This is a genomic window from Nocardioides sp. AX2bis, assembly GCF_902506435.1.
Classification (GTDB): Bacteria; Actinomycetota; Actinomycetes; order Propionibacteriales; family Nocardioidaceae; genus Nocardioides.
The window spans coordinates 3,345,543-3,401,483 of sequence record NZ_LR733215.1; the positions used below are offsets into that span (position 1 = coordinate 3,345,543).

54 protein-coding genes and 1 tRNA gene (1 of these 55 cut by a window edge) are annotated in these 55,941 nt (G+C 72.4%); 27 read left to right on the forward strand and 28 right to left on the reverse strand.

Going from position 1 to position 55,941, the window contains the following annotated elements:
- Positions 1-131 precede the first annotated feature (131 nt).
- The 3 genes from GV155_RS16065 (at position 132) to GV155_RS16075 (ending at position 2,944) form a co-directional block, all read left to right on the forward strand.
- A complete protein-coding gene (locus tag GV155_RS16065) occupies positions 132-1,166 on the forward strand; it encodes a hypothetical protein (RefSeq protein ID WP_160009585.1) in 1,035 nt (344 codons plus the stop codon).
- A 229-nt stretch (positions 1,167-1,395) separates the two neighbouring features.
- Entirely contained in the window at positions 1,396-2,409 is a 1,014-nt protein-coding gene (locus GV155_RS16070) for a DNA topoisomerase IB (protein ID WP_160009587.1), read from the forward strand.
- A 31-nt stretch (positions 2,410-2,440) separates the two neighbouring features.
- Complete coding sequence (locus tag GV155_RS16075) at positions 2,441-2,944, forward strand: macro domain-containing protein (RefSeq protein WP_160009589.1); 504 nt, start codon at positions 2,441-2,443, stop codon at positions 2,942-2,944.
- A 7-nt stretch (positions 2,945-2,951) separates the two neighbouring features.
- On the opposite strand, the gene GV155_RS16080 is transcribed toward GV155_RS16075, so the two are convergent.
- On the reverse strand, positions 2,952-3,506 hold the full coding sequence (locus GV155_RS16080; protein WP_160009591.1) for a hypothetical protein: 555 nt from the start codon (positions 3,504-3,506) through the stop codon (positions 2,952-2,954).
- Positions 3,507-3,606: 100 nt separating this feature from the next.
- A complete protein-coding gene (serC, locus tag GV155_RS16085) occupies positions 3,607-4,746 on the reverse strand; it encodes a phosphoserine transaminase (RefSeq protein WP_236554368.1) in 1,140 nt (379 codons plus the stop codon).
- A gap of 18 nt (positions 4,747-4,764) precedes the next feature.
- On the opposite strand from serC, the gene GV155_RS16090 reads away from it, so the two are divergent.
- The 4 genes from GV155_RS16090 (at position 4,765) to GV155_RS16105 (ending at position 7,950) form a co-directional block, all read left to right on the forward strand.
- Complete coding sequence (locus tag GV155_RS16090) at positions 4,765-5,334, forward strand: GNAT family N-acetyltransferase (protein WP_236554369.1); 570 nt, start codon at positions 4,765-4,767, stop codon at positions 5,332-5,334.
- Positions 5,335-5,421: 87 nt separating this feature from the next.
- Positions 5,422-6,006: a hypothetical protein gene (locus GV155_RS16095; protein ID WP_160009593.1), complete on the forward strand. Its 585-nt coding sequence runs from the start codon at positions 5,422-5,424 to the stop codon at positions 6,004-6,006.
- Between the two features lie 56 nt (positions 6,007-6,062).
- The gene (locus tag GV155_RS16100) at positions 6,063-7,103 is read left to right on the forward strand and encodes a glycosyltransferase family 61 protein (protein WP_160009595.1); all 1,041 of its coding nucleotides are present in this window, start codon (positions 6,063-6,065) and stop codon (positions 7,101-7,103) included.
- Between the two features lie 79 nt (positions 7,104-7,182).
- Positions 7,183-7,950 carry a class I SAM-dependent methyltransferase gene (locus GV155_RS16105; RefSeq protein ID WP_160009597.1) on the forward strand — a complete coding sequence of 256 codons (768 nt, stop codon included), beginning with the start codon at positions 7,183-7,185 and terminating at the stop codon, positions 7,948-7,950.
- On the opposite strand, the gene GV155_RS16110 is transcribed toward GV155_RS16105, so the two are convergent.
- A complete protein-coding gene (locus tag GV155_RS16110) occupies positions 7,904-8,395 on the reverse strand; it encodes a hypothetical protein (protein ID WP_160009599.1) in 492 nt (163 codons plus the stop codon). The two genes, GV155_RS16105 and GV155_RS16110, sit on opposite strands and share 47 nt — an antisense overlap.
- Before the next feature lie 82 nt (positions 8,396-8,477).
- Between GV155_RS16110 and GV155_RS16115 the strand changes: the two genes are divergently transcribed.
- Positions 8,478-10,019, forward strand: a complete 1,542-nt coding sequence (locus GV155_RS16115) for a DUF2252 family protein (protein WP_201300204.1) — start codon at positions 8,478-8,480, stop codon at positions 10,017-10,019.
- A 40-nt stretch (positions 10,020-10,059) separates the two neighbouring features.
- On the opposite strand, the gene GV155_RS16120 is transcribed toward GV155_RS16115, so the two are convergent.
- Together GV155_RS16120 and GV155_RS16125 are read right to left on the reverse strand one after the other, a co-directional pair.
- Entirely contained in the window at positions 10,060-10,638 is a 579-nt protein-coding gene (locus GV155_RS16120; RefSeq protein WP_160009601.1) for a GNAT family N-acetyltransferase, read from the reverse strand.
- A gap of 68 nt (positions 10,639-10,706) precedes the next feature.
- Positions 10,707-11,810 (reverse strand): citrate synthase 2, encoded by a 1,104-nt coding sequence (locus GV155_RS16125; protein WP_160009603.1) that lies wholly within the window; start codon positions 11,808-11,810, stop codon positions 10,707-10,709.
- Between the two features lie 109 nt (positions 11,811-11,919).
- Between GV155_RS16125 and pdxH the strand changes: the two genes are divergently transcribed.
- Complete coding sequence (gene pdxH, locus GV155_RS16130; RefSeq protein WP_160009605.1) at positions 11,920-12,564, forward strand: pyridoxamine 5'-phosphate oxidase; 645 nt, start codon at positions 11,920-11,922, stop codon at positions 12,562-12,564.
- A 35-nt stretch (positions 12,565-12,599) separates the two neighbouring features.
- Here pdxH and GV155_RS16135 read toward each other — a convergent pair whose 3' ends face one another.
- Positions 12,600-13,193 (reverse strand): flavin reductase family protein, encoded by a 594-nt coding sequence (locus GV155_RS16135; protein WP_236554370.1) that lies wholly within the window; start codon positions 13,191-13,193, stop codon positions 12,600-12,602.
- A 57-nt stretch (positions 13,194-13,250) separates the two neighbouring features.
- Between GV155_RS16135 and GV155_RS16140 the strand changes: the two genes are divergently transcribed.
- Positions 13,251-14,384, forward strand: a complete 1,134-nt coding sequence (locus GV155_RS16140) for a 5-methyltetrahydropteroyltriglutamate--homocysteine S-methyltransferase (RefSeq protein ID WP_160009609.1) — start codon at positions 13,251-13,253, stop codon at positions 14,382-14,384.
- A gap of 63 nt (positions 14,385-14,447) precedes the next feature.
- Here the strand turns inward: GV155_RS16140 and ppc are convergent, their stop codons facing one another.
- Positions 14,448-17,309, reverse strand: a complete 2,862-nt coding sequence (ppc, locus tag GV155_RS16145) for a phosphoenolpyruvate carboxylase (protein WP_160009611.1) — start codon at positions 17,307-17,309, stop codon at positions 14,448-14,450.
- 458 nt (positions 17,310-17,767) lie between these two features.
- Positions 17,768-18,454: a metal-dependent transcriptional regulator gene (locus GV155_RS16150; RefSeq protein WP_160009613.1), complete on the reverse strand. Its 687-nt coding sequence runs from the start codon at positions 18,452-18,454 to the stop codon at positions 17,768-17,770.
- A gap of 81 nt (positions 18,455-18,535) precedes the next feature.
- On the opposite strand from GV155_RS16150, the gene GV155_RS16155 reads away from it, so the two are divergent.
- Positions 18,536-19,900, forward strand: a complete 1,365-nt coding sequence (locus GV155_RS16155) for a cryptochrome/photolyase family protein (RefSeq protein WP_160009615.1) — start codon at positions 18,536-18,538, stop codon at positions 19,898-19,900.
- A gap of 31 nt (positions 19,901-19,931) precedes the next feature.
- Positions 19,932-21,563, forward strand: a complete 1,632-nt coding sequence (locus tag GV155_RS16160) for a glycoside hydrolase family 13 protein (protein ID WP_160009617.1) — start codon at positions 19,932-19,934, stop codon at positions 21,561-21,563.
- A 23-nt stretch (positions 21,564-21,586) separates the two neighbouring features.
- On the opposite strand, the gene GV155_RS16165 is transcribed toward GV155_RS16160, so the two are convergent.
- The 6 genes from GV155_RS16165 to GV155_RS16190 form a co-directional block, all read right to left on the reverse strand.
- Positions 21,587-22,078, reverse strand: a complete 492-nt coding sequence (locus GV155_RS16165) for a MarR family winged helix-turn-helix transcriptional regulator (RefSeq protein ID WP_160009619.1) — start codon at positions 22,076-22,078, stop codon at positions 21,587-21,589.
- Positions 22,075-23,835 (reverse strand): MDR family MFS transporter, encoded by a 1,761-nt coding sequence (locus GV155_RS16170; RefSeq protein ID WP_328820812.1) that lies wholly within the window; start codon positions 23,833-23,835, stop codon positions 22,075-22,077. The genes GV155_RS16165 and GV155_RS16170 overlap by 4 nt, the downstream gene beginning before the upstream one ends.
- 103 nt (positions 23,836-23,938) lie before the next feature.
- A complete protein-coding gene (locus GV155_RS16175; protein WP_160009621.1) occupies positions 23,939-24,796 on the reverse strand; it encodes a Sir2 family NAD-dependent protein deacetylase in 858 nt (285 codons plus the stop codon).
- Positions 24,793-25,062, reverse strand: a complete 270-nt coding sequence (locus GV155_RS16180; protein WP_160009623.1) for a DUF2277 domain-containing protein — start codon at positions 25,060-25,062, stop codon at positions 24,793-24,795. The genes GV155_RS16175 and GV155_RS16180 overlap by 4 nt, the downstream gene beginning before the upstream one ends.
- Before the next feature lie 32 nt (positions 25,063-25,094).
- Positions 25,095-25,754 (reverse strand): pyridoxamine 5'-phosphate oxidase family protein, encoded by a 660-nt coding sequence (locus GV155_RS16185; protein WP_160009625.1) that lies wholly within the window; start codon positions 25,752-25,754, stop codon positions 25,095-25,097.
- A gap of 54 nt (positions 25,755-25,808) precedes the next feature.
- Complete coding sequence (locus tag GV155_RS16190) at positions 25,809-27,701, reverse strand: beta-propeller domain-containing protein (RefSeq protein WP_160009627.1); 1,893 nt, start codon at positions 27,699-27,701, stop codon at positions 25,809-25,811.
- A gap of 52 nt (positions 27,702-27,753) precedes the next feature.
- On the opposite strand from GV155_RS16190, the gene GV155_RS16195 reads away from it, so the two are divergent.
- Positions 27,754-28,944, forward strand: a complete 1,191-nt coding sequence (locus GV155_RS16195; RefSeq protein ID WP_160009629.1) for a saccharopine dehydrogenase family protein — start codon at positions 27,754-27,756, stop codon at positions 28,942-28,944.
- Positions 28,945-29,209: 265 nt separating this feature from the next.
- A complete protein-coding gene (locus tag GV155_RS16200; RefSeq protein ID WP_160009631.1) occupies positions 29,210-29,671 on the forward strand; it encodes a hypothetical protein in 462 nt (153 codons plus the stop codon).
- A gap of 737 nt (positions 29,672-30,408) precedes the next feature.
- Here GV155_RS16200 and GV155_RS16205 read toward each other — a convergent pair.
- The 5 genes from GV155_RS16205 to mobF form a co-directional block, all read right to left on the reverse strand.
- Positions 30,409-31,614 (reverse strand): tyrosine-type recombinase/integrase, encoded by a 1,206-nt coding sequence (locus tag GV155_RS16205; RefSeq protein ID WP_160009633.1) that lies wholly within the window; start codon positions 31,612-31,614, stop codon positions 30,409-30,411.
- Between the two features lie 92 nt (positions 31,615-31,706).
- A complete protein-coding gene (locus tag GV155_RS16210) occupies positions 31,707-31,919 on the reverse strand; it encodes a DNA-binding protein (protein ID WP_160009635.1) in 213 nt (70 codons plus the stop codon).
- Entirely contained in the window at positions 31,916-32,173 is a 258-nt protein-coding gene (locus tag GV155_RS16215; protein WP_160009637.1) for a DNA-binding protein, read from the reverse strand. Before GV155_RS16215 ends, GV155_RS16210 begins: the two co-directional genes overlap by 4 nt.
- Positions 32,174-32,209: 36 nt before the next feature.
- Positions 32,210-32,707, reverse strand: a complete 498-nt coding sequence (locus GV155_RS16220) for a hypothetical protein (RefSeq protein WP_160009639.1) — start codon at positions 32,705-32,707, stop codon at positions 32,210-32,212.
- A 171-nt stretch (positions 32,708-32,878) separates the two neighbouring features.
- Positions 32,879-35,530 carry a MobF family relaxase gene (gene mobF / locus GV155_RS16225; RefSeq protein WP_160011486.1) on the reverse strand — a complete coding sequence of 884 codons (2,652 nt, stop codon included), beginning with the start codon at positions 35,528-35,530 and terminating at the stop codon, positions 32,879-32,881.
- Between the two features lie 802 nt (positions 35,531-36,332).
- Here mobF and sigK point away from each other — a divergent pair.
- The 4 genes from sigK to GV155_RS16245 all read left to right on the forward strand — a co-directional run bounded on the left by sigK (position 36,333) and on the right by GV155_RS16245 (position 39,060).
- Complete coding sequence (sigK, locus tag GV155_RS16230; protein ID WP_236554371.1) at positions 36,333-36,989, forward strand: ECF RNA polymerase sigma factor SigK; 657 nt, start codon at positions 36,333-36,335, stop codon at positions 36,987-36,989.
- Between the two features lie 426 nt (positions 36,990-37,415).
- Positions 37,416-37,889, forward strand: a complete 474-nt coding sequence (locus GV155_RS16235; protein ID WP_160009641.1) for a MarR family winged helix-turn-helix transcriptional regulator — start codon at positions 37,416-37,418, stop codon at positions 37,887-37,889.
- The gene (locus tag GV155_RS16240) at positions 37,886-38,380 is read left to right on the forward strand and encodes a group I truncated hemoglobin (RefSeq protein ID WP_160009643.1); all 495 of its coding nucleotides are present in this window, start codon (positions 37,886-37,888) and stop codon (positions 38,378-38,380) included. Before GV155_RS16235 ends, GV155_RS16240 begins: the two co-directional genes overlap by 4 nt.
- 371 nt (positions 38,381-38,751) lie before the next feature.
- Positions 38,752-39,060, forward strand: a complete 309-nt coding sequence (locus GV155_RS16245; RefSeq protein WP_160009645.1) for a putative quinol monooxygenase — start codon at positions 38,752-38,754, stop codon at positions 39,058-39,060.
- A gap of 147 nt (positions 39,061-39,207) precedes the next feature.
- Here the strand turns inward: GV155_RS16245 and GV155_RS21155 are convergent, their stop codons facing one another.
- Together GV155_RS21155 and GV155_RS16255 are read right to left on the reverse strand one after the other, a co-directional pair.
- Positions 39,208-39,624, reverse strand: coding sequence for a histone-like nucleoid-structuring protein Lsr2 (locus GV155_RS21155; RefSeq protein ID WP_160009647.1), 417 nt, complete (start codon positions 39,622-39,624; stop codon positions 39,208-39,210).
- 198 nt (positions 39,625-39,822) lie between these two features.
- On the reverse strand, positions 39,823-40,227 hold the full coding sequence (locus GV155_RS16255; protein WP_160009649.1) for an NUDIX domain-containing protein: 405 nt from the start codon (positions 40,225-40,227) through the stop codon (positions 39,823-39,825).
- A gap of 156 nt (positions 40,228-40,383) precedes the next feature.
- Between GV155_RS16255 and GV155_RS16260 the strand changes: the two genes are divergently transcribed.
- Entirely contained in the window at positions 40,384-41,088 is a 705-nt protein-coding gene (locus tag GV155_RS16260) for a VOC family protein (RefSeq protein ID WP_236554508.1), read from the forward strand.
- 85 nt (positions 41,089-41,173) lie between these two features.
- On the opposite strand, the gene GV155_RS16265 is transcribed toward GV155_RS16260, so the two are convergent.
- Together GV155_RS16265 and GV155_RS16270 are read right to left on the reverse strand one after the other, a co-directional pair.
- Positions 41,174-41,560 (reverse strand): GNAT family N-acetyltransferase, encoded by a 387-nt coding sequence (locus GV155_RS16265; protein WP_160009653.1) that lies wholly within the window; start codon positions 41,558-41,560, stop codon positions 41,174-41,176.
- Between the two features lie 311 nt (positions 41,561-41,871).
- Entirely contained in the window at positions 41,872-42,654 is a 783-nt protein-coding gene (locus GV155_RS16270) for a class I SAM-dependent methyltransferase (protein ID WP_160009655.1), read from the reverse strand.
- Positions 42,655-42,953: 299 nt separating this feature from the next.
- Between GV155_RS16270 and GV155_RS16275 the strand changes: the two genes are divergently transcribed.
- Positions 42,954-44,408, forward strand: coding sequence for a hypothetical protein (locus tag GV155_RS16275; RefSeq protein ID WP_160009657.1), 1,455 nt, complete (start codon positions 42,954-42,956; stop codon positions 44,406-44,408).
- A 237-nt stretch (positions 44,409-44,645) separates the two neighbouring features.
- On the forward strand, positions 44,646-45,326 hold the full coding sequence (locus tag GV155_RS16280; RefSeq protein ID WP_160009659.1) for a GNAT family N-acetyltransferase: 681 nt from the start codon (positions 44,646-44,648) through the stop codon (positions 45,324-45,326).
- Between the two features lie 307 nt (positions 45,327-45,633).
- On the opposite strand, the gene GV155_RS16285 is transcribed toward GV155_RS16280, so the two are convergent.
- Positions 45,634-45,706, reverse strand: a tRNA-Arg gene (locus GV155_RS16285).
- 193 nt (positions 45,707-45,899) lie between these two features.
- Here GV155_RS16285 and GV155_RS16290 point away from each other — a divergent pair.
- The 3 genes from GV155_RS16290 to GV155_RS16300 all read left to right on the forward strand — a co-directional run bounded on the left by GV155_RS16290 (position 45,900) and on the right by GV155_RS16300 (position 49,114).
- Positions 45,900-46,739: a hypothetical protein gene (locus tag GV155_RS16290; RefSeq protein ID WP_160009661.1), complete on the forward strand. Its 840-nt coding sequence runs from the start codon at positions 45,900-45,902 to the stop codon at positions 46,737-46,739.
- Between the two features lie 124 nt (positions 46,740-46,863).
- Entirely contained in the window at positions 46,864-47,799 is a 936-nt protein-coding gene (locus GV155_RS16295; RefSeq protein ID WP_160009663.1) for an endonuclease/exonuclease/phosphatase family protein, read from the forward strand.
- Between the two features lie 94 nt (positions 47,800-47,893).
- On the forward strand, positions 47,894-49,114 hold the full coding sequence (locus GV155_RS16300) for an LCP family protein (protein WP_160009665.1): 1,221 nt from the start codon (positions 47,894-47,896) through the stop codon (positions 49,112-49,114).
- Between the two features lie 209 nt (positions 49,115-49,323).
- Here the strand turns inward: GV155_RS16300 and GV155_RS16305 are convergent, their stop codons facing one another.
- From GV155_RS16305 to GV155_RS16315, 3 genes are all read right to left on the reverse strand, one after another.
- Complete coding sequence (locus GV155_RS16305) at positions 49,324-49,716, reverse strand: large conductance mechanosensitive channel protein MscL (RefSeq protein WP_160009667.1); 393 nt, start codon at positions 49,714-49,716, stop codon at positions 49,324-49,326.
- Positions 49,717-49,785: 69 nt separating this feature from the next.
- A complete protein-coding gene (locus GV155_RS16310) occupies positions 49,786-50,508 on the reverse strand; it encodes an RcpC/CpaB family pilus assembly protein (RefSeq protein ID WP_160009669.1) in 723 nt (240 codons plus the stop codon).
- 87 nt (positions 50,509-50,595) lie between these two features.
- Positions 50,596-50,979, reverse strand: a complete 384-nt coding sequence (locus GV155_RS16315; protein WP_160009671.1) for an FmdB family zinc ribbon protein — start codon at positions 50,977-50,979, stop codon at positions 50,596-50,598.
- A gap of 78 nt (positions 50,980-51,057) precedes the next feature.
- Between GV155_RS16315 and GV155_RS16320 the strand changes: the two genes are divergently transcribed.
- Entirely contained in the window at positions 51,058-53,751 is a 2,694-nt protein-coding gene (locus GV155_RS16320; protein WP_201300206.1) for a penicillin acylase family protein, read from the forward strand.
- On the opposite strand, the gene GV155_RS16325 is transcribed toward GV155_RS16320, so the two are convergent.
- On the reverse strand, positions 53,748-54,377 hold the full coding sequence (locus GV155_RS16325) for a 5-formyltetrahydrofolate cyclo-ligase (protein ID WP_236554372.1): 630 nt from the start codon (positions 54,375-54,377) through the stop codon (positions 53,748-53,750). The two genes, GV155_RS16320 and GV155_RS16325, sit on opposite strands and share 4 nt — an antisense overlap.
- A 23-nt stretch (positions 54,378-54,400) precedes the next feature.
- On the opposite strand from GV155_RS16325, the gene GV155_RS16330 reads away from it, so the two are divergent.
- Both GV155_RS16330 and glp read left to right on the forward strand, forming a co-directional pair.
- Positions 54,401-55,786 carry a UTP--glucose-1-phosphate uridylyltransferase gene (locus GV155_RS16330; RefSeq protein WP_160009673.1) on the forward strand — a complete coding sequence of 462 codons (1,386 nt, stop codon included), beginning with the start codon at positions 54,401-54,403 and terminating at the stop codon, positions 55,784-55,786.
- Positions 55,779-55,941, forward strand: partial view of a molybdotransferase-like divisome protein Glp gene (gene glp / locus GV155_RS16335; protein WP_201300207.1) — the 5' end (the start) only. 1,139 nt of this gene lie beyond the right edge of the window; the window shows 163 of its 1,302 coding nt (coding positions 1-163); the start codon lies at positions 55,779-55,781; the stop codon falls past the right edge of the window. Before GV155_RS16330 ends, glp begins: the two co-directional genes overlap by 8 nt.

Genomic DNA, 55,941 nt, shown 5'->3' on the forward strand with positions numbered 1-55,941 from the left:
CGAGGGGGCGGAGCATCAGGGGGTTCCTTCCGAGGGGGGACCGGTCGCCGAGAACGGTAGGCAGCCCCGCTGAGAGCCCTCTGAGAGACGGTCGCCACAGCCCGTGCCGACCGCCGGGCTAGGTTGGGGCGGTGCTCGAGATCCGCCGCTACCTGGGGGTCGCCGTCGCCGTGCCGTTCCTGGTCGGTGGGGTGCTCGCGATCACCCCGGAGGTCGAGCGGGAGGTCGTGCTGACGTTCGCCGACCCGGCGATCGTCGAGTCGAGCGGGCTGGTCGCGCTCGACGACGGCCACGTCGTGACGACCAACGACTCCGGCGACGAGGGCCGCGTCTTCACCGTCGACGCCGACGGCCGGACCGTCGGGACCACGACGTGGGGCGAGGCCCGCGACGTCGAGGCGCTCGCCCCCGTCGAGGGTGACGTCCTGGTGGGCGACATCGGCGACAACGCGGGCGTGCGGGACTCGGTGAGCATCCTGCGGGTGCCGGTCGGGTCGGGCGAGCAGGAGGTCGACGATGCCAGCGCCGTGGAGCTGGTCTACCCCGAGGGCCCGCGCGACGCCGAGACGCTGATGGTCGACCCGGTCTCCGGGCGGGTCCTGGTCGCGAGCAAGGTCGTGCTCGGCGGGGCGCTCTACGAGGTCCCACCGGACGCCGTGCCGCCCTCGGTCGGGGCGCCGGCGCCGCTCGAGCCGGTCCGCCTGCGCGAGATCGGCAGCGTCCGCGGCTTCGCCACCGACGGCGCGTTCTTCCCCGACGGCCGGCACCTGGTGGTCCGCGACTACGGCTCGGCCACCGTCTACTCCTGGCCCGACCTGCAGGACGTCGGCTCCTTCGACCTGCCCGAGCAGGAGCAGGGCGAGGGGATCGCGGTCGACGAGGTGGACGGCGACTTCCGGGTCCTGGTCAGCAGCGAGGGCGTGGACAGCGAGGTGCTGCGCGCCCCGCTGCCGCAGGCCCTCGCCGCGGCGGTCGCCCCGCTGCCGGAGGGCTCGCCGACGGTGCCGCCCGAGGACCCGGCCGTGGTGACCCCGCCGGGGGCGTACGACGCGCCGGTCGCCACCGACGCGCTCGACCGCGGCCCGGGCGTCGGCCCGTGGCTGGTCGGCGGGGTGTTCCTGCTCGGCGTGCTCGTGGTGCTGCTCCGCTCGCTCAAGCCCCGCTGACGGCGCGGTCCGCGGGCCGCGCGCGGCTGAGCGGGGCCGGTCCGCGGGCCGCGCTGTAACGCTGTGTTACTCCATCTGGTCCACCGTCACGGCGCTGCACCAGACGGAGTAACACAGCGTTGCAGCAGGCTGGCCGCGGGCGGGCGGGCGGCCGGGCGGTGGTGAGCGGGGTCGACCACTCTCCCGGGTGGTCCTGCGGCGGCGGCCGGCTGGTTAGCGTGACCGGGCCATGCCTCGCCTGCGCCGCACCTCGCCCGACCAGCCCGGCTGGACCCGTCGCCGCGCCGGCCGCGGGTTCACCTACCTCGATCAGCGGGGCACCCGTCTGGACGGGCAGGACGTGCTGCGGGTCAAGGAGCTCGTCATCCCGCCGGCTTGGCGCGACGTGTGGATCACGCCGTACGACGACGGCCACCTGCAGGCCGTCGGCACCGACGACGCCGGCCGGCGCCAGTACCTCTACCACCCGGACTGGCGCGCGCGCCGTGACGCCGAGAAGTTCGACCGGATGCTGGAGTTCGGCCGGTCGCTGGTCGAGGCGCGCGAGTCGATCGTGGTCGACCTCGGCCGGGAGGGGATGCCGCTGGAGCGCTCGTGCGCGGTGGCGGTGCGGCTGCTCGACCTCGGCTACTTCCGGATCGGCAACGACGTCTACGCCGACACCCACGGCAGCTTCGGGCTGACCACGCTCGAGCGGCGCCACGTACGCCGTCGTCAGGACCGGCTGGTCTTCGCGTTCACCGGCAAGTCCGGCGTCGACCACCGCATCGAGATCGACGACGAGATCGTGGTCGACGCGCTCGAGGTGATGCGCCGGCGCCGCAGCCCGCAGGACCCGTCGCTGCTGGCCTACAAGCAGGGGCGGTCGTGGCGCTCGATCCTGCCGGTGGTGGTCAACGACTACGTCCGCGACAGCACCGGGATGGAGGCCACCGCCAAGGACTTCCGGACCTGGCACGCCACGGTCCTGGCCGCGGCGGCGCTGGCCGGCACGCCGGAGCCCGGCGGGACGCAGGCGTCGCGCCGGCGCGCGGTCTCCGGGGCGATGAAGGAGGTCTCCGGCTTCCTGGGCAACACCCCGACGATGGCGCGGTCCTCGTACGTCGACCCGCGCGTGGTGCAGGCCTACGAGGGCGGCCGCACGATCGCCGGCACGACCCGCCGCCACCACGACACCCCCGACCAGCGGCAGGCGGCGCTGGAGCGTGCCACGCTGAGGCTGATCCGCGCCGAGCAGCAGTGATCCGGTGCGTCGCGACGACGAGGGGACCGGCATGGAGATCACGGTGGTCGAGGGCGACGTCACGCAGCAGCGCGTCGACGCGGTGGTCAACGCGGCCAACCGTCGGATGCGCGGGGGGAGCGGGGTGGACGGGGCGATCCACCGTGCCGGGGGACCGGCCGTGCTGGAGGACTGCGTACGCCGTTTCCCACAGGGCCTGGCGACCGGCGACGCCGGCTGGACCACGGCCGGCGAGATGCCGGCCCGCTGGGTCGTGCACGTCGTCGGCCCGAACTGGCGGGCCGGCGAGACCGACCGCGCCCTGCTGCTGTCCTGCTACACGCGGGCGGTCGCGGTGGCCGACGAGGTCGGCGCCCGCACGATCGCCTTCCCGCTGGTCTCGGCGGGGGTCTACGGCTGGCCCCGGCGGGACGCCGCGGCGGCGGCCGTCGAGGCGCTCTGCTCGGTGGCGGCCACGACCCTCGTCACCGAGGCACGGCTGGTGGCCTTCGACGCCCGGTCCGCGGCGCTGCTGAGAGGCGCGCTGGCCGGATAGTCAGGGACTATCCCGGCTGCTGCTCCTCGTCCGCCGCGTCCTGCTCGCGCTCCTCGCCGCGGCGGCGCAGCCGCTGCGCACCCGGCAGCCCCTCGACGATCTGGCCGACGCTGTCGAAGCGCTCGGTGAGCTGGCCCAGCTCGGGGGAGACATCGGCCATGCCCCGCAGCGCCGGGAGCACCAGGTCGAGCAGGTCCGGGACCAGCTCGAGCAGGTGGGCGACGGCGTCGACGTGCTCGGTGCCGATCACGTCGGCGGCATGGCCCGCGGTGGCCCCGGCCCGCTGCAGCGTCGCGCGGTGCTCCGCGAGCGCGCCGACGGCCCGCCGCAGCTCGGCCGCGCCCAGGTCGACCGCCTCGGCCGCCTGGCGGCTGGTCGCGTCGGCCCGGTCGACGACCTCCTGGGCGTGGGCGTTGGTGGCGGCGACGTCGTCGATGAGCCTCTCCACCCGCGCCAGGGCGGCGTCGGCGCGGCCGACGATCCGCCAGGCGGACCCGACCAGGTCGGCTGCGGCCTGGGCCGGTCGGGTCGCGGCGCCGAGCACGGCGTTGATCGGGCTCATGGAGCTCTCCTCAGCCCGGCGCCTCGTCGCGCCGGACCATCCACCCTGCGCGCCCGCACCGGCGGCCTGCACACCTCCTGGGGTATTCCGCCGCCGTCGGCTACAGGCGCTCGACCACGTGGTCGATGCAGCGGGTCAGGGCGACGACGTCCTCGGGGTCGACGGCGGGGAACATCGCCACGCGCAGCTGGTTGCGGCCGAGCTTGCGGTACGGCTCGGTGTCCACCACGCCGTGGGCCCGCAGCACGGCCGAGACCCGCGCCGCGTCCACCGACGCGTCCAGGTCGACCGTGCCGACCACCAGCGAGCGGTGGGCCGGGTCGGTGACGAACGGGGTGGCGTACGACGACGCCTCCGCCCAGGCGTACAGCGCGGACGACGACCGCGTCGTCCGCGCGACCGCGGCCGGCAGCCCGCCGAGGCCGAGCATCCAGTCCAGCTGCTCGGCCATCAGGAACAGCGTCGCGACGGCCGGGGTGTTGTAGGTCTGCTGCTTGGCCGACTGGTCGACGGCGATGGCCAGGTCCAGCGAGGCCGGCACGTGCCGGTCGGTGGCGTCGATCTCGCCGACCCGGTCCAGGGCCGCCGGCGACATCAGCGCGAACCACAGCCCGCCGTCGGAGGCGAAGCCCTTCTGCGGGGCGAAGTAGTAGACGTCGGACTCGGCCACGTCGACCGGCAGCCCGCCGGCGCCCGAGGTCGCGTCGACGACGACCAGCGCCTCCTCGGCCCGGGTGCCGGGCGGGCGGACCACCGGCGCCATCGCCCCGGTCGAGGTCTCGTTGTGCGCCCAGGCGTAGACGTCGAGGCCGTCGCCGGGACGTGCCGCGACGATCGTGCCGGGCTCCCCGCGCACGACGTCGGGCTCGCCGAGCCACGGCGCCGCCGCGGCCGCCTCGGCGAACTTCGCGGTGAACTCGCCGTAGACCAGGTGCTGGCTGCGCTCACGGACCAGCCCGTAGGTCGCGACGTCCCAGAACGTCGTCGACCCGCCGTTGCCGAGCACCACCTGCCAGCCCTCCGGCAGCGAGAACAGGGAGGCGAGCTGCTCCTGCACCCGGCCCACGAGCCCGCGTACGGGCGCCTGGCGGTGCGACGTCCCGACCAGGGACGTGCCGGTCGCGGCCAGCGCGTCGAGACGCGAGGCCGGCACCTTGGAGGGACCGGAGCCGAACCGCCCGTCGGCGGGCAGCAGGTCGGCGGGCAGCAGGTCGGCGGGGATGCGGGGGCCGTCGGTCACGCCTCCTAGTCTGGCACCGTGCCACCCCCGCCCGACCCCGCGCCCGACCCCGCGCCCGTGCTCCGCCTCGTCCGGGTCGGCTACGGCCACCCCGACGCCGTCCGGCTCGTCGAGGAGGTCCAGCAGGAGTACGTCCTGCGCTACGGCTCGCCCGACGTCACCCCGCTCGACCCGCTGATGTTCGAGCCGCCCACCGGCAGCTTCTTCGTGGGCTACCGCGACGCCCCCGACGGGACCGCCGACGCGGTCGCCACCGGCGCCTGGCGCCGGGTCGACCTGCCGGTCCTCGGGGTCACCCGCACCGCCGAGCTGAAGCGGATGTACGTCTCTCCGCGCGCCCAGCGCGCCGGCCACGCCCGCACGATGCTGGCCGCGCTCGAGGCCGACGCGGCGGCGTACGGCGCGGAGGCGATGGTGCTCGAGACGGGCGTGCGTCAGCCGGAGGCGATCGCGCTCTACCGCTCCGTGGGCTACGTCGCGGTGCCCGACTTCGGTCACTACGCCGGCGACGCGCTGTCGCGCTGCTACGGGCGGCTGCTGGACCCCGCCCTGGCCGCCGCTGCGCCCGAGGGCTCCCGCACCGCCTGACCCGTACCGCCTGACCCGTACCGCCTGACCCGTACCGCCTGACCCGACCGCCTGACAGGGACGTCCGGGCGTGCCTACCCTTCCCCGGTGCCCCCCACCGCCCTCCGCCGCCTCGCGCTGCTCCTCGGCGCCCTGCTGACCGCCTCGCTGCTCGCCGTCGGCCCGGGCGCCCCCGCCCAGGCCGCCCCGATCGAGGACTACGCCTCCTACGTCGGGGGCACGACGTGCAAGCCGAAGCCGAAGCCGGGTGCGGTCGCCCTGGGCCGCTGGATGGTCGACACGTTCGGCGGCGGGTTCGGCGGCGTCGGCCGGGCGTGCTCGGCGAGCACCTCGGAGCACGAGGAGGGCCGTGCCTTCGACTGGACGCTGGACGCCGCGACGAAGGCCGACCGGCAGCGTGCCAGCAGGTTCCTCCGACGCGTGCTCGCCACCGACGACGCGGGCAACGAGCACGCCCTGGCCCGCCGGATGGGGATCATGTACATCATCTGGAACGACCGGATCTGGCGGTCGTACAGCGACGAGTTCACCCCCGGCCGCTACCTCTCCAGCAGCTGCCCGTCCCGGAAGCGCTGCTCCAAGACCCTGCGCCACCGCGACCACGTGCACGTGTCGCTGAGCCGCGCCGGCGGTCGCGGGGCGACCAGCTGGTACGACGGTCGCCTCGACTGAGCTGCTCCGACGCCGTGCGCCCGGGGAGCGGCGCGGGCTCGGGTACGGTCCTGCCCATGTCGACGTCGGGCGCACCGTCCCCGTGGGTCGCGGCGGTCTCCCCGGACGCCCCGCCCGCCGAGGAGCCCACCCTGGTCCGGGTCGAGGACGCCCTGCTGACGGGTTTCGAGAGCGGACCCCTGAACGCGAGCAAGGGACCGCGGCGGTGGATCCGCGGCGCGGTCCACGACCGGGACGGTGCTCTGGTCCCCTCCTCCCAGCGGCACTGGGCCGGCGACGTGTGGTCGCCGGTGGCCGCCGACCCGGAGCGGGTCAAGGTGCCCTCCCGTGGCCGCCGCCTCGAGGGGACCTGGCTCTACGTGGGGCACTGGCCGCAGCACTTCGGCCACTTCGTCCTCGAGACGCTGACGAACCTGTGGCCGGACCCGGAGCAGATCCAGGTCGACGGCCTGCTCGGTCATCGGCGGTTCCGCGGCGAGGCGCACGGCCACCGACGGCCCGCGCAGGACGTCGAGCTGGTCCCGTGGAAGCTCGACCTCCTGGAGCTGGCCGGCTACGCCGGCCGACGGCACGTCCAGGTGAACACCGCGCCCGCGCACGTCGAGACGCTCCTGGTCCCGCAGCAGCCCGTCGTGCTGAAGAGCTGGGCGACCCCCGCGGCCGTCGCGCTCTGGGAGCGGGTGGCCGGCCGGACGCAGCCCGGCACGGACGCCCGCGTCTTCCTGTCCCGGCGGCGCTGGCACGAGGCACGCGAGGGCAGGTCCAGCCGGGTCCGCACCTCGCCCGAGTGGGAGGACCACGTCGAGCAGGCGTTCCGGGACCAGGGCTTCCGCATCGTCCACCCCGAGACGCTCCCGGTCGTCGAGCAGATCGGGCTGGTCAGCGGCGCGGACGTCGTCGCGGGGTTCTCGGGCTCCGCGCTGCACCTCTCCGCGTTCGCCGGGCCGGAGACCCGGGTCGTCGAGATCGGCGACCTGCGCTCGGCGACCGCCCCCATGGCGACCCAGCAGATGGTCGACGCCGCCCGGGGCCACCGGGTCGCCTTCTGCGAGCACGCCGACCGGGCCGCGCTGCGCCGCGTGCTCGAGGCCCTGTGACCGCCCGCCCGGGCCGCCGGGACCCGTACCCGGGGCCTCCGACGTCCCCGACGCGCCCCACACCGAGGAGACCCGCCCCATGAACCGCCACGAGCTGCTCGCCCGGCTGCACGAGGACCTCCAGCCCCGCACCTACCTGGAGACCGGCATCAACACCGGCCGCAGCCTGTCCCTCTCCCGCGCCTCGAGCGTGGGGATCGACCCGGAGTTCTCGATCACCGAGGAGGTCCAGGCCGACGTGCACCTGGCCCGGACCAGCAGCGACGAGTTCTTCGCCCGTCGCCGCCCGCTGGCCCACCTCCCGGTCCCGGTCGTGGACCTGGCGTTCGTCGACGGGATGCACCTGGCCGAGTACGCCCTGCGCGACGTCGTCGCGGTCGAGAGGTTCACCTCGGCGACCAGCGTGCTGGTGATCGACGACGTGCTCCCGCGGAAGGTGGTGATGGCCAACCGCAAGCGCAGCACCACGCGCTGGACCGGGGACGTCTACAAGGCCACGGCTGCGCTGCGCACCCTGCGCCCGGACCTGGTGGTGGTCGAGATCGACACGCAGCCCACCGGCACCTGCGTGCTGATGCTGCCCGACGCGGCACGCGGCGGGGTCCTCCCCGGCTACGACGACTGGGTCGCCACGACGGCGGTCCTCCCGGACCCCCAGGACGTGCCGGCCGAGGTCCTGCAGCGCACGAGGGCCATGGCGCCGGAGGAGTTCCTCGCCGCGGTCGACTGGACCCGGTGGCGTCGCGCGCGGCAGCAGGGCGAGGGCCTGGCCGGCGCCCGCACGCTGCTGGAGGACCTGATCAGGAAGAACGACGAGCTGACGAGCCGAGTCGCGCCAGGCGCCTGAGACGGCGTGACCTCCGCAGGCGTCGCAGCAGCCGCGAGGCCGCGGGCTGACGGGGGGCCGGGTCCTGGTCCGGGCGGGGACGGGCGCGGGACGGTCGCGACGGGGCCGCCTCGTCACCCCAGAGCAGGACCACGGGCCGCTCGCCCTGGACCAGCAGGCGGCACCCCAGGGGGAGCGGGCCGTCCGGCGTGCGCAGCCGGACCTTCCAGGTCCCGTCGGTCAGGTCCGCCCGGGGGAACCGGGCGACCAGCCGGCGTACGTCGCCGCTGCCGGACACCGTCGGGACGGCCGTGAGGTGGTGCTCGCCGCGGCGCAGCACGACCGTGTCGTCCGGCCCGGGACGGGCGGTGGTCCCGTCCAGCACCAGCTCCACGTCGTCGGCCACGCGTCGCGCGTAGCTGTTGACGAGGTCGGCGGCGGCCGCCGGAGGTAGCGATGATCCCACGGCGCGAGTGTAGGGCGCGTGGAGCGCCCGGACCCCGCCCCGGGTGGTGCGGGCGCGGCGACCGGTCCGATAGACACGACCGATGAGCACCCCTGCCCGCTCCGCCGAGGAGCTGCGCACCCTGACCCGGGCCGACCTGATGGACCTCGCCCGTGGGCAGCAGCTGCCCGGACGGTCCTCGATGTCCAAGGACGAGCTGGTCGAGGCCCTGGTCACCTCCGGCAGCGACCCGGCGGAGGGCGGGGACGTGGGCGCCCAGGCCCGCGTACCCCACGGCTCCCGGGTGGACGCGTTCCGCGCGCTGGCCGAGCAGCGCGCCCGCGGCGAGGTGCGCTTCATGCCCCGTCAGCTGCGCGGCCACGACCGGCGCCTGCACGTGCGCCAGACCGTCCGCGAGGACCACGAGACCCGGATCGCGCACCGCAGCCAGGACGCGGAGGCGAAGTTCGAGCTGCTGGCCGACTCGCTCTACTCGTTCTTCCGCGGCACCTGCCTGCTGTTCTACCGCGACATCGCCGGCGAGGACGCCTGGATGCCGACCGTGCTGACCCTGGGCGACGTGCACCCGGAGAACTTCGGCGTGATGCCGAGCGCCGACGACGTGCCGATCTTCGGCGTCAACGACTTCGACGAGGCCTACTACGCCCCGTTCACCTGGGACCTCAAGCGTGGGGCGGTGGGCTTCGTCATCGCGGCGGGGACCGAGGGCGGGATGGGCACGATGAAGCAGCTGCGGATCGCGGAGTGCTTCGTGCGCGGCTACGTCGGGGCGATGCGGCGCTACGCCTCCGACGCGACCGAGCAGCAGGGCCAGATGCGCGAGGACAACGCCCCCAAGCTGATCCGGCGCCTGATCAAGGGCGCGCACGAGGACCGCGACGCCTGGCTGGCCCGCAAGTACCACGACGAGTACCGCCGGGGCTTCCGCCCCGACGACGAGCACGTGCCGGTGACCAGCAGGGTCGAGGAGTTCCAGGCCGCGCTGGACCGCTTCGTGCGCGACAACGACATCGAGGTCCCCGCCCGCGCCGGTCGGATGCGGGTCAAGGACGTCTGCGAGCGGCTCGGGCAGGGCACCGCCTCGCTGGGCCTGCCCCGCTACTACCTGATGGTCGAGGGGCCCAACGCCGACGGCACCGACGACGTGATCATCGAGTTCAAGCAGGCCCGGCGCTCGGCCCTGGCCGGGCTCGCGCCGCCCTCGGAGTTCCAGATGGACGGCACCGCCGAGCGGATCACCCACGCCCAGGGCGTCCACCTCGTCCGGGGCGACCGGTTCTACGGCGCGGTCGAGATCGACGGGCTGTCCTTCATGGTGCGCGAGCGGGCGCCGTACAAGGACGAGATCGAGCTCGAGGACCTCTCGCCCAAGCAGTGGCGCACCTACGCCCGGATCTGCGGGGAGTCGCTGGCGCAGTCCCACGCCCTGTCCGACGAGGCCGGTCTCGTCGACCACGACATCGAGCCCGACGTGCTGGCCGCGATCGGCCCGGAGGACCTCTTCGTCACCGACCTCGTGGCCTACGCCGCCGAGGCCGCCGACCGGGTGCGGGCCGACCACGTGCACTTCCGCGCCGACCACGCGCTCGGCGCGTTCCGGTGGGTGGACCAGGTCTTCCGCTGACGGTTCGGGCGGGGCCAGGGGGCGCGTGCCTGAGGACGCGCTACTGCGCGTCGTCAGGCACGCGGGAGGGGCCGGCTGCGGAGCGGTCGAGGTCCAGGCTGACCACACCGTGCTCCCACCCCGGGATCGCCTGCTTCTCGTCGTCGACACGGATGGCGCGTTCGTTCAGACCCAGCTTCCGGAGCACGGCGCGAGAAGCGGTGTTGACTGCCATCGTCTCGGCCCACACCCGCTGGAGCCCCACCGTCCCGAATGCGTGGTCCACCAGCACGCGACCGCCCTCGGTGGCCAGGTCGCGTCCCCAGGCCGTGCGTCGGAGACGGTAGCCCAGCTCAGCGGAACCACGCCTGTCCGCGTCCGGGATCAGGCACCACCACCCGAACCATCGCTCGGGGTCGTGGCGGTCCCACCCGATCCAGAAACCGAGCCCCCGGGCATCCGCCTGGGGCGCGGTGCGTCGGGGCATGTAGGTGCCCACGACCTCGTCCCGGGACAGGGCACGGCCGTGGATGAGGCGAAGCACCTCGGGGTCGCTGTCCAGCTCCACCAGCAGCTCGGTGTGCGCGGCCGTCAGCGGCTCGAGACGTACACGCTCGGTGAGGAGGACGGGTCTGCTCATGGTGTGGGAGCGGGTCGTGGGTCAGACGACGCGCCGGAGCGCGTCGTCCGACCCACGACCCAGGAGGCTCACTCGCCCCAGGCGCTCTTCCAGCCCTCGATGTCGCTCGCGCTGCGCTCGCCCGGGCCGGTGTAGACGGCCGAGGGGCGGATCAGGCGACCGGTGCGCTTCTGCTCCAGGATGTGCGCCGACCAGCCGCCGGTGCGGGCGCAGGTGAACATCGAGGTGAACATGTGCGGCGGGACCTCGGCGAAGTCCAGAACGATCGCGGCCCAGAACTCGACGTTGGTCTCGAGCACGCGGTCGGGGCGGCGCTCCTTGAGCTCCTTGAGCGCGGCCTTCTCGAGCGCCTCGGCGACCTCGTAGCGGGGCGCGTTGAGCTCCTTGGCGGTGCGGCGCAGCACGCGGGCGCGGGGGTCCTCGGCGCGGTAGACGCGGTGGCCGAAGCCCATCAGCCGGTCGCCGCGGTCGAGGAGGCCCTTGACGTAGCCCTCGGCGTCGCCGGACTCCTCGACGTCACCGATCATGCCGAGCACCCGCGAGGGCGCGCCGCCGTGCAGCGGGCCGCTCATCGCGCCGATGGCGCCGGAGAACGCGGCGCCCACGTCGGCGCCGGTGGAGGTGATCACGCGGGCGGTGAAGGTGGAGGCGTTCATGCCGTGCTCGGCCGCGCTGCTCCAGTAGGCGTCGATCGCCTTGACGTGCTTGGGGTCGGCCTCGCCCTTCCAGCGGATCAGGAACTTCTCCGCCAGAGTGCCGCCCGCGTCGACCTCGGACTGCGGGACGACGGCGTTGTGCAGTCCGCGCGCGGACTGCGCGGCGTAGGACAGCACCATGACCGCGACCCGGGAGAGGTCCGCACGGGCCTGCTCGTCGGAGATGTCGTAGGTCTGGCGGAAGCCGAAGGCCGGCGCGAGCATCGCGATCGCGGCCTGGACGTCGACGCGCACGTCACCGGTGTGGACCGGGATGTTGTAGGCCTCCGCGGGCGGCAGGCCCGGGTCGTACGAGCCGTCGATCAGGAGGCCCCAGACGTTCTCGAACGGCACCCGCCCGACGATCTCCTCGATGTCGACGCCGCGGTAGCGCAGCGCCGAGCCCTCCTTGTCGGGCTCCGCGATCTCCGACTCGAAGGCGACGACGCCCTCGAGTCCGTGGTGTACCTCAACCATGCGGGACGACTCCTTCGTCGGGACCTTCGTCGTGGGGTGCTCTGGCTCGGCATTGTGCCGCACCGCGCTGGGTGGGTGGCGGCGGGTCGCGGAGCCGTAGCCTGCTGGCATGAGCCGAGACCTCTCCTCCGCCCGCGAGGAGTACGCCCGCGGCGGCCTCGACGAGGCCGACCTGCTCGCCGACCCGGTCGCGATGTTCGAGCGGTGGTACGACCAGGCGGTCGACCAGGGCGTGCACGAGCCGAACGCGATGGTGCTCTCGACCGCGGGTGCGCACGGCCGGCCGTCGTCACGGATCGTGCTGCTCAAGGGCGTCTCGGAGCGCGGGTTCGTCTTCTTCACCAACCAGGCCTCCCGCAAGGGCGGCGAGCTGGCCGAGGTGCCGTGGGCCGCGCTGCTCTTCCCCTGGCACGCCCTCGAGCGCCAGGTCCGGGTCGAGGGCCCGGTCGAGCCGCTGCCGCGCGAGGAGGTCGCGACCTACTTCGCCTCCCGCCCGCGCGGCTCGCGGATCGGGGCCTGGGCCTCCCGGCAGTCGAGCACGGTCGCCGACCGCGCCGAGCTCGAGGCGTCGTACGCCGCCGCGGACGACCGCTTCGGCGAGGACGTGCCGGTCCCGGACGACTGGGGCGGGTACGTCGTACGGCCCGAGGTCGTGGAGTTCTGGCAGGGCCGGCCGAGCCGGCTGCACGACCGGCTGGTCTACGAGCGCGACCCGCAGGAGCGGGCCTGGCTCACCTGTCGGCTGGCTCCCTGAGCGACAGCCACGGAGCGGAGGCGCCGACTGACCCGTCAGTCGCGGCCGGGCGCCTTCGTGGGCCGGTCGATCTTGACGACCTCGTTGGGCAGGCCCCACTCGTTGCGGCCCAGCCGCGAGAGCGGCTCCATCAGGGAGAACTCCGGGTGGCCGTCCTGCATGACCGCGTCGTCGACGTGGATGCCGACGACCCGGCCGAGGATCAGCCAGGAGTTGCCGAGCTCCTGGACCGAGTGCAGCGTGCACTCCAGCGAGGCCGGTGAGGCCGCGACGCGGGGGACGGAGACGTTCGTGCTCGGCGCCATCTCGAGGCCCACGGCCTCGGCCTCGTCGACGTCGGGGTCGTAGGGCGCGCTGCTGCCGTTGATCGCCTCCAGCAGCGGGCGGTTGGCCAGGCTGATCACCATCTCGCCGGTCTCCTGCACGTTGCGCAGCGTGTCCTTCGCACCGACCGAGGTGATCGAGACCAGGGGCGGGTCGACGCAGGCCACGGTGAAGAAGGAGTGCGGGGCGAGGTTGCCGACGCCGGCCGCGGAGCGGGTCGAGACCCACGCGATCGGGCGGGGGACCACGATGCTGTTCAGCAGCGGGTAGGTGTTGACGTCCGGGTCGGCGGGGTCGAGGTGCATGGGACTCATCCTGCCCGGGCGGTGCGGGTGGGGCGGGGGTCGGCCTACGGTCGGGGGATGAGCACCGACCGCCAGCTGCCCCCGTACCGCGCCGACCACGTCGGGAGCCTGCTGCGCCCACCCGCGCTGGTCGACGCCCGCGCCCGCCACGCCGCCGGCGACCTCGACGACGCCGGCCTGCGCGCCGCGGAGGACACCGCGGTCCGCGAGGTGGTCGCGATGCAGCGCGACGCCGGGCTGCAGACCGTCACCGACGGCGAGCTGCGCCGTACCTCCTGGCATATGGACTTCCTCTACCAGCTCGAGGGCGTCTCGCCGACCGAGGAGACGATGGCGGTGCACTTCCGCAACGCCGACGGCGACCTCGACTTCTCCTCCGCGGCGCTGTCGGTGCACGACCGGGTCCGCCTGGGGGAGCCGATCTTCACCGACGCCTTCACCTTCCTGCGCGACACCGCCGCCGAGGTCGCGCCCGGGATGACGCCGAAGCTGACCATCCCCTCGCCGAACATGGTCCACTACCGCGGCGGTCGGGCGGCGATCGACGCCGACGTCTACCCCGACCTCGACGCGTTCTGGGACGACCTCGCCGCGGCCTACGCCGAGCAGGTCCGCGCCGTCGCCGACCTCGGCTGCACCTACCTCCAGCTGGACGACACGTCGCTGGCCTACCTCAACGACCCGCTGCAGCGCGAGCAGCTGCGCGCGCAGGGCGGCGACCCCGAGCACCAGCACGAGCGCTACGTCCGCACGATCAACGACGCGATCGCCGGTCGGCCCGACGGGCTGCACGTGACCACCCACCTGTGCCGCGGCAACTACCGCTCCTCGTGGGCGGCCGAGGGCGGCTACGACTTCGTCGCCGAGGCCGTCTTCGGCGGCCTCGAGGTCGACGGGTTCTTCCTGGAGTACGACGACGAGCGCTCCGGCGGCTTCGAGCCGCTGCGCCACGTGCCCGCCGGCAAGCAGGTCGTGCTCGGCCTGGTCACCACCAAGCACGGCCGCCTGGAGGACAAGGACGCGCTGAAGCGCCGCATCGACGAGGCCGCGAAGCACGTGCCGCTCGAGCAGCTGTGCCTCTCGCCGCAGTGCGGCTTCTCCTCGACCGTCGAGGGCAACGCGCTCACGATCGAGGAGCAGGCCGCCAAGCTGCGGCTGCTCGTCGAGGTCGCCGACGAGGTCTGGGGCTGACCGGAACCGTCACCTTGAGGCGCCGCGAGCGTCATCTCGGCTGTCCGCGAGCGTCATCTCGGCTCAGCCGGTGTTGCGCAGGCCCGCCGCGATCCCGTTGATGGTCAGCAGCAGCGCCCGCTGCAGGTCGGGGTGGCGCCCGTCGTCGCCGGCGGCGCGCACCCGGCTGAGCAGCGAGACCTGGAGGGCGTGCAGCGGCGCGAGGTAGGCGTCGCGGGTCTCCAGGGTGCGCCGCAGCGTCGGTGACCCCTCGAGCAGCGAGTCCTGCCCGGTCACCCACAGCACCTGCTCGACGGCCCGCTCGTGCTCGGCGCGGACCTGGTCGAAGAGGCCGGCGGCGTCCTCGGGCACCAGCGAGCGGACGTAGCGCGCGGCGATGTCGAGGTCGGTCTTGGCCAGCGTCATCTGGACGTTGGAGACGAAGGTGCGGAAGAACGCCCACGAGCCGTACATCTCGCGCAGCGTCTCCCCGCGGCCGTCCTCGCGCGCGGCCGCCAGGCCGGAGCCCACGCCGTACCAGCCGGGCAGGATCATCCGCGACTGCGTCCAGCCGAAGACCCACGGGATCGCGCGGAGGTCGTCGAGGCCGCCGGCGCCGCCGGGGCGCTTGGCCGGGCGGGAGCCGATGTTCATCGCGCCGAGCTCGTCGACCGGCGTGGCCGCGACGAAGAACGGCACGAGGCCGGGGTCGCGCACGAGACCGCGGTACGCCTCCTGGCCGGCCGAGGCGACCCGGTCCATGGTGGCGTTCCAGCCGTCGAGGACGTCGGCGGGCAGCAGCGAGGTGCGGTGCAGCACGGAGGCCTCGAGGACGGCCGCGAGCGCCTGCTCGAGGTTCTCGCGCCCGAGCTGGGGCAGGGTGTACTTGTCGCTGATCACCTCGCCCTGCTCGGTGATCTTGATCGGGCCGTCGAGGCTGCCATAGGGCTGCGACATGATCGCCTCCCCGGTCGGGCCGCCGCCGCGCCCGACGGAGCCGCCGCGGCCGTGGAAGAGCCGCATCACCACGCCGTGCTTGCGCCCGACGTCACGCAGCGCCCGCTGGGCGCGGTGGATCTGCCACTGCGAGGCCGCGATCCCGGCGTCCTTGGAGGAGTCGGAGTAGCCGAGCATGATCTCCTGCACGTCGCCGCGGGCGGCGACCACGCGGCGGTACGCCGGGTCGCCCAGCAGCGCCTCGAGCAGCGGCTCGGCGGCCTCGAGCTCGGCGACGGTCTCGAACAGCGGGGCGAAGCCGATCCGGGCGGTCGCCGGGGTGTCCTCGGTGCCGGGGTCGACCAGGCCGGCCTCGCGGGCCAGCACGACCACGGCGAGCAGGTCGTCGACGTCGTGGGTCATCGAGACGATGTAGGTCTCGACCACCTCGGGACCGAAGGTGTCCAGGGCGTCGCGGATCGCGTCCATCAGCGACAGCGACGCGGTGACCGGGCTGTCGGGGTCGTCGCGCAGGCCGGGGGTGCGGGCGCCGGTCAGCGGGCGCCGGCTCGCGAGCTCCGCCGACAGCAGCCGGATCCGCGCGGGGCGGTCGAGGGAGGCGTACGGCTCGGGGTGCTCGCCGAGGCGGTCGACGAGGACCTCGAGCGCGGCGTGGTGCTTCTCGCTGTGCTCACGCACGTCGAGGGTGGCCAGGCCGAGCCCGATCGCGGTGGCGGTGCGCAGCAGGCGGAGCACGCCGCCGTCGGCGGTGAGGTGGTCGCCGTCGGCCAGCATCGAGTCGCGCACCAGGGCGAGGTCGGTGAGCAGCCCGTCGAGGGTGAGGTAGTCGCGGCCGGGCTCGTGCGCGCGGCCCTCGGCGAGCCGGTCGCGGGTGCGGAGCAGGCGGACGCGGGCGAAGCTGAGCTTCAGCCGGTACGGCTCCTCGGCGTTCAGCCGGCGGATCGTGGAGTAGGTGATCGGCAGCGCCTCGGCGTCGGCCTCGAGACTGGCGGCGAGCTCGTCGCTCGGGGTCACCACGCGGGTCGAGGACGACACCTCGCCGAGCAGCTCCTCCACGCCACGGACCAGCTCGCGCAGGCCCACGTCGTGCTGGAGCCCGAGCACGTCGAGGGTCACCTGCGGGGTGACGTTGGGGTTGCCGTCGCGGTCCCCGCCGGCCCAGGTGCCGAAGCGCAGGGGGCGCGCGGTCGCGGGCAGGTCGACGTCGATGGTGGCCAGGCAGCGGTCGAGCTCCTCGAGCAGCCCGGGGACGACCTCGGCGGCCAGCGACTGGAGGTAGTAGAGCAGCGTGCGGGCCTCGTCGGCCGGCTCCGGCTTCTCGATGCGCAGCTCGTCGGTCTGCCAGAGGAGGTCGACCAGCTCGGCCAGCCGGCGCTCGCTGCGCTCGCGGTCGGCCGGCCGGCCGCGCGGGTCCTCGGCGGCGTAGGTCTCCTCGGCGATCTTCTGCAGCAGCACCAGCACCGAGCGGCGGCTGGCCTCGGTCGGGTGGGCGGTGAAGACCGGGCGGTACTCCAACCGCCCGAGCACGTCGACGACCAGGTCCCGGTCGACGCTGCCGTCCTCGAGCGCCGCGCCGATCCGGCCGACGGCGTCGGCCAGCGGGCCGGACTCCCGCGAGGTGAGCTCCTGCCAGCGGTGCAGCTGCTCGGTGACGTTGACCAGCTGGAAGTACGCCGTGAAGGCCCGCGCCAGCACGATCGCGGTCGCGTCGTCGGTGGCGTCGAGCAGCTCGTGCAGGGCGCCGTCGTCGGGCTCGCGGCTCAGCGCGCGGACCTGCTCGACCAGGGCCAGCAGCTCGGGGCCCTCGTGGCGGGTCAGCGCCTCCCCGAGCAGTCGCCCGAGCTGGCGTACGGAGGCGCGGAGCGCGGCGTGCTGCTCGTCGGAGGACACGCCCCCGGCGAACGTCGCCACGTCGGGGTCGCGGCGGTCGGCGGCGATCATCTGCTCGGTGCTGAGCGGCGCCCGGCCGGGGCTCGTGGAGCTGGTCATGGGGGCAGTGTGGCGTGCAGAGGTGACATCGGTGTTGCGCGTCCACGGGCGCGTGGGCCGACGCGACGACCGGCGCGTCGACCGGCCGTCCACAGGCGCGCGGAAACCCCTTGAACGGCGGGCGGGGTCGATCTACGGTGATCGGACACGGGAAAGGAGGTGGTCCAGAGAATGCATTCTTCTAGGACGCGTGAGGTGGCTGCCCGCTAGCAGCCCAGCATGACCGTCGGTCCAGTGACCGACCGGCTGCTGGCGAATCCACAGCAGTCACCCGGCCCGCAGGTGCCCCGGTCACAGAGCTACGTCCACCGGGGGCGGTCGCACCGGTCCCTCATCGGACCGGGTGCGCCACACCTGCGGGTCGCGCGCATTTCGGACGTGGCACCGCGCGGGACGTCATCCGTCGCGCCGCCCGGCCGCAGCACCGGCCGTATCACGTCCGGCGCCGCGACCGGGCGTCAGGCGCGGGAGACGAAGATGTGGTCCGCGGCCTCGGGGACGATCTCGGCGGTCTCGCCGCCGGAGCCGATCAGGACGCCGGCGCCGGTCGAGACGACGGTGACGGTCTTGTCGGGGGTGGCGCCGGCCCGGCGCAGCGCGCTCATCAGGTGCTCGTCCTTCTGCATCTCCTCCGAGATGCGGCGCACCAGCACGCGGCCCTCCTCGGCCGAGGCGACCGACGACAGGGATTCGACGCCGGTCATGAACTCCTCGACCACGTGGGTCTGGCCCAGCTCGTCGAGGCCGGGGATCGGGTTGCCGTACGGCGACTCGGTCGGGTTCTCCAGCAGCGTCATCAGGCGGCGCTCGACGGTCTCGGACATGACGTGCTCCCAGCGGCACGCCTCCTCGTGGACCAGCTCCCAGTCGAGGCCGATCACGTCGACCAGCAGCCGCTCCGCGAGCCGGTGCTTGCGCATCACGCGGGTGGCCAGGCGGCGGCCGTCCTCGGTCAGCTCCAGGTGCCGGTCGCCCTCGACGGTGAGCAGGCCGTCGCGCTCCATCCGGGCCACGGTCTGGGAGACGGTCGGGCCCGACTGGTGGAGGCGCTCGGCGATCCGCGCCCGCAGGGGCACGATGCCCTCCTCGTCGAGCTCGTAGATGGTCCGCAGATACATCTCGGTGGTGTCGATGAGGTCGCTCACCTCTCCATTGTGACGCATCGTGGGGACGGCGCCGCGCGGGTGAGGAGGGCGGTCGGCGGCCGGTGGCAGAGTGAGGGACCGATGACAGCCGTGATGTGGTTCCGCCGCGACCTCCGCCTGGCCGACAACCCCGCCCTGGTCGCGGCCGCCGACGACGGCGAGGTGCTGCCGCTGTTCGTCCTGGACCCGCACCTGTGGGACCCCGCCGGGCCGTCGCGCCGGGCCTACCTCGCTGCGTCGCTCCGCGCCCTCGACGCCGGCCTGCGCCAGCGGCGCACCCGCCTCTCCGTGCTGCGCGGCGACCCGGTGCGCCGGGTGGTGCTGGCCGCGAAGGTCGTCGGGGCCGACACCGTCCACGTCGCGGAGGACTTCGCGCCGTACGGCCGGGCCCGCGACGAGGCCGTCGAGCAGGCGCTGGGCGAGGCCGGGATCGCTTTGGTGCGCACCGGGTCGCCGTACGCCGTGTCCCCGGGCCGGGTCGTCAACGGCAGCGGCTCGGCCTACAAGGTCTTCACCCCGTTCTCCCGCGCCTGGAGCGACCACGGCTGGCGCGGTCCGATCGAGGCGCCGACCGGCGTGACCTGGCGCGAGCTCGGCGACGACGAGGCCGGCGGCACGACGGGGATCCCCGACGTCGACCTGCCCGAGGGCCTGGAGCTCCCGGACGCCGGGGAGAAGGCCGCCCTCGAGACCTGGGAGCGGTTCCTGGACAAGGTCCAGGACTACGACGAGGACCGCGACAAGCCCGGCGTCGAGGGCACGTCGCGGATGTCGCGCCACCTGAAGTACGGCGAGGTGCACCCGCGCACGCTGCTGGCCGAGCTCGCCGGCCGGAGCGGCAAGGGCGTGCAGACCTACCGCAGCGAGCTGGCCTGGCGGGAGTTCTACGCCGACGTGCTCTTCCAGCGCCCCGACTCGGCGCGCGAGTACTACCGCCCGGAGTACGCCCGGATGCCGTACGACGACCCGGGCGAGCAGCTGCTCGCCTGGCAGGAGGGCCGCACCGGGTTCCCCGTCGTCGACGCCGGGATGCGCCAGCTGCGCGCGACCGGCTGGATGCACAACCGGGTCCGGATGATCGTGGGCAGCTTCCTGGTCAAGGACCTCCACCTGGAGTGGCAGCTCGGCGCCCGGCACTTCCTGCACTGGCTGGTCGACGGCGACCTGGCCTCCAACAACCACGGCTGGCAGTGGGTGGCCGGCAGCGGCACCGACGCCTCCCCGTTCTTCCGGGTCTTCAACCCCACCACCCAGGGCAGGAAGTTCGACCCCGACGGCGCCTACCTGCGCCGCTGGGTCGAGGAGCTGGCCGACCCCGACCGGGTGCCCGACCCGCACGAGCCGGACGACGACACCCGCGACCTCGTCGGCTACCCGCGCCCGATGGTGGACCACAAGGCCGAGCGTCGCGAGGCCCTCGACCGCTACGAGCAGATCAAGAAGTAGCACCACCCCCCGGCGTCGGTAGGCTGCGGTCATGAGCCCTTTGAACGATCCAATCGCTGCGACGACGGGCCGCTGGTGGGAGCACGCCGTGGTCTACCAGGTCTACCCGCGCAGCTTCGCCGACGGTGACGGGGACGGCGTGGGCGACCTGGTCGGCATCACCGACCGGCTGCCCTACCTGCGCGACCTCGGGGTGGACGCGGTCTGGCTCTCGCCGTTCTACCGCTCCCCGCAGCACGACCACGGCTACGACGTCGCCGACTACCACGACGTCGACCCGCTGTTCGGGGAGCTCGCGGACGCCGACGCGATGCTCGCGCGCGCCCACGAGCTGGGTCTCAAGATGATCGTCGACCTGGTCCCCAACCACACCTCGGACGAGCACCGGTGGTTCCAGGCGGCGCTGGCCGCGGGTCCCGGCAGCCCCGAGCGCGCCCGCTACCTCTTCCGCGAAGGCCGTGGGCCGGGTGGCGACGAGCCGCCGAACAACTGGGCGTCGGTCTTCGGCGGCGCCGCCTGGACCCGCGTCGAGGAGGCCGACGGCACCCCGGGCCAGTGGTACCTCCACCTCTTCGACTCCACCCAGCCCGACCTCGACTGGCGCAACCCCGAGGTCGGCGACATGTTCGTCGAGGTGCTCCGGTTCTGGCTCGACCGCGGCGTGGACGGGTTCCGCGTCGACGTGGCGCACGGCCTGGTCAAGGAGGAGTCCCTGCGCGACCAGGTGCTCGCCGAGGGCGAGGTGCCCGACAGCGAGTCCGTGAACTCCGCCGCCACGGCGTCGATGGTCGAGCGCACGCTGCGCGACGAGCCGATGTGGGACCAGCCCGAGGTGCACGACGTCTACCGCCGCTGGCACGAGGTGCTCGCGGACTACGACGGCGACCGGATGACGGTGGCCGAGGCGTGGACCCAGACGCCGGACTCGATGGCCGACTTCGTGCGGCCCGACGAGATGAGCCAGGCCTTCAACTTCGCCTTCCTGCTCGCGCCCTGGGACGCCTCCGCCTTCGCCGAGGTCGTCACCGGCTCGATGGACGCCGTCGGTCGCGTCGGCGCGCTGCCGACGTGGGTGCTCAGCAACCACGACGTGGTCCGCCACGTCACGCGGTACGGCGGGGGCGCCCTCGGCCTGGACCGGGCCCGCGCCGCGACGCTGGCGATGCTCGCGCTGCCGGGCTCGGCCTACGTCTACCAGGGCGAGGAGCTCGGCCTGGAGCAGGTCGACGTGGCCCCGGAGCACCGCCAGGACCCGTCCTGGTTCCGCACCGGCGAGGTCGGTCGGGACGGGTGCCGGGTGCCGGTGCCGTGGTCGGGGGCGGCCCCGCCGTACGGCTTCGGACCGGCCGACGGTCAGCCCTGGCTGCCGCAGCCGGACGACTGGGCCGGTCTGACCGTCGAGGCGCAGCTGGGCGACCCCGGGTCGACGCTGACCTTCTACCAGGCGGCGCTGGCTGCGCGCCGCGAGCACGCGCGCGACCTGCCGGACGCCGTCGAGGCCGGTGCCGACGGCGACGTGCTGCGCGTACGACGCGGGGACCTGCTCGTGGTCCTCAACTGCGGGGACACCGCGGTCGACCTGCCCGCGGGCGAGGTGCTGGTCTCCAGCGGCCCGCTCGACGGGGTGCTGCCGCCGGCGACGACGGCCTGGCTGCGGGTCTGACCGGGACCGGGGTCAGGCCCGGGTCAGGGTCGCGCCGCGTCGCGGACGGCGCGTGCCTGCTCCAGGGTCCGGTTGTAGCGGCTGAGGTCGCCCGCGAACCCGGCCAGCTCGTCGTCGTCCCAGGAGCCGAGGACCTCGTCGAACCACTGGCGACGGTGCTCGTCGACGGCCGACAGGCGTCGGGCGCCGTCCTCGCTGAGCGAGAGCAGCGTGGCCCGGCCGTCGTCGGGGTCGGGGCTGCGGTCCAGCAGCCCGAGGTCGAGCAGGTGCTGGACGTGGCGGCTGACCGCGCCCTTGTCGAGCTCGAGGTGGTCGGCCACCGTGGCGGCCCGCTGGGAGCCGTGGTGCTCGAGGTGGGTGAGGATCCAGTACGCCGCCGGCTGCAGGTCCGGGTGCACCTCGCTGGCCCGCTCGGCCACGACCCGCTTGAGACGCCGGATCAGCGTGGAGAGCTCGCGCTCCAGCGTCCGGGTGGCGGTGGTCCGGTCGGTGCGGTCGGAGGTCCGGGTGCTCATCGCGGGTCATCCTCCCCGGTGGAGGAGCGGTGGTGGCCCACCGGGGCGGCGCGGCGCGCGCCGGCCTCCTCGGGGACGTAGCGCGCGGCGTGGGCGGGGCGCGCGTCCTCGACGGACCCGGTGTCCTCGACGGACCCGGCGACCTCGGCCGCCTCGGCCCGGGCGGTGACCGGGGTCGCGACCGGCTCGTCGTCACGGTCCACGGTGGTGCGCAGCGGCACCTCCTTGATCGCCAGGATGCACAGCAGCGCGATCGCGGCGAACGGCACGGCGACCAGGAACAGGTGGCCGGTGGCCTCGCCGAAGGCCTGCTGGTAGAGGTCGCGGACCGGCGCCGGCAGCGTGGTGATGTCCGGGATCGAGCCGTCGCCCTGGCCGGAGGCGTCGATGCCGAGCCGGGCCAGGCCCTCGCTCAGCTTGTCGCTGACCTGGTGGTTGAGCAGCGCGCCGAGCGCGGAGACGCCGACCGCGCCGCCCATGGAGCGGAAGAACGCGACGGTGGCGCTGGCCGCGCCCATGTCGGCCTGGGCGGTGTTGTTCTGCACCGCCAGGACGAGGTTCTGCATGGTCGCGCCGATGCCGAGGCCGATCAGCGCCATGAAGCCGCCGATCACCCACAGCGAGGTGGTGTCGTCGATGGTGCCGAGCAGGGCGAAGCCGACCGTGGTCAGCAGGGCGCCGGCGACCAGGTAGCGCTTCCAGAAGCCGGTGGCGGAGATGACGCGGCCGGTGACGATGCTGGTGACCAGCAGGCCGCCGACCATGGCGATGGACATCAGGCCGGCCTCGGTCGGGCTCATCCCGCGGGCCAGCTGGAAGTACTGGGAGAGGTAGACGGTGGAGCCGAACATCGCGACGCCGATCATGGCCGAGGCGATCGTGGCCAGGACCGTGGTGCGGTCGCGGAAGAGGCGCAGCGGGATGACGGGCTCGGTGGCGACGCAGCCCTCGACGTAGATCGCGCCGGCGATGACGAGCACCCCGACGGCGACGAGCAGGCCGCTGACGGGCGAGACCCAGTCGTACTGCTGGCCGGCCAGCGAGACCCAGACCAGCAGGATGCTGACGCCGCCGACGATGAGCAGCGCGCCGAGCCAGTCGATGGAGACCTGGCGGGTGATCCGGGGCAGGTGCAGGCGGCGCTGGAGGACGACGAGCGCCAGGGCCGCGATCGGGATCGGGACGAAGAAGCAGCCGCGCCAGCCCAGGGGGCTGTCGACGATGACGCCGCCGATGAGCGGGCCGGAGACGGTGGCCAGCGCGAAGACGGCGCCGATGTAGCCGGAGTAGCGGCCGCGCTCACGGGGGCTGACCATCGAGGCGATGACGACCTGGACCAGCGCGGTCAGGCCGCCGACGCCGAGGCCCTGGACTGCGCGGGCGCCGATGAGGACCTCCATGGACGGCGCGAACGCCGCGATCAGGGACCCGATGGTGAAGATGACCAGGGCCGACTGGACCAGGATCTTCTTGTCGTAGAGGTCCGCGAGCTTGCCCCACAGGGGCGTGGTCGCGGTCATCGTGAGGAGCGTGGCGACGACGACCCAGGTGTAGCCGGTCTGGGTGCCCTCGAGGTCGGCGACGATCCGCGGCAGCGCGTTGGTGACCACGGTGCTGGACACCATCGCCACGAACATCGCGAGCAGCAGGCCGCTGAGCGCCTCGAGCACCTCGCGGTGGGTCATCGCCTTCGCGGCCACCACCGGCGCCTCGGGCGCGGTGGATCCGGAAGCGGGTGGGTCGACCAGCTGGGTCACGTCGTCTCGTCTCACATCGGGTGGAAAGGTTGCTAGCGGCAACTTTATTCCAGATGGTTGACGAGTGCAACCAACGAGACGTGGGTCACGGAGGACCCCACGCTCAGACCAGCGCGGTCAGGAACTCCGTGCAGCCCACGTCGACGGCGTACGTCGCCAGGTCGTCGCCGCGGGTGACGCCCCGGTTGGCGATCACGACCGGGGTGCCGGCCTTGGCCGCGCGGCGCACGAACCGCAGCCCGCTCATCACGGTCAGGCTGGAGCCGACGACCAGCAGCGCACCGTCGTCACCCAGGGAGTCGACGGCGTCGAAGCAGCGCTGCACCCGGGGTGCCGGGACGTTCTCGCCGAAGAAGACGACGTCCGGCTTGAGCACGCCGCCGCAGGTGGCGCAGCTCGGCACCACGAAGCCCGCGGTGTCGTCGAGGTCGACGTCGCCGTCGGGGCGGGTCTCGACCTCGCCCTGCGCCTGCGCCCAGCCCGGGTTGAGCGCGTCCATCCGGGCGTGCAGCGCGGCGCGGGGGGTGGTCTCGCGGCAGCCCAGGCAGACCACCTCGGAGATCCGGCCGTGCAGGGCGACCACGCGGCGCGACCCCGCCCGCTCGTGGAGGCCGTCGACGTTCTGGGTGATCAGCAGGTCCGGGTCGAGCGCGGCCACCGCCCGGTGCCCGTCGTTGGGCTCGGCGCCGCGCATCCGCCCCCAACCGAGGTGGCTGCGGGCCCAGTAGCGTTGCTGGGCCTCCAGCCCGGAGACGAGCTCCTGGTAGGTCATCGGGGTCCGCGCCGGCGCGCCGGGGCCGCGGTAGTCCGGGATGCCCGAGTCGGTGGAGAGGCCCGCACCGGTGAGCACCACCAGCCGCCGCCCGGCGAGCAGGTCGAGCGCCCGGCGCACGTCGGCGGGGTCACCGCTGCGGCGGGCCTCGGTCGGCGCGGTGGCCGCGCCGGGGGTGCGGACGGTCATCGGGCGTAGCGCACGGCCGCCCGGGCGCGCGCCTTCTCGGCCTCCACCTCGCGGTCCTTCGGGGGAGCGGTGGTCACCAGCGCGTCCAGCAGGTGACGGGTGGCGTGCGCGACCTCGGCCACCGCGCGGTCGAAGGCGGCCTGGTTGGCCTGGGACGGCTTGGTCGCCCCGCTGACCTTGCGCACGTACTGCAGCGCCGCCGCGTCGACCTCGTCCTCCGTGGCCGGCGGGGCGAAGTTGTGGAGCGGGCGGATGTTGCGGCACATGCCGCCAGCGTACGTCGGGGCGCGCCGACGGGTCAGGAGTCGCCGGCCGCCAGCCGGGAGGCGTACTGCGACAGGTCGATCGGCCCGCCCTCGGCCTCGGTCCGGCCCTGGTCGGGCCCCGGGAGGACGTCGGCGAAGACGTCGAGCCGCTTCCACGACGGGTACGGCGCCCCGCCGTCGTGGTCCGGGACGTAGGGCGAGCGGTCGGTGCGCTCGTGGCGGTGGACGTAGCGGGCGCAGTTGACGAAGACGCTGTCGACGCGCACCCGGACCACCGACCGCGACCCGGGCCAGCGCTCCTGCAGCGGGTCGTCGTCGTGCACCGTCGCGGTGCCCTGCACGCGCAACCGGTGCGGGGTCTCGAGGTCAATCAGGAGCAGGCCCACCTTGGCGGTCTCGGCGACGTTGCCCAGCGAGAGGAACATGCCGTTGCCGTCGTAGTCCGGGAAGGCCAGCGTGTGCTCGTCGAGGACGGCCAGCACGCCGGGGTCGCCGCCCTTGTAGGACACCGTGGGCTCGCCCCGGCCGTTGACGGTCGAGAGGAAGAAGAAGTCACGGCCGGCGATGAAGTCGCCGTGCTGGTCCAGGTCGACGACGTCGCTGACGATGGCCGCCTCGAGGCGGTCGGCCAGCCGCTCGCTGTCGTGCCGGCGTTGGAGGTCGCGCTGCGCGTCGGTGTAGAAGTCGCTCATCACCGCAGGTCTACCCCGGGACGGTGGGCGCGGGGTTGGTCGTCGCAGGGTCGGTCAGTGCGGGAAGAAGCGCGCACCGTCGCCGGTGACCAGCACGACCCGGTCGTCGGGCAGCGGCACGAGCCGCACCTGGTCGAGGTCGGAGCCGCGGTCCACCCTGGTCGTCGTGCTGTCCATCCGCCCGCCGCCGAGGGCGAGGGTGGAGACCCAGGCGGTGGGGGAGCGCCACCCGCGCTCGACCACGGTCAGCACGGTGCGCTCGCGTGGCAGCCAGGTGAGCTGACGCGGGTCGGTCGCGGCGCCGGCCCGGCTGCCCGGGCCGTACCCGACGACGTCGAGGCGACGCACGTCGGTGAGGTCGGTGACGTCGAAGAGACCGGCCTGTGCGCCCCACCCGCCGCGGCCCTGGGGGCCCTCGCCGATCCCGACCAGCCGCTGCGAGCCGAGCGGGTGGAGGTAGGAGGAGAACCCGGGGACCTCGAGCTCGCCGAGCGCCACCGGCCGGGCAGGGTCGCTGAGGTCGACGGTGTGCAGGGGGTCGACCTGACGGAAGGTCACCAGCACCGCGAGGTCGTCGAACCACCGCACGGAGGTGAGGTCCTCCTGGCGGCCGATCCCGTCCAGCCGTCCGAGCTCGACCAGCGCGCCGCCCCGAAGCTCGAGGGTGACCACGGACGTCGCGTCGGCGGTCTCGACGCTGGCCTCCAGGGCCAGGCGCAGGACGCCGTCGTGCTCGTCGAGGGACCACCGGTCGGCCAGGACGCCCTCCACCTCGGCGCCACCGGCCGGGGTGGCGGTCGTGCCGTCGAGCGCGAACCCGACGACGTGGGTGGTGCCGGTCATGAGCGACGGGGCCGGCAGGTCGGCGCCGTCGAGCATCGAGCCGCACCGGTCGAGGCAGCGCACCGCCGACCAGGCGACGTCCGCCGGACCGCCGGTGGCCAGGAACAGGTGGTCGGCGGACTCGTAGGCCAGGGGCAGCCGTCCCGCGACGGCGACCGCGCCGCCGTCGGCGGCCGGGTCGGCGGCCGTCGTCGCGACCACGGTCGTGGTGCCGAGCGGCAGGTCGTCCGGCACCGCGACGTCGGCGCAGTCCAGGAACGGCTCCGGGTCGCCGCCGGCCGTGCTGCGCGAGGGCAGCCAGGCCTCCACCGGGGCCTGGCGCACCAGCTCCTCGTTGGCCTCCTGCGCCGAGGCGCGACCCAGGCTGCCGCCGGGCACCCGGAAGTCGAGCTCGGGCAGCGCGCTGTCGAGGACGAGTCGGACGACGTCGCCGTGCTGCCGTGCGGAGACGAGGTCGGTGTCGTAGGTGACGTGCTCGGCGACCACCGGAGCGGCGGGGTCGCTGACGTCGAGGGAGAGGACGTGCGTGCTGCTGTCGTCGTGCGCCAGGACCACGAGCGTGTCGCCGGCGAGGAGGAGCTCGGCACGCCCGAGGGTGGCCGGGTCCAGCGCGAGGCCGGACAGCGGCAGCCGGGCGGTCTCGCGGACCGCGTCGCCCGACACGTCGGCCAGCACCACCTCACCGTCGTCGGTGCGGGCGAGCAGTGTGCCGTCGGTCTTCACCGAGTCGGGCTCGTCGACGCCCTCCTCCTGCACGGTGGTGCCGGTCTCGCTGGCCGTCGAGCGGGTCGTGCCGGGGGTGCCGGGCGCCGTCGCGCCGGCCCGGGCGGCGCTGGCGTCGAGGCCGGCGAGCTCCTCGACCGGGAGCGGACCACGGAGCAGCGGCGACCGCGACGAGCGCACCCACCCGCGCGGTCCCACCAGCGGCAGGGCGGCGTCGACGTAGTGGTCGCGCAGGTCCTCGCAGGAGGTGTCCGCGGCCGGCTGCTCCGAGGCGGCGGCGGGCCGGGGCACCGGGTCGGCCAGGGCGGTCCCGGCGGCGAAGGAGCCGGCGAGGGCGAGCAGGGCGACGGGGACGACGACGAGGCGGGGCGGACGGTGCACGAGGGTGTGACGTGGGTGGGCGGGTGCCGGTTCCCTCTGCCACGATGCGGGCATGGCTGACACCTCCGGGACATCCGGCACGCGCGCGTACGACCTGGTCCTCGTCGGGGCGACCGGCTTCACCGGCGGGCTGACCGCGGAGTACCTCGCCCGCAGCGGCCCGTCCGGCCTGCGCTGGGCGCTGGCCGGCCGCAACCCGGCGAAGCTCGAGGCCGTCCGCGCCCGGCTGGCCCGGATCGACCCGGCGCTGGCCGACCTGGACCTGCTGCCCGCCGACGTCGGCGACCCGGCCTCGCTGGCCGACCTGGCCCGCCAGGCCCGGGTGGTGGTCACCACCGTCGGGCCCTACCGGCAGTACGGCGAGCCGCTGGTCGCCGCCTGCGCCGAGGCCGGCACCGACTACGTCGACCTGACCGGGGAGCCGGAGTTCGTCGACCGGATGTACCTGGCCCACCACCGCACCGCCGAGGCCTCGGGCGCCCGCATCGTGCACGCCTGCGGCTTCGACTCCGTCCCGCACGACCTCGGGGTGCTCTACACCGTCGAGCAGCTCAAGGCCGCCGGCCCGGTCACCGTCCGCGGGGTCGTCCGCGCCGGCGGCACGGCCTCCGGCGGCACCTTCCACTCCGCGATGGACGCGATCTCGCGGCCCAAGCAGGCCCGTGACGCCCTCGCCGCCCGCCGCCGCCTCGAGCCCCGCGACCCCGAGCGCTCCTCGCGCGCGGTCGCCGGCAAGCCCCACCGCGACAAGCTGCTGGGCTACTGGCTGCTGCCGCTGCCCACCATCGACCCCCAGGTGGTCGCGCGCAGCGGAGCGGCGCTCGAGGCGTACGGCCCGCGGTTCCGCTACAGCCACTACGTCGGCACCAAGACCCTGCGGTACGCCGCCGGTGGCGCTGCCGGGCTGGCGGCGCTGGTCGCCGGCGCCCAGGTCAAGCCCGTGCGCAACCTGCTCCTCGGCCGGATGAAGCAGGGCGAGGGGCCGGACGAGGCCCGCCGCGAGAAGTCGTGGTTCACCGTCGACTTCATCGGCGAGGGCGACGGCCGGAGCATCCACACGCGGGTCAGCGGCGGCGACCCCGGCTATGGCGAGACGGCCGTGATGCTCGCGGAGTCGGCGCTGTGCCTGGCCCTCGACGACAACCCGTCCGTCTCCGGCTGCGTGACGACCGCGCAGGCGATGGGGCACAACCTGACCGGGCGGCTGCAGGCCGCCGGGATCACTTTCGAGGTCGTGGCCTAGGGGCCGTCGGGGTCCGGTGGCGCAGCGACCTGGTCGTCGGGACCGGGACCGGGTGCTGGTTCCTCGGGGGAGAGGTCGTCCTCGGCGGGGAATCGGGGCATGCGCCGCATCCTCTCGGCCCGGGTGGTCGGCGTGGTCACCCCACGCCGGTCGGTCGGCCCCGGTCGTGCTCGGGTCGGCCTCGGGCAGCCTTGTGCCGCGCGGGACGATGGGGACGACCTGCCGGGGGCCGACCCGGGAGACCGACCCGGAATCGAGTACCCCCGTGCATCACCCCTCCCGCCTGAGCCTCGCCGCGGTGTCGCTCACCGCCCTGCTCTCCCTGTCCGCGTGCGGCGGCCAGGACGAGCCCTCCGCCGCGGACCCCGCTGCCTCCGACGGCTCGTCGTCGGAGGCGTCCTCGACGCCGAGCCCGAGCCCGTCGGAGGGCGGTGGCCGCGGAGACACGTCGGCGACCCCGGTTCCCGAGGCCGACCTCGCGGTCGAGATCGCCGGCGACGACATCAGCCCCAACGCCGCGGAGCTCGAGGTGGGGGTCGGCGACTCGATCACGGTGAGCGTGGAGTCGGACCGGGCGGGCGAGCTGCACGTGCACTCGACGCCGGAGCAGTACGTCGAGTTCGAGGCCGGCGAGATGACCCAGGAGCTGACGTTCACCACGCCCGGCACGGTCGAGGTCGAGGACCACGACACGGGTGACGTGGTGGCGTTCGTCGACGTCCGCTGAGTGCCGGTACGCCTGGCCTCCCAGGCCGGAGCCGCTCGTGGGTGTCGAGGGTGCTGCGTGTGACGGCGTCGTGGCAGGTGGTCTCCGTCGACTCGCGATCTGGTGCCACCTGCTGACACCGGATCACGACCTGACCGGCCCCGCGGCGTGCCTGGTCTCGTGACACTCGCTGGCGCTCGCTCCTCGACCGCCGGAGGCGGCGGGGTGGCAGTCGTGAGTGCCGGCGTCGGTGGTCCGGCCGGTGGGTGGCGCTGGCGATTAGCGGGTCACGGCGATGTACGAGCCCGCCTCAGGGGTGGCTTTGGTCGGGACTTCGGTCCGTAGCGTGGCAGGTGCGCGGTCACCCTGCCCCGGGTGGTGCACCACTCGCTCCGAGGTGGTCGACGCGTTCGTGGCCTGATTCAGACTCACACCTGCTGGACCAGGCCACGATCCCCAGAGTGACGTGCCGGGGGATCCGCGCGGTCCCCGGTGCGCGACTGGAGCGGCGGCTCGTGGACGGCGTACGCGGTGGAGCGTGCGCACGGTGTGCACCAGGGAGGTGCCCCAGGCAGGAGTCGAACCTGCGACCTTTCGCTTCCCAAAGGCGCATCTCACGGCACATCATCAGAGGTCGTTCTGTACCCAGATCTTGGCTGTGTGAGCGGGATTGGCCGCTATCGAGGGTCACCACGCTTCATCCGGGATCGAGGCACTTCAGGCTCAAAGTGGGGAGCAAAGTGGGTCACGGACCGGCGTCAGAGATGGATCGCCAGGTCGGACTTGTCGCCCTCGAAATCTCGTCCGAGGTAGACCCGTGCGGTCATCGCGGGGTCGGAGTGCCCGAGCTGGTCGGCGATCCGGACGATCGGAACGTTGGCCTCGTGCAGCAGGGTGGCCACGGTGCGTCGGAAGGTGTGCGGTACCGCCCAACCGAAGCCGGCGGCGTCGAGGACCTCGCGGACAGCATGGTTGCTGTTGGACTGGTCCCACCGTTGCTCGTTGTTCCCGAGGAGAGCCGGTGCGGCGAAGATGAGTCCGTCGGCGCCGACCCGCGAGGCACGGGCGTTGAGCCGGGTCTGCAGCCAGTCGGGCAGGTTGACGACGCGGTCGGAGCTGCCGGACTTGGTGCCGCGGATCCGGCAGGCCCCGGTGGTCGGGTCATAGTCGCTCCAGCGCATTGATCTCGCCTCGTCGATACGGGCGCCGGTGCCTGCGAGGAACGCCACCAGTTCGGCGGTGGTCTCGCGTCGCCTGACCGATCGCGGGTCCAAGTTCGCCTGCCGGGCCCGTTCGTCGCCGCAGGCAACGACGTGGTCTCGTTCCTCGCGGGTAAACGCCCGGGTTCGATCCCGCAGGTCGACGTTCGGGTTCTGCGACTTCGTCGCACGGACCTGACGCATCGCGTTGCTGGTCAGGACGCCGCTGTCGACGGCGAAGTTGAGGATGTTGGAGATCACGGACCGGGCGAGCTTGGATGCCCCGGTGCCGCGCCGGTCGGCCAGGGTCTGCAGGAAGATGCGGAGCCGCTGGGGGTCGTTGGCTTGCTCGAGAGTGAGACCGCGCATCGAGGAACTGTCGGCGTCCACATGCCGGTCGAAGCTGCTGGTGTAGTCAGCGATCGAGCGTGGCGCCAGGCCGGAGTCCGCGCGCGCCGCCTGGGCCAGCCAGACCCGGCCGGCGTTGACGAACGGGGTGGTCCTGCTGATCGTCTGACCGCTTGCCCCTGGTTGCCGCAGTCGCTCGACCAGCCGGACTTCGCAGCCCTTGATCGCCGCGTGCTTGGTCCGGGCGACCGCCGAGACCTCGCGGCGTACCCCGTCCCAGCCTCGGAAGTAGACACGAGCACGGTGACGGTCGGCCCGGCGCGGGTTCGGTGCGGTGACCCAGCGCCCGGCATGGAGGACCTGAGGGGTCGTCTCGATCTCCCCGTGCTCACCCAGGCCGAGTGCCCGCCGGACCATCGATGCCTCCGTGTTCTGTGGCGTTCCCAGGTCGCAAGTGTGCGTCGACGCACCGACAGGCGCCCCGTCCCTCCTCGATGCCTGTGGAGGAGTCAGCAGGGAGAGACGTAGTGGTCATTCTCGTAGGCGACGACATCGGTGAACCTGTAGGCGACGCGGCTGCCAATCTTGAGATAACCGATGCCTTCGCCGTGGTGGCGGAGGTTGGCAAGGTGACCGGTGGTGACGCCCCAGCGGTCGGCGAGCTGGGCGGGGGTCAGCAGGGTGCGGTGTCCTGCCTCCTCCGCAATGACATGTTCGGTCATGTCGCTTCCGTTCGGTCGGTCTCGGTGCGCCCAGAGGGGTGTTCGGCGGTCATGGCGGCGCGAAGGAATCGGCGGGCTTCGGCGACGGTGACGTAGAGCCTTCCGCAGCCGTTGAACCGTGCCCAGCGGGGTCCGATGCCGCGCTGGCGCCAGTCGCGGACGGTGCGTTGCGGGGTGTGGATGAGGTCGCAGAACTCCTCGAAGGTGAGAAGAGCGTTCTCGTGCCAGTCGTCGGGGATGTGGATCGGGTTCACGGTGGTTTCCTTGGTGGGTGGGGTGGTTCTGATGGGTCAGCGGTACGGGCCACGAGGCCCCGGCGCCGGCGAGTGCGGGGCGTCGCGCTCCTCGGGGCGCGGTCGCGATCGGGTGGTCGGCTGGTCGTAGTCCTCGGGTGGGTTGGCGCGGATGTGCGCGGCCTCGTTGCGCGCGGCATTGAGGTGCCGGTAGGCCTCTCGCAGGGGCTGGTCGAGCGCGTCGAGGTGCGCCCGTGCGGTGGCAACGGCGACGTCTGGGTCGGTGGTGGACGTCATTCCGTCCATCGACAGCTCCCAGATGGACTGTGACCGGTCGAGCACGAGGGCGAGCCGTTGAGTCACCTGAGGCAGCGTGGCCACCGTATTCGCGAGGTGGGCCAGAACGACGTCCACGTCGGCCGGCGTCGCGGCGGGGTTGCTGGCCAGCTGGTGGACGAGACGGATGACGGCGTTGTCAGCATCGGCGGCGCTCTGCGCGAGTGTTGCTCCAGGCTCGTCGGTCGGGCTCCCGCCGTCTCGCTGGGTGGGGGTCATGAGTGTCCTCTCCTGGTCGGCGCGTGGGGGCTCTCACCTGACGTAAGGCGGTGAGGGGCTCTTGGCGATCACTGACGACGGACTTCTTCGGGTTCGGTTGGTCACCTAGGACGGCGGTGAGGTGTTCGGCGATCACCCGCGCGGCAGTTCGTCACCGTTCGGTAGTGGTCGTCATCTGCCAGGGCCGCGTGAGGGCCGGCTCGACGGGGTGAACGGGACCTCGACCAGACGGCGGGGCCGGTCCGGGCGGTCGGTGCGCTCGGACGGCATGACACGCGGTCCGTAACGGTCGATCGCCTCGAGTGCGGCCTCCCGGGCGTGAGCGGGTCCGAGGTCGGCTCGGTCTCGGCCGAATGTGTCGACCCACTGGGCGCGGGCGTCGTTGACGGACTCGGCGACGAGGTGGGCGGTGTTGTGGTGGCGGCCGCGGGTCATGGCGACGTAGGCAGAGGCGGCGCCGGTGGTCTCGCTGAGGAGGAAGTGTGCCCGGTCGACGGTCTCACCCTGGGCGCCGTGGACGGTGGTGGCGTAGCAGAGCTCGACGTGGGCCTCGGCGTACGCCGCGTGGAGGGTACGGCGGCCGCGGCGGCCCTCGATGTCGAGGTGGCCGTGCTCCGTGATGCCGGTGACGGTCCACTGGTCGCGGTTGGCGACGTCGAGGTCGCGGTCGTTGCGGCGGGTGCTGACGCGGTCGCCGACGGCGATACGGGCCCCGGAGCTGGTGGTGAGGTGATCGCCGGTCTCGACGGTGCCGGCGGTGACGCGCCGGTCGCGGACGGCTGCGTTGAGGTCGGCGACCTGCTCGCGGGTGTCGGCGACGACGAGGTCGCCCGGTGATGCGGCGGCGAGGTCGGTGACGGCAGCGAGGCGTTCGACGTCGGTGGGGTGGATGACGATTGCACCGCGCTGGAGGAGCGCGTTGAAGACCTCGTCGGCCCGCTGGCCGGTGCGCATCTGGAGGGTGAGCTCGGCGTAGGCGGGGTCGGCGAACCGGTGTACGGCGTCGAGCGTCAGCCGGTCGTCCTCGGCCGCCCACCGGCTGGCGTGGTCGAGGACGCCGCCGCGCCCGACGGCAGGGAGCTGATGACGGTCGCCGACGAACGCGACGCGGGCGCCGGCTTCGTCGGCGATCGTGAGGAGCGCTCGGGCGGTGTCCTGGTCGAGCATGCCGGCCTCGTCGACGAGCAGCAGGTCGCCCGGGATGAGGCGGGCGAGTCGGTCGGGTGCGGACCGCCCGGAGTCGTCGCGGGACCAGAAGCCGTCGTCGTCCCAGCGGAACCCGTGCTGGTGGGCCAGCCAGGCGGCCGAGAACGCCGGCGTGGCGAGCTGGTCGGCGGCGACCTGTGCGGCCTTGAGGGTCGGGGTGACCACGACAAGGCGGTGCCGCATCTCGATGAGCTCACGTGTCGCGCGGAGCGTGGTGGTCTTGCCGGCGCCGGCGGCTCCCTCGACGACGGTGAGCCGAGCGGTGCCGGCCAGCGCGGCGGCGACCCGACGTTGGGTGTCGTCGAGCCGGATGCCGGCGACGACGTGTCCGACGGTGGCGGCCCGCCCGGGCCTCAGGCCACGTGCGGCGAGGCGGTCGACGAGGTCGGCCTCGACGTCGAGCACGGTGCGGGACGTGAAGGCACGAACATGCTCGGGTACGTCGGCGCGGTCGAGCAGCGGTCGGCAGGTGGCGACGGTTCGGGCGGTGAGGTCCTCGGCGAGCTCACGGCGTACGGCTGGATCGGTCACGACGTCGACGGAGGCGATGATGCGCTCGACCTCGCCGCGGACGTCGGCGGCGTTCCAGCTCGAGCGCCGGGCGCCGAGCCGGGAGACGACGAGCTGGGTGACGGCGTCGCGGTTGATCCGTGCGATGGCCGCCGGGTGCAACGGGGCCGGCTTCGACGGCGCGGCGAACCCGAGGTCGCGCAGCTCGTCGACCCACCGCGCCGCGAGCTGCTCGCCGCTTTGAGGGACGACCTTGTCGGGTCGGGCGTGGGCCCACGCGCGTCGGTCCCAGCTGCGGCGCAGCTGAGGCCCCGGCTGCTGGTCCGGGTGCTCGCGGCGCCACTGGGCTTCGTAGCGGTCGACGTTGCGTCCGATCTGTGCCGCGCGGGCGCTGAACGCGCCGGCGTACGGCGCGAGCTCGCGGACCTCGCCGGTGGCGGGGTCGAGCGTGTAGCCGTGGGCGGCGAGCGTCTTGCGCAGCTCGGGGTCGCACATGACAGCGGCGTGCCCGATGCCGTTGACGGCCTCGATGGAGTCGACGATGCCGACCGAGTGAAGTCCGCGCCACCGGCCACCGGCCAGCACGCGCGCGTTGAGCTGGAGGTGCAGGTGACGGTGTGGGTCGCCGGCGCGTGAGGTGTAGTGCCGCACGACCGCGGCCTCGACCTGGTCGACGGGCACCTGCACCTGTCGGCCACGCGGCCCGACGCGGGTCGTGGCGTGCTCGGCGACCCAGCCGATGATCTCGTGGGCGGCGTGTTCCTGGGCGGCGTCGTATGCGTCGGCGACGGCCGGGTGTAGCGACGCCGCGAGCGACCACGTCTTGGGTCCGTTGACGACGACCTCGACGAAGCGCAGCCCGTGCTCGCCGGTGCGCAGCCGCCCTTTCGGGCGACCGGTCTCGACGTCGTACCCGGCGACCCACTGCTCGTAGCCGTCACCGTCGAGCGTGCCGGCGACGCGGACGGAACCGGCCCCGGCGACGTACCTGGTGGCGACGCCGGTGCCCTCGGCGAGGTAGTAGTCGTCGACGCGCGACCGGTCGGCCTCGACGTAGGTGCGCGCGGCCGCGGCTGAGCCGCGGTAGAACTTCACGCCGCCGTGCATCGCCACGTTCCTCCCCTCGGGGCCTCGTCACTACTCGTCAATTAGCATCGAAATGACGCTCGGCCCGCCCCTGGGGGGACGGGCCGAGCTGGTGGTTCTACCGAACTTCGTAGCATGCGTGCCGCTCAGTTTTGAAGGCTGATGAGCTGTTCGAGCGGGTGCAGTTCGCGGACTCGTCACTGGTCGTCAAGCGATCAACTCGCGCGCAAAGATCGCGAACAGAAGCTTGGTTCGCTGAAGCGTCTGGCTAGGCGATTGATCCGCCGGTGGTGGCTGGTCAAGCAACGGCGTCCGGGCGCTTCCCCGGGTAATCGCCGTCGATCGTGCCGATCCACTCGCGCACCCTTCTCGGGCTCGCAACACTGCACGGGGGAACTGGCCCCGCATAGCCTCCCCGTCCCGGACGGTCCTCCGGACGGGTCTTCCGGAACGCGCGGCGCCCAGCACGGCCGTTGACCCGGGAGGGATCCCTTGGGGTTCCTCGGGCGGAACCCTATTTTGGCGAAGGCAGCCTCGGAGGGTTTGCTAGGTTCGTTCAGGTGCGCGTTTGTCCGTCCAGGGTTGACCGAGGACGTCGACTCCTGCGTGTTCCACCCCCAGGAACAAGGTCAACGCCGCCCGCTCGGCCGACCCCGAAGCGACCGGCCCTTGGATCCAGGCTCCAAGCCTGCGCCCACCGACCTGCGGGTGGGCCCCACCCGGCTGCCTGTGTCGCCCGCCACCCGCCGCCTGCCGGGACGTGTTCCGGTGCCTATTGCCTCGTTCCTGCGCCGCCGTGTTGGTTACGGGGCACCATGGGCTGGTGAGCACCCTCGAGCCCTTGGACGGCGTCATGTCCTCCATGGAGCTCTCCCCGTCCGGCTTCCCGACTCCGGTTCCACCGGGCCCGGTCACCACCGCCGAGCTGGGAGCCCTGCTCAAGCAGGCCGCCCGCGGCGACGACCAGGCCTTCGGCGCCTTCTACGACGCCACATCCTCGCGGGCCTTCGGGCTCGCGCTGCGGGTGGTCCGCAACCCGGCCCAGGCCGAGGAGGTCGTCCAGGAGGGCTACCTCGAGGTCTGGCGCACCGCGACCAGGTTCGACCCCGACCAGGGCAGCGCCATCTCCTGGTTGCTCACTACCGTGCACCATCGTGCGGTGGACCGGGTCCGCTTCGCCGAGGCGGCCACACGTCGCGACGAGAATTACCACCACCAGAACCACACGGTCCCCCACGACTCCACCGCCGACGAGGCTCACGCCTCGTTCGAGGCGCGACGGGTCCGCGGGGCACTGCGTACGCTGACCCCGATCCAGCGCGAGGCCCTCGAGCTGGCGTACTTCGGTGGCTACACCCACACCGAGGTTGCCGCCATGTTGGACCTACCGATCGGGACTGCTAAGTCCCGTATCCGTGACGGTCTTATCCGGTTGCGTGAAGCACTGGAGGCGGGCCGGACGCCAAGAGGTGCAGCCTGATGACCGAGCTGCGCGCGGTCGGACACCGACGTGATCGGCGCTAATCCTTCCCGCTCGGGGCCGACGGGCCCCTGCTCGGCTCTTGCGCCGCGGTTCGAGGTAGGCGCCACTTGATCGCAGTGGCGCGCTCCGCGGCCTTGGAGTGAGCGGCCAGGGCCCGCGGCCGGCACTGCGCCTAAGCAGTGGCCAAGGCCCCCACTAGCAACGTACCTCCGTGGACGACTACAAGCCCCGCCGTGCGGGCCGGTCCCGGTCGACAAGGTGGCCCGCGGTCCCTGAGCGGAACGATGGGCCTGGTCGTCGACGTGACATGGGCCCGGCGCGGATACCCGCGATTTCGTGGGGGTGCGGCCGGACGCTGATCGTTGCCGATCCCTCACCCGTGAGTTACTTTCGTCACACCGAGGGGCACGGGTGGGGGTGAGGATGGGCGGGGCAAGCACGGTTCGGGTCGAGGACCAACTCTGCTTCGCGGTTTATGCCGCCTCCAACGCCGTCGTGCGGACGTACCGGCCACTGCTGCGCGACTTGGGGCTGACCTACCCGCAGTACCTGGCGCTGATGGTCCTCTGGGAGGACGACGGACTGTCGGTGCGCCAGGTCGCCGATCGGCTGCAGCTGCCTGCCAATGCGCTCACTCCGCTGCTGGTGCGGCTCGAGCAGTTGGGCTTCCTGTCTCGCGTTCGCGATCCCCGGGACGGTCGGATCGTGCGTGCGCGGCTGACTTCCGCGGGCCGTCGTCTCGAGGTGAGGGCTGCGGCGGTGCAGCAGCAGGTTGTGTGCCGCACCGGTCTCGACGACGTGAGTCTCGCGGCCCTCCGCACGCAGCTCCGTTCTCTCGCAGACCACATGGCTGCGTCGGCGTCGTTGAAGGATCCCATCGAAGGAGACACAGCATGACCTCCACTCCCGCACCAGCCGCTGCTGCAGGACCTGCAGAGGCCCACCTGCCCGACACGCGCCGACTCGCTCCCGAGGCAGACCCGGCGACCGCACCTGAGGCAAAGGCCGGCGACGCCACGCTCTACGAGCGCCTCGGCGGTTGCTACGGCATCGCCGGTGCTGTCGACATCCTGGTCGACCGCCTGTTCCAGAACGTCAAGGTCAACGCCAACGACATGGTCCACCAGCACCACGGCAACCCAGCCAACGCCGCCGGCTACAAGTGGCTCGTGACGTCGTGGTCGATCGAGGCAGCCGGTGGCCCACGGTGCTACATCGGCCACGGCATGGACATCGCCCACGAACACCTAGCCATTGACGAGGCCGGGTTCAACGCAGTTAGCAAGGAGATCGAGGCCACCCTGGACTTCGTCGGCGTCCCAGAGCCCGAACTGCGAGAGTTCATGGACATTATCGAGAACTACCGCGCAGAGGTCGTCCAGGCCTGACCCAGGAAGCGGCTATGTCGCGTGCCCTAGTCCCACCGGGTCACGCGACCTGATCGCCGACCTGACCGCCGGTAGGTCTTGCCAAACTCCAGCAGCGTCGTTGATGCAGTCAGGAAGCGGGCGCGCCGACGGTGCCCACTCATGCGGGATCTGGTGTCCGCGGAATGTGCCAGTACGGGATCGGTCACTAGCAAACTCCGGGATCCCGTCGAGGCGACCATCAGGTGATTGCCGTCGATGAGCCGCGGACCCTGCGGTCCAGGGTGGGCTTGCGGGGGCGACCAGAGGGTACGAAGTCTGCGTGGGCTGCCGGGACCCAGGTCCGACGCCGGCGCCGGACCTGTGTCGGTGGCTGGTGACAGCATCGCGCAATGACGCAGTTCGCATTGATCATCCGGCACCAGACCCGACCCGGCCTCAGGCACGACGTTCGCGAAATCTGGGAGGCCCACATGGCTCCCGCCGTCGACGCCAACCCCGGCCACCTCGCCTACTTCTACTGTCTCGACGACAACGATCCTGACGCGATCAGCGCCTTCCAGGTGTACGACAGCATCGAGTCGTCGCGGCGCTTCCTGGAGACCGAGGCCTACGCTGGCTACCTGCGCGACGTGGAGCCACTGCTGTCTGGCCCGCCGCATGTCACCGCGCTGACGCCTGTCTGGGTCAAGCGAACATAGCGACGTGCCCGCGTCGGGGCTGGCCCGTCCGGGTTCCACTCGCGGGCGGACCGTTCGCAACCTGCCACACAGGCTCGCCGGGCGCCGATCCTGTTGTGGCACGCTCCGCGAGCCGATCCGCTTCCGGGTCACCGCCGCCTGCAGCACCTAGGCGCCGTGAGCCGCCTGATACCGCTTTCTGACCTCGGCAGCGATTCGACCTCGGTCGGACACTTCGATGCCCTCGGTCTTGGCCCATGCGCGGACTGTCTTGGCTGTCGGAACGACACCCGGTGTCTTTGTGACTGTGCTGCGCGGAAGGGGCGGCTTGCCCCTTGGACGGGCGGCTGCGAGTACGGGGGAGAGCAGCTTGTTTAGCGCTCTGGCGTCTCGGGCTGAGAGGTCGATCTGGTAAGCCGCCCCGCGGTAGGAGAAGTCGAATGTCTGGGTGGCGCCATCAGCGTCGTCGGCAACCAAGCGTTCGACCAACACCTGGGTGAGGAACACGCCACCCTGCACGAGGCGATGAACATCCTGGCCAATGACTTGAGACGCCTTCAGCCAGGTATGAGGGGAAGCAAGCATGGTGGTGTTGAGCGTGCCAGACCTGGCGTCGAGAGGGCCAATTCCGGCGGGATTCAGGTGGGTGCCTGGCCCTGGAGGTGTTTCCGGCGTAAGTGGAGTGCTCGAACGCCCCGCTCGACAGTCACCGGACGCCGTTAGGGCACCGGGACGTCTTCCGCCCGGCCGGGGCGCGGTCCCACGCTGGTGCCGCGCGTCGGATCAGCTGTGGTGGCTTCGTGTCGCGTTCGTCAGGGCCGTGCGAACGAGTTCGTGGGCGGGAGGAGGCAGCTCGTCGAGGCCGAACCACCCGAGGTCGTCGTGTTCCTCGGGAGCGACGTTCGCTGGCGTTCCCTGCCAGTCACGCACCAGCCAAGCACTCAGGAGCACCGGCTCCTCCGCGGGCCCTGCGGTCACCCGACACAGATGAGACGCAGAGTCCGTCGAGATCCACACGCCGAGCTCCTCGTGCAGCTCCCGCGTGAGGGCGGCCAGCTCCGACTCGGCGGGCTCGACAACCCCACCGGGCAGGTCCCACACGTCAGGGTAGGCACGCTTGTCCGGCAGCCGATGCACGAGGAGGACCCGACCCCCACGAACCAGCGCGCCGACGACGACTTCATGCATACGTCTACGACAGCACGGACCTCCGACAGGGGACGTCCACCGTTGCCGCGCTGCGGGCTCCGCCCGACGACCGCTGTGTCCTGTGCCGGTCGGCGCGCCGGCTGCCCCGGATACTCGATTGACGCGGCGCGAGCGCGCCGGAGAATGGCAGTCATGGTGTGTGAGTTGATCGCCCTGACCGTCGTCTCACCCGATCCGGAGGGTCTTGCCGGGTTCTGGGGCGGCCTGCTCGGCCAGGCCGTCACGATCGAACGGGGCGCACCGTCCCTCTTGGCGCTGTCGGAGGTGGGATTCGGTCTGCGGTTCGTTGCTGGTGCCGCCGAGAAGTGGGGTCCCAACCAGATGCATCCCGACCTGAGACCGACGTCGCTCCACGAGCAGGCGTCCACGGTCCATCACGCGCTCGAGCTGGGCGCACGGCACCTGGATGTCGGCCAGGGCCCGGACGCCGAGCAGGTCGTCCTGGCCGACCCTGACGGTAACGAGCTGTGCATCCTCGAACCCGGGGGCAGTTTCCTCGCCGGCTGCCCGTTCTTCAGCTCGTTGGCCGGCGACGGCCTGGCAGAGGTCGGCTACTTCTGGCGCGATGCGCTGGGCTGGAGCCTCGTCTGGGACCAGGACGGCGAGACCGCGGTGCAGGCACCCACTGGAGGCCCGAAGCTCACCTGGGGTGGCGAGCCGGTAGCGCCCAAGTTCGGCAGGAACCGTCTCCATCTCGATCTCACGCCTTCCGCCCCCTCAACCACCGCTGCCGAAGTAGAGCGCTTGTCGGCGCTAGGGGCCAGTCGCGTCGACGCCGGCTGCGCGGACGGGGTAGGCATGGCGGACCCCGGGGGCAACGAGCTCTGCGTCGTGGGGTGACTGCCTCGCGACGGTGGCCGATTCCCGACACCGCGAGCCGATCGTTATTGGGCACTTGGCGTTCTCGGGCGCTGTGCCAGCCGTGTCACGCGACGACGCGGCGGTACTCCAGGATCGGGACAACGGCGCCACCGACTTCGTGCGAGCCAGCCGGCCCGCACACGCGCCACCCGTTGCGCCGGTAGAAGGCCTGAGCGCGTTCGTTTCCCTCGATCACGTGCAGGCGCGCTTCGACCACCCCCCACTGGCAGAAGGCGTCGATAACCGCATTCATCAAGGCCTGCCCCGCTCCAGTGCCCTGTTGTTCGGGAAGAACGTGAATCGCATTGAGTTCCGCGTCCGACTCTGGGCCGAGCTGGGCGAGTGCAAACCCGACGACAACACCGTCGTGCTCGACGACGATCCCCGCGTGCTGCTCGGGCAGGCCGGCGAGGCGCGCCCTCCACACCGTCGCCTGCTGCTCGGGCGTCACTCGGGCGAGGGCATCGGCCGCCCCAGCCCGGCGTATGCCTCTTGCCGACTGCGGGAATGTACCCAACAGATCTGATCGAGATCGGCGGGCATCCAGCGGCGTACGGTCTGGATTTTCGGCACAGACCCATCATGCCGTCGGGGGTCCGCAGGCGGATTGGCTCGTGGAGCGCGAGGCTAGAGCGGTCGTTGAGATGGTCACGGCGGCAGACGGTTCCGCTGTGGTGGAGGCGATGTGACGCCGTCGAGGGCTGTGGTCCTCGCGAATGACACGGTCGCCGGCACCCTGCGTACCTGTTCAACAGCGAGCGATTATTCGACTTCAGACCGCCGGGCGAGGTGCACGGTGATGTCGGCGACGAGATCGAGATGGTCGGGCAGCACAGAGCTGATCACGGAGAGGACCTCGCTCCGCTGGTCGGTGGGGAGGACGAGGTAGGCCGAGATGGTCGATAGATGGCCTATGAACTCTCCGGCGGCGATCGTTGCCCGCCGCTCGATCACGACCTGGTTGACGTCGGTGAACCAGTCCGAGGCGGCCATCTCGGTCCCCGGCCACTGAAGTTCTGCATCGGCAGGGGTCCCATCGGGGCTGGGGATGTCGTCGTCGGCGACGTAGGGCTCGCGTACCCGCCTGACCTCTTCGCTCAGCTGCTCGTCGGCGATGTGGAGCGGTCCACCGAACGAGGCGACGACACCCCCGGGTGACAACAGGGCAGCGATCTTCGGCCAGCGGGTTGCTGGGTCGGTCCAGTGCAGTGCCGCGGCTGCGTAGACGAGGTCGAAGTGGCCGTGAAGGTCGGCGCTCTCGAAAGTGTCCAGGAGCGTCTGAACGTCGCCGCTGATGTTGCTCTCGAGCTGGGCAAGCATCGCCGGGTCCGGTTCGAGTGCGGTCACCTCGAGACCTGCTGCTGCGAACAGACGGGTGGCCTTACCGGTACCCGCACCGATCTCGAGGGCGGACCGCACGGGCCGCGTCGCATGGCTAACGACTTGATCGACGATCTGTGCTGGATATCCGAGTCGGTACCTGTCATATCCTGCGGCCGCAGAACCGAAGGTGAGACCGCGAATTGGCTGATTCGTGGAATCCATGGAGATCACGGTAGTGCCGCCTGGGATGTTGCGGGCACCGCGTGGACGTTCTGTCCCAGGCCCGCCCGTCCAAGGTGACTCGGTCTGCGCACAGTGAGCGAGGAGAATGACTCCCGAGAAGCGACATCCCGCAGCCCTTCGTCTTGTGGCGCGCGCCGCGTGACGTCCCCTGGAGCGTTCCGTTGGAGTTCGTCGGGGCACTGGCCGCCTTCGCCGGGTGATGGAGTAGCCGAGTTGCCCTGACACCGCCCAGCTGCGCTGGCCCACGGACTGTCGGCGCCGTCGGTCAAGATGTCCAGATGAGGGATGAGGACTTCATTGCCCGTGTGCGCCGGCACAAACCGAGCGCGCTGCTGCCCTTAATCGCCCAGTTCGCATCGACGCGAATTCTGTCGGACGATTGGATGAAGAATGGGCAGCGCGGGTTCGGTTCGCCATGGGCCCTCGCGGAAATCGCCCGGGTCAGCCTTGCCTACAGCAATGAGCATCGAAAACACGCGACATTTCAGGACTTGATCGCGTGCAACGACGCCTACAACGAACTTGACGACCCAGAGATGGTCAAGGGTTTCAACGGACCCGTGGCCGGGTTCTTCCTGAGGATGTGTGAGCAGCTCGAGTATCAATTGCCGGCCCGCCACGAGATGACACGCGCCCTCGCGCTCTTCAAGTTTACCGAGCCAAGGCGACCCCTGCGGGTCGTCCGCGACGGATGGGACACCGAGCTCCTCGGAGTCGATCTCGTCAGCTACATCGCCGCAGGTGAGATGCTGCACTTCGCAGCGAAGCCAAATCAGGGCAGGTTCAATCCCAGATGGCTCGACCAGCCCAACTTCGACTTCATCCGCGACGTCATCGACCCCGATCTCTTGCGGACCGCCTGGAACCGCAACTACGTCATCGACGCCTCAGAGTTCGCAGCCCAGAACGCAAGACCACGTCCGTCAATTTGGCGCAGGTACGGGCACAACGCGCTGCTGAGCCGGCCCGTAGTAAGGGGGGTCCACGAGGACTGGCTCATCCCCGTTCCCGGGCTGATCGTGCGGCGCCTCAGCCCGCTCGGCCTCTATTACGCCGGGGTCGAACATTGGGGCAAGGCCTTCGCCGATGATCTCGGCGACCTGTTCGAACCCTACGTCGGCTCGCACCTGCGCCTCCTCGGCACGGACGTGATCGAGCCCGGGTTTACCTACGGTCGTGACAAACACGAGACCGTCGACTTCATCGTCACCCTCCCCGAGGTGATCGTCCTCGTCGAGGTGAAGTCCGTTCGGCCCACAGCCGCCGTCCGCGCCGGCAATGAAGACGCACACGTAGAGTTGAAGCGGATGCTCAGCAAGGGGGTCAAGCAGATCGAGCGAGCAGACCGGCTCATCGACGAACACCACCCGGCATTCGCTCACATCCCACGCGATCGCCCGCGCGTCGGACTGCTCGTGACCCTTGAAGACTTCCACGTCCTCAATAGCGCATTCCATCGACCGCTGCTCGACCGCGAGCGCCCCGACTTTCCTATCGGTGTGGCTTCGGCGGGAGAGATTGAGCACTGGGTGACGGTAAAGGACGTGACTCCTGGTCAGGTCATTCTCGATGCGCGCGCTGAGCGAGAGGAACATCCCTGGCCAGTGGGTGCTGGCGTCGCGCTCAAGCAGCAGTTGTACGGACGCAAACATCGACAGAACACGATCGTCGAGAAAGCGTGGTCGGCCGGGCCATGGCAGCAACTGGCGGCACGGGACCGGGACGGCGGATAGGTCGCGGCCCCTCGGCCGACGGAGTTGTGTCGGGATGTGGCCGCGCACACGTGTCACGCCGCCTGCGTGTACCAAGGCAGGATCCCGTACCGGCACGCTCCGCGGCCCATCCCGTATCGGCACGCCGCGTGGGGAGTGACTACCGGCCACGAGGGCAGCCATCACGCCTTAAGTCGACAGGACCGACGCTTGCGAAACCCGTTGTCACTAGACCCACTCCCGCGGAGAGAATCGGGCGTGCTCTCACTCGAGGAAATCTTTCCCCCGTTCGGACTACGTGTCACCAGCGGCCCCATCGAGCTCCGAGTCCTGCGTGACGACGACCTCCCCGAGCTCGTCGACCTGGTCGGAGGTGGCGTTCAGCCGCCCGAACAGCCCATGCCCTTTCTCCATGACTGGCATCAACAGCCGTTCGCCCCCGGCACACCTGACGGGTTCCCCACGACGTCGCTGGCCTGGTGGTGGACACAGCGAGCCCAGTTCGCGCCCGCGCACTGGCGCCTGGCACTGACCGTGCGTCGAGACGGTGAGCTCGTCGGCATGCAGGACCTGAACGCTCGGAACTTCGCGCTCACGCGTCATGTCGAAACAGGCTCCTGGCTCGGTCTGGCCCACCATGGACAAGGCACCGGCACCTTGATGCGTCAACTCGTGGTCGGGTTCGCCTTCGACGAGCTCGGCGCTCTGGAGTGCGGTTCCGGCTTCATCGTCGGCAACCGAGCCTCGGCGGCTGTGAGCCGTAAAACCGGCTATCTCGAGAACGGCCAGCGCCGGATCGTGCAGCACACGCGCCAAGGCGAAATCGGCGTCGATGAACAGCGCGTGGTGGTCACGCCGGCCACCTACGTACGACCGGACAGCGACGTTGTGTTTGAGGGCGCTGAGGCGTTGCGCCGGTTTCTCGCGATCGACTGCTGACCACCGTGCCGGGATCGCGACGCTGCCCGACCTCCCGCCGTACTCACGACAACTCCTCACGTCGTAAACCCAGGACGACAGTTCTGATCGCGCGGTCGCTTGTCAGAGGTTAGACACCGATGGGTGACCAGTAGCCGATCGGCTCGCGGAGCGTGCCAGTACGGGATCGGCTCGCGGAGCGCGAGGCTGGAGCGGTCGTTGACGTGGTCGCGGCGCAGACGGTTCCGCTTTGGGGTTGAAAGTAGGGAGCAAAGTGGGGAGTACCGGTTCGGACAATGTCTCGTCGCGAGGTGACCAGCGTGAACTGTGCCCCAGGCAGGAGTCGAACCTGCGACCTTTCGCTTAGGAGGCGGCTGCTCTATCCGCTGAGCTACTGGGGCGGGACGTGTCGAGCTCCCTGGTGAGGACGCTCGACGATCCGACCGAATCCTGCCACGGGGCGTCGACGGGGTGGATGCGGCGTCGTCCCTGCTGGTGAGTGTCGTCTGCGGCGCCTGCAGGGGTCGGCCCGGCGGGCGAGTCTCGTGCTCGAACCCAGGGGCGGTGGGCGACTGCCCGCCCTAGGCTCGGCCCGTGACCAGCGACCCGGCGGACTTCGAGGCGCTGGTCGGCGCCATCAGCATCCGCCGGGAAGGCATGCCGGTCGTCGAGGGTGGGCATCTCACTATCCGGTTCGGGATGTCCGGTCCCGGTGCTGTCATACGGGCGGCCAAGGACCATGTCGCAGTCTTCGACGTCGGTGCTGGGACGCGACTGGAGAGTCTCGGCGGGTACGGGATGCAGGACGCCCCGGGTGGGCCGTTCTTCGTCTGGGAGCTCACCGAGCCGCACGGAGACACGGTCGAGGTGTGCTACACCGACGGAGGCGAGGTGATCGCCTCTGAGGTGGTGTCCGTCGTCCGGGGCGGGAGCCTGGTCCGGCCCGACGACGTCGCGACGCTCACCTTCCGGGTTCCGGGTGGCACCGGCGACCCGGGTCCCGGGATCGTCCCGGTCGACGAACGGGACTCGTCGTGGGAGGACGGCCACCCCAGGTTCCGGGTGTACCTCCACGGCAGCGGAGGCACGGAGACCTACGGCTGGACCGACACCTACGACATCACCGGTGCAGACGTCCTCCAGGTCATCGACTGGGCCCAACGCCAGGCCGGGGACGTCCTCACCTACGCGGTCGCGCTGGTGCGCGACGACGTCGAGCACGCGCGCATCAACCCCGGTCATGGACGCGGCCTCGTCTGGCTCGTCGGCATGGACGGCAACGACACCACCGACCCTGGCAGCGCCGACGACGTCACACAGCAACGCATGCTGGCCCGCCGTCACCACCGGATCGACGTCGCCGACCTCGACACCATGCCGACCACGGTCCACGAACCCTACGAAGGCGGCAGGCCGACGAGGGGCCGACGCTGATCGGTGCAGGCGCGCACGGGCCCGCCGTCGGGGCGGATTCGGTGCCTCTGCCGTGTCGCCAGCTCTGGCCGACCCGTGATTGTCTAGTCCGGCCCGCCGCCCCCCGCTCAGGACGGATCCACTCATGCTCCCGCTCTCCCCCCGACGCCGACTGCGCGCGTCCCGCGCCTCCCTGGTCGCCCTCGCGGGTGCCGTCACGGCCGCGCTGGTGCTCACCACCGGCGCGGCGTCGCCCACCGCCTCGGCCAGCCCGCCCGCGACCGCCGGCACCGCCGTACCGGTGGTCGCCCCGTCGTCGGCCGCGGCCGACGACCTCGCCGCGCGCAAGCGTGGCAGCTTCAAGGCCGCCTCGTTCAACATCCTCGGCTCGTTCCACACCACGGGTCCCGGCGGGTACGCCTCCGGCGTCAAGCGCGCTCGGATGGCCAAGAAGTGGCTGATCAGCGAGGGCAGCTCGGTGATCGGCATGACCGAGGCGCAGCGCGACCAGATCCGCGTGCTCACCCAGGGCGGCACCTTCGCCTCGTGGCCGCCGCGGAAGTCCTCCTCGGACACCGAGACCGCGCAGTCGGTCGTGTGGCGCACCTCGAAGTGGAAGTTCGTGCGCGGCCAGCGCTTCACCATCCCGTTCAACTACGGCAACAGTCGCGAGCAGCCGATGGTGATGCTCAAGAACCGCGACAGCGGCCGCCGGCTGTGGGTGGTCTCGGTGCACCTCCAGAACGGTTCGAACCGTCAGGCCAAGCGGGAGCGCCGGGTCGGGATGGCGCGGATGATCAAGAACGTGCAGCGGCTGCAGCGCTCCCAGCCGCCGGTGCTGCTCACCGGCGACATGAACTCGCGCCGCACCGTGTTCTGCCGCACCGTGAAGAACACCGCCCTCGACTCCCCGATGGGCGGGGGCACCCGCAACGGCCGGTGCAACCCGCCGAGCGGGATGCGCATCGACTGGATCTTCGGTTCGAAGCCCTTCCGCTGGTCGGGCTTCCGCTACGCCGACGGCCCGGTGATCAACAAGATCACCGACCACACCGTGCCGGTCACGACCGTCCGCTGGTGATCAGGGCCGCCGCCCGCCCCTGACCGACATTTGGAACCGGGGCGGGCGTCGGCAACACTGAGTGCTCCTGACCGAGCCCCGAGGACGTCCCACCATGGCCGAACCCACGCCCGCCGAGTCGCCGCACGGGCGTCGTCGGGCCCGCACCAGCCGCCGACACACGATCGCCAAGGTGCTGATCTCCTCCCTGGTGGTCGTGGCGATGGTGACCGGCCTCAGCGTGGTCTTCCTCTACCGCCACCTCAACGACAACCTCACGGTGCTCGATCCCGGTGACCAGCTCACCGACCGCCCCGCGAAGGCGATCGACGACGTGCCCCAGGAGCCGCTGAACATCCTGGTGATGGGCTCCGACACCCGCGAGGGCGAGGGCAACGCGATCGACAACGAGTCCGGCGCGGGCGGCTCGGACACCACCCTGCTGTTCCACCTCTCGGCGGACCGTGAGAACGCCTACGGCATCAGCATCCCGCGGGACTCCATCGTCGACCGGCCGCAGTGCAAGACCGACGACGGCGACACGCTGCCCGCCGAGACCGACGTGATGTGGAACGAGGCCTTCACCGTCGGCGGCCCGCTGTGCACCGTGCAGCAGTTCGAGCAGCTCAGCGGTGTCTTCGTGGACCACTTCGTGGTCGTGGACTTCAACGGGTTCCGCGACATGGTCGACGCCATCGGCGGCGTCGAGGTCTGCATCCCCGAGGACATCGAGGACCCCGCCCACGGCATCAACATCCCCGCGGGCACGCGGGAGATCTCCGGCTACGAGGCGTTGAACTACGTCCGGGCCCGCTACACCCTCGGCGACGGCTCCGACATCGGCCGGATCAAGCGGCAGCAGGCCTTCATCGCCGCGATGGCCAACAAGGTCGTCTCCGGCGGCATGCTGGCCCGCCTCGACCAGCTCGTCGGCTTCCTGGACGCCGCGACCGAGTCGCTGACCGTCGACCCCGGCCTGTCCAACGTGCTCAAGATCGGCCGGATCGGGCTCGGCTTCAGCGGGATCGGGCTCTCCAACATCCGGTTCAGCACCGTCCCGTTCGAGTACGACACCCGCCCCGGGTTCGAGGGACGCGTCGTGTGGACCCCCGAGGCCGCCGACGTGTGGGACTCGATCGCCGCCGACGAGCCGCTGTCGCGCCGACTCGAGGACGACACCGTGATCAGCGCCGACAGCGTGCCGGGCACCTCGAGCGACGAGTCCGCGAGCCCCTCGGACGGGACCTCGGCGAGCCCGTCGGACGGCGCCTCGGCCTCGCCGCAGGTCGACCCCGAGCGCGAGGCCCAGCTGGAGGCGGCCGGTCTCTGTGCCTGACCGCCCGAGCGACCGGAGCCGGCAGGAGACGCCGGCCGAGCGTCGCCGCCGGTTGGACGCCGTGTTCGGTGACGTCCTGCCCGACACGACGAGCGACGAGCGCGGCGACGCCACGGAGGACCGTGGCGCGGACGACTGGCTCCGCGCACAGGTTCCCCCGCATCACGGCGGCTGAGCCGTCGCGGTGCGGGGGGACCGTCAGGCTCAGGTCAGGCAGGCGGTCCGGCGTGGCTCCCGCCGACGGCACCGGTCTCGCCCGGGCCGGAACCGGCCAGCAGGTCGCGGATCTGGCGCAGCAGCTCGACGTCCTCGGGCGTGCCGGCCGGCGGGCTGGGGAAGTAGCGCTCCTTGGCCTTGGTGTACGGCAGCACCACGAAGAAGTAGACGACCGCGGCCAGGATGATGAACGAGACGACGGCGTTCAGGAACGCGCCGAGGCTGTTCGGCTGGTTGGAGAAGTACTCGCTGGTGCTCTCGGGCAGCTGCTCGGTCAGCCAGTTGGTGAAGGTGGTGACGACGGCACCGAAGGCCGTGCCGATGATCACCGCGACGGCCAGGTCGACCAGGTTGCCCCGCAGCAGGAAGTTCTTGAACCCGGACATGGTGCTCCTCGGCGTTGGTAGACAGGTCTCCCCAGGCTAGGGGCCTCCCCGGTGAGAGGCATCCCCAGGCTAGGGGGCCTGCCAGGTGAAGGTGACGAACCCCGCCGCGGAGGCCTGCGTGAGCGCACCCACCTCCTCAGGGTCGACGGCCACGACCACCAGCGAGCCGGGCGGCGTCGCGCCGCCCGCGCCCACCGGGTCGCCCGTGCCGGCCCCGACCGCCGGGACGGCGAGGACGTCGACGCCCGTGGCGACCGGGGAGCCCGAGGCGCCGGGGCCGCCCTGCAGGTCGGCGGCGACGAGGTCGACCCGGTCGCCCACCCGGAGCAGGTCGGCGGCGGCCGCGTCGGCGAGCCGGACGGGCAGCGTCGTACGCCCCGGGCCCGCGTCGGCGAGCTCCTCGCCGACCAGGCGCGTCGCCGCGAGCTGCTCGCCCACGCCGACGGGGCCGGCGACGACCCGGCCGACCACGGCCGCCGGCTCCGGCGGCCCGGTGCCCGGCGGGACCAGCGCGGCGGCGACCGTGCGTACCTCGATGTCGTCGGCGGTGACGGTCGAGCCCGCCGGCAGGTCACGCGCGGCGACGACCACACCGGCGGTCGGGGCCGGCACCGGCGCGACGGCGCGGACGGCGGCCAGCACGGCGAGCCCGGTCAGCACCGCGGCGAGCAGTCGTCGCCGGGCCAGCAGCACGCGACGGGCGACCCGGTGGGCGCGGCGCAGCCGCAGGCGCCACGGCAGGGCCGGAGGCGCAGGGCCGGCCGGAGTGGTCGTCGGAGGTCGTCGGGGCACGTCGCGACGCTAGGTGTCACCGCCCGGCCGGGGCGGGACTCCGGCCACGCCTGGGGAGCAGTGCCCCCGAGCACCGTCCTGTGGACGTCAGCCGGTCTTGGCGGACCCGCCGGTGCTCGCGGGGGAGGACGGCTTGTCGCCCCCGCCGGCGGCCGGCTTCTTCTCGGACGCCTTCTCGGCCGGCTTGTCCGAGGACGTGCCGGCCCCCTTGTCGCCGGACGCGGCGCCGGACTTCTCGCCCGACTTCTCACCGGTCGCGCCCGCGGACGTGGAGGACCCGTTCTTCCCCGCGGCCTCGCGGCTGTCGTTGCGGTAGAAGCCGGAGCCCTTGAAGACCACGCCGACGGCGTTGAACAGCTTGCGCAGCCGGCCCTGGCACTGCGGGCACTCGGTCAGCGCGTCGTCGGAGAAGCTCTGCACCTGCTCGAAGCGGTGGCCGCACTCGGTGCAGGCGTACTGGTAGGTCGGCACGGGGTCTCCTCGTTCTCTCCGGGGCCGTCTGGCACTCGCGCGCCCCGACTGCCAATCCTACGACAGGGGCCGCACGGCATGATGGGCACCACCATGGCCGACGAGACCACCACGGCGCCCCGGCCGGGAGCGCTCGCCCGGGCCCGCCGTACGGTCCTCGGCTGGCCGCCCGCCGCGCGGGTCACCTCCTGGGTCGTGCTCGGCGTCGTGCTGACTTTCGTCGTCGGCCTGGTCCTCGTCGTGACGGTCGCCCGACGGCCGCTGCCGCCGACCGAGGGCGCCCAGGTGCTGCCCGGCCTGTCCGGTGACGTCGAGGTCCTGCGCGACTCCCACGGCGTGCCGCAGGTCTGGGCCGACACCACCGAGGACCTGATGCGGGCCCAGGGCTGGGTCACGGCCTCCGAGCGGTTCTTCCAGATGGACGTGCGGCGCCACGTGGCCGAGGGCCGCCTCGCCGAGCTCTTCGGTGCCGGCGCGGTCCCGGGCGACCGGCTGGCCCGCACCCTGGGCTGGGCGCGCACCGCGCGCGAGGAGCTGGCCCTGGTCGAGCCGGAGACCCGGGCGGCGCTGGCGGCCTACGCCGCCGGCGTCAACGCCTACCTCGAGGCCCGCGGCACCTCCGAGGTCGCCGCCGAGTACACGCTGCTCGGGCTCGGCGGGGTCGGCTACACCCCCGAGCCGTGGAGCGAGACCGACTCGCTGGCCTGGCTCAAGACCGTGGCCTGGGAGATCGGTGGCGACCTCGACGCCGAGGTCGACCGGGCGCTGACCACCGCGGCCGTCGGGGAGGCCGTGGTCGACGACCTGTTCCCCCCGACCGCGGTGGCCGACCCTGTGGTCGACCAGGGAGCGCTGGTGGACGGCGTCTTCGAGCAGGACGCGGTCACCGGCGGGACCCGCAACCCGCTGCGCCCGCCGTACGGGCCCCTCGACCGGCCCACCCACCGCTCCGTCGACCGGCCCTCCGGGGAGCCGCTGGGGGACCCCGGTGTCCTGGACCAGCTCCGCCGCACCGACGCGGCCCTCGACCGGTTGCCGTCGTGGGTGGCCAGCGGCGCCGGGCGCGGCTCCAACGCCTGGGTCGTCGACGGGGACCACTCCACGACCGGGGAGCCGCTCCTGGCCAACGACCCCCACCTCGACGCCACCCTGCCCGGGGTGTGGATGCCGGTCGGCCTGCACTGCCGGGAGGTCAGCGCGGCCTGTCCGTACGACGTGGCCGGCTCCAGCCTGCCCGGGGTGCCGGGGGTCGTGGTCGGGCACAACGCCGACGTGGCGTGGGGCGTGACCAGCCTGGGTGCCGACGTCACCGACCTGTTCCTGGAGCGCGTCGAGGGCGACACCTACCGCTACGAGGGTGAGTCGCTGCCGCTGCGGGTGCGCCGCGAGCGGATCCGCGTCGCCGGTGGGGAGGACGTCGAGGTGGAGGTGCGCTCCACCCGGCACGGCCCGCTGCTCAGCGACGTCCTGGGCCCGGTGGCCGACGTCGCGGGTCCCGGGGACCACGCCGTGGCGGTGCGCTGGACCGGTCTCGAGCCCGGCACCACCGCCGACGCGATCCTGGCCCTGGACCGGGCCACCGGCTGGGAGGACTTCCGCGCGGCCGCGGCCCGCTTCACCCTGCCCGCGCTGGGGATGGTCTACGCCGACACCACGGGGCGCGTGGGCTTCCAGGCCGCGGGCGCGATCCCGGTGCGCAAGAGCGGCAACGACGGGTCGCTGCCGGTCGCCGGGTGGCGCGCGGAGACCGACTGGACCGGGCGCGACGTGCCGGCCGCCGGGCTGCCGAGCGTGGTCGACCCCGAGGGCGGGGTGCTGGTCGCGGCCAACCAGGCGGCGGCCGGGGCCCGCTACCCGACCCTCCTGACCACCGCACCGGACCCGGGCTACCGGGCGGCGCGGATCGCCGAGCGGCTCGACGTGGCGCTGGCGGACGGGAGCGGCGTGTCCCCGCAGGACATGTCCGCGATCCAGGGCGACGACCTGCACCCGTTGGCCAGCAGCCTCGTGCCGCTGCTGCTCGCCGTCGACCTGCCCGGCGGCTACGCCTCCGACGGGCAGCGGCTGCTCGCGACGTGGGACGGGACGCAGCCCCCGACCAGCGGGGCGGCCGCCTACTTCAACGCCGTGTGGAGGTCCCTGCTGGCCGGTGCCTTCGACGACGAGCTGCCCCCGGCCGTCCGTCCCGACGGCGGCGCGCGCTGGGTCGCGGTGGTCGACCGGCTGCTCGACGAGCCGGACTCGCCGTGGTGGGACGACCTGGGCACCGAGGACGTCATCGAGTCGCGCGACGACGTGCTCCGCGCGGCGCTGCTGGACGCCCGGGACGACCTGACCTCACGGCAGGCCTTCGAGGCCGACGAGTGGACCTGGGGCCGCGCCCACGTGCTCGACCTCGAGGCCGCCACCGGGCCGCTGTGGGGCAACGACGCCGCCCGCGCGTTCCTGGACCGCACCGGCCCGCCGACCGGGGGGTCGGGCGCCGCGGTGGAGGCCACGGACTGGGACGCCGCCGCCCCGGACGAGGAGCCGGGCGACGCCCCGTGGCAGGTGACCACCGCCCCGTCGATGCGGATGGTGGTCGACCTCGGTGACCTCGACGCCTCCGGGTGGGTCACCCTCGGCGGCGTCTCGGGTCACCCGACCAGCCCGCACTACGACGACCAGCTCGGCCCGTGGGCGGCCGGCGAGCTGCTGTCCTGGCCGTTCAGCCGCGAGGCCGTCACCGCGGACGCCGAGGACGTGCTGGTCCTGGAGCCGGGACCGGACTAGCCCGGGGCGCGGGGGAAGCGGTGCACCCCGTCGGCGGTCGCGACGGCACCGACCCTCCGGTCGTGGGCCTCGCCCGGCACGGAGCGGCCCACCTCGTCGGGGTAGAGCAGCACGCAGGTCAGCGTGCCGACCGGCACCCGCGCCAGCGCCCGGTCGTACGACCCCCCGCCGCGACCCAGGCGCAGGCCCGTGTCGTCCACCGCGAGGCCGGGGACCAGGACCACGTCGGCGCCGGCCACGGCATCACGGCCGAGCGGCTCCCCGAGCGGCTCGAGCAGGCCACGGCGGGCGGGGTAGAGCTGGCTCTCGCCGGTGTGCGAGGCCCAGTCCAGGTCGCCGTCGGCCTGCAGGAGCGGCAGCAGCACCCGCTTGCGGGAGGCGAGGAGGGCGTTCAGCAGGGCCGAGGTGCCCGGCTCGGTGCCCACGGCGACGTACGCCGCGACGGTCACCGCCCGGCGTACCTCCGGGGTGTCGAGCAGGTGCGCCGCGGTCGCGCGGGCGTCCTCGACGAGGGACGCGAGCGGGCGTCGGCGGCGCCCCTCGAGGACCTGGTCGCGCAGCGCGAGCTTGGCCGGCGCCGCCGAGGGCGGGGACGGCTCGTGGGGAGGAGGTTGCGGACCGGCCACCGCACGAGCCTACGATCAGGCGCATGGGTAGCCCAGCACTGAAGAAGGCCCTGGCCAAGATGGCCGGGGCCGGCGTCGACGAGGTCGCGGTGGAGACCTTCGCGCACTACTTCCGTCTCCTCGAGCACGGCGAGACCGGGATGGTGCCGGAGTCCACGATCGACCCCGTCGACATCGACCGGCTCGACGACGTCGAGGTCGACGAGGAGGCCGCGCGCGAGGCGGTCCGCCGCACGGCGGTGATCAAGCTGAACGGCGGCCTCGGCACCTCGATGGGCATGGACCGCGCGAAGTCGCTGCTGTGCGTGCGCCGGGGGCTGTCGTTCCTCGACATCATCGCCCGGCAGGTGCTGCACCTGCGCTCGGAGTACGACGCACCGCTGCCGCTGCTGATGATGAACTCGTTCCGCACCTCCGCCGACACCCTCGCCGCCCTGAAGCGCTACGACGACCTCGCCGTCGACGGGCTGCCGCTGGAGTTCCTGCAGAACAAGGAGCCCAAGCTGCTGACCAAGGACCTGAGCCCGGTCAGCTGGGACGCCGACCCGGACCTCGAGTGGTGCCCGCCGGGGCACGGTGACATCTACACCGCGCTGCGCGGCACGGGCCTGCTGCAGGACCTGATCGACCAGGGCTACCGCTACGTCTTCGTCTCGAACTCCGACAACCTCGGCGCCGTGCCCGACGCGCGCGTCGCCGGGTGGTTCGCCCAGTCCGGCGCGCCCTTCGCGATCGAGGCCGTGCGCCGCACCGCCTCGGACCGCAAGGGCGGTCACTTCGCGCGCCGCAAGGCCGACGGCCGGATCGTGCTCCGTGAGAGCGCGCAGACCCTGCCCGAGGACGCGAAGGCCCTCGCCGACCTGGACCGCCACCGGTTCTGCTCGACCAACAACCTGTGGTTCGACACCCACGCCATGAAGGAGGCCCTCGACGCGCGCGACGGCATCCTGGGCCTGCCGCTGATCCGCAACGTCAAGAACGTCGACCCCGGCGACAAGTCCAGCCCCGAGGTCGTCCAGGTCGAGACCGCGATGGGCGCGGCGATCGAGGTCTTCGAGGGCGCCCGGCTGATCGAGGTCGGCCGCGAGCGGTTCGTGCCGGTCAAGACGACCAACGACCTGCTGGTGCTGCGCTCGGACGTCTACGAGATCGGCCAGGACTTCGTGCTCGACCCGGTCGCCGAGGTGCCGTTCATCGAGCTCGACGGCGACCACTACAAGCTGGTCGGCCAGTTCGACAAGCACTTCCCCGAGGGTGCCCCGTCGCTGAAGGAGGCCACCTCGTTGCGGATCGACGGCGACTGGACCTTCGGGCGCGGCGTCCGGGTCCAGGGCGACGTCGCGCTCGAGGGCGGCACCGGTCGCCGGGTCGAGGCCGACGAGGTCCTGACCGGCACCCGCAGTGGCTGAGCAGGGCGGCGGTGCGGCCGGTGGGCCCGGTGGGACCGGGGGGCCGATCACCGTCGAGGAGCACCTCGCGCAGGTGCTCGCGACCGTGGGGCCGCTGGCGCCCGTACGCCTGCCGCTCGACCAGGTCCGCGACCTCGTCCTCGTCGAGGACCAGG

Excerpts from the sequence above, each read along its gene's own strand:
- GV155_RS16160 (WP_160009617.1), top strand. The coding sequence starts at position 19,932 with ATGAGCCCTTTGAACGATCCAATCGCTGCGACGACGGGCCGCTGGTGG.
- GV155_RS16140 (WP_160009609.1), top strand. The coding sequence starts at position 13,251 with ATGAGCACCGACCGCCAGCTGCCCCCGTACCGCGCCGACCACGTCGGG.
- ppc (WP_160009611.1), bottom strand. The coding sequence starts at position 17,309 with ATGACCAGCTCCACGAGCCCCGGCCGGGCGCCGCTCAGCACCGAGCAG.
- GV155_RS16185 (WP_160009625.1), bottom strand. The coding sequence starts at position 25,754 with ATGAGCGACTTCTACACCGACGCGCAGCGCGACCTCCAACGCCGGCAC.
- GV155_RS16205 (WP_160009633.1), bottom strand. The coding sequence starts at position 31,614 with ATGGTCCGGCGGGCACTCGGCCTGGGTGAGCACGGGGAGATCGAGACG.
- GV155_RS16155 (WP_160009615.1), top strand. The coding sequence starts at position 18,536 with ATGACAGCCGTGATGTGGTTCCGCCGCGACCTCCGCCTGGCCGACAAC.
- GV155_RS16115 (WP_201300204.1), top strand. The coding sequence starts at position 8,478 with ATGAGCACCCCTGCCCGCTCCGCCGAGGAGCTGCGCACCCTGACCCGG.
- GV155_RS16125 (WP_160009603.1), bottom strand. The coding sequence starts at position 11,810 with ATGGTTGAGGTACACCACGGACTCGAGGGCGTCGTCGCCTTCGAGTCG.
- GV155_RS16075 (WP_160009589.1), top strand. The coding sequence starts at position 2,441 with ATGGAGATCACGGTGGTCGAGGGCGACGTCACGCAGCAGCGCGTCGAC.
- GV155_RS16275 (WP_160009657.1), top strand. The coding sequence starts at position 42,954 with ATGAGGGATGAGGACTTCATTGCCCGTGTGCGCCGGCACAAACCGAGC.
- GV155_RS16255 (WP_160009649.1), bottom strand. The coding sequence starts at position 40,227 with ATGCATGAAGTCGTCGTCGGCGCGCTGGTTCGTGGGGGTCGGGTCCTC.
- GV155_RS16080 (WP_160009591.1), bottom strand. The coding sequence starts at position 3,506 with ATGAGCCCGATCAACGCCGTGCTCGGCGCCGCGACCCGACCGGCCCAG.
- GV155_RS16070 (WP_160009587.1), top strand. The coding sequence starts at position 1,396 with ATGCCTCGCCTGCGCCGCACCTCGCCCGACCAGCCCGGCTGGACCCGT.
- GV155_RS16100 (WP_160009595.1), top strand. The coding sequence starts at position 6,063 with ATGTCGACGTCGGGCGCACCGTCCCCGTGGGTCGCGGCGGTCTCCCCG.
- GV155_RS16320 (WP_201300206.1), top strand. The coding sequence starts at position 51,058 with ATGATGGGCACCACCATGGCCGACGAGACCACCACGGCGCCCCGGCCG.
- GV155_RS16120 (WP_160009601.1), bottom strand. The coding sequence starts at position 10,638 with ATGAGCAGACCCGTCCTCCTCACCGAGCGTGTACGTCTCGAGCCGCTG.
- GV155_RS16180 (WP_160009623.1), bottom strand. The coding sequence starts at position 25,062 with ATGTGCCGCAACATCCGCCCGCTCCACAACTTCGCCCCGCCGGCCACG.
- GV155_RS16270 (WP_160009655.1), bottom strand. The coding sequence starts at position 42,654 with ATGGATTCCACGAATCAGCCAATTCGCGGTCTCACCTTCGGTTCTGCG.
- GV155_RS21155 (WP_160009647.1), bottom strand. The coding sequence starts at position 39,624 with ATGCTTGCTTCCCCTCATACCTGGCTGAAGGCGTCTCAAGTCATTGGC.
- GV155_RS16165 (WP_160009619.1), bottom strand. The coding sequence starts at position 22,078 with ATGAGCACCCGGACCTCCGACCGCACCGACCGGACCACCGCCACCCGG.
- GV155_RS16240 (WP_160009643.1), top strand. The coding sequence starts at position 37,886 with ATGACCTCCACTCCCGCACCAGCCGCTGCTGCAGGACCTGCAGAGGCC.
- GV155_RS16210 (WP_160009635.1), bottom strand. The coding sequence starts at position 31,919 with ATGACCGAACATGTCATTGCGGAGGAGGCAGGACACCGCACCCTGCTG.
- GV155_RS16245 (WP_160009645.1), top strand. The coding sequence starts at position 38,752 with ATGACGCAGTTCGCATTGATCATCCGGCACCAGACCCGACCCGGCCTC.
- GV155_RS16305 (WP_160009667.1), bottom strand. The coding sequence starts at position 49,716 with ATGTCCGGGTTCAAGAACTTCCTGCTGCGGGGCAACCTGGTCGACCTG.
- GV155_RS16295 (WP_160009663.1), top strand. The coding sequence starts at position 46,864 with ATGCTCCCGCTCTCCCCCCGACGCCGACTGCGCGCGTCCCGCGCCTCC.
- GV155_RS16330 (WP_160009673.1), top strand. The coding sequence starts at position 54,401 with ATGGGTAGCCCAGCACTGAAGAAGGCCCTGGCCAAGATGGCCGGGGCC.
- GV155_RS16220 (WP_160009639.1), bottom strand. The coding sequence starts at position 32,707 with ATGACCCCCACCCAGCGAGACGGCGGGAGCCCGACCGACGAGCCTGGA.
- GV155_RS16175 (WP_160009621.1), bottom strand. The coding sequence starts at position 24,796 with ATGACCGTCCGCACCCCCGGCGCGGCCACCGCGCCGACCGAGGCCCGC.
- mobF (WP_160011486.1), bottom strand. The coding sequence starts at position 35,530 with ATGCACGGCGGCGTGAAGTTCTACCGCGGCTCAGCCGCGGCCGCGCGC.
- GV155_RS16135 (WP_236554370.1), bottom strand. The coding sequence starts at position 13,193 with ATGCACCTCGACCCCGCCGACCCGGACGTCAACACCTACCCGCTGCTG.
- GV155_RS16105 (WP_160009597.1), top strand. The coding sequence starts at position 7,183 with ATGAACCGCCACGAGCTGCTCGCCCGGCTGCACGAGGACCTCCAGCCC.
- GV155_RS16235 (WP_160009641.1), top strand. The coding sequence starts at position 37,416 with ATGGGCGGGGCAAGCACGGTTCGGGTCGAGGACCAACTCTGCTTCGCG.
- pdxH (WP_160009605.1), top strand. The coding sequence starts at position 11,920 with ATGAGCCGAGACCTCTCCTCCGCCCGCGAGGAGTACGCCCGCGGCGGC.
- GV155_RS16300 (WP_160009665.1), top strand. The coding sequence starts at position 47,894 with ATGGCCGAACCCACGCCCGCCGAGTCGCCGCACGGGCGTCGTCGGGCC.
- GV155_RS16195 (WP_160009629.1), top strand. The coding sequence starts at position 27,754 with ATGGCTGACACCTCCGGGACATCCGGCACGCGCGCGTACGACCTGGTC.